This is a genomic window from Chryseobacterium sp. 22532 (assembly GCF_052044665.1).
Lineage (GTDB): Bacteria > Bacteroidota > Bacteroidia > Flavobacteriales > Weeksellaceae > Chryseobacterium > Chryseobacterium lathyri.
Window position 1 is genome coordinate 346,028 of the sequence record NZ_JBQENJ010000005.1, and the last position, 57,671, is coordinate 403,698.

Genomic DNA, 57,671 nt, shown 5'->3' on the forward strand with positions numbered 1-57,671 from the left:
GATGCCGGATTGGTTGACCAGGATACTGCCTGGTTTCAGATTGAAAACCCTTCCGTTCATTTTTAAGCCTTTATAATATTCTTTGTTAAATGCCTCTTCTATACTTTTCTTTGAGGCGAGTTCCAGTTCCTGTGTTGGAATTCCGTATTCCTCTTCGATCATCTTTACAATTTTCCCTTTGAAAAGCAGGGTAGCGGTTTTCTGCAGAATATTGGCTGTCCTTAAATTGAATTTTGTATTGGAGAGAACAATTTTCTTTTTCGTTTCGTCATATACAGGGATCCCGGAAATAATGGCTTTTCCATTTACGTAGCCTTCTGTTTCAGCTTCAATGATCACTCTTCCTTCAGCACCATAAACTCGGATATCTTTGATCTTTACCTTTGAGCCTCGGACATCATATTCCTTGTTCATGAACATATTTCTGGCAATATTGGTAGCTTCAGAAAAAGGAACATTAGCTGTGGTCTGCAAGAGGAATTTATCTGCCAGAACAGGAACGACATTAAAGTTCCCGGCTGATTTTACCGTTGGTGATGCAGCAGGTTTGCTTCCTGTAAACGTTTCCGAGTAAATATCCATTCCTATATTCGTAGTGATCTCATTCCCATAGAACTTCAGTGGGGTGATATTCACGCCTACCGGGCTTATTTTCAGCCACGTATTATATTCCTCCGAAATATTAAAAGGCTGCGAGAAAACATTCCATGCCATTACTGCATACTGTTGGAAATTCAGCTGCGTAGCCATCTGCTGATCAATAGTTTTGGCAAATTTCCCCTGCTGTTCCTTCAGACTTTTTTCTACCAGTGAAGTGATAGGAATCTGTATTCTGCCATAATCCAGGACAGGCTTTGTCACCCATCTGAAACCGTTGGGCTGCGTATTGGTAGAAATTGTCCAGTTGTTATTAAAATTAATCGTGGTATTGAAGGACATAACTGTTTCAAAAGTCGTATTCTGATACGAATAAACTCCCAGGGTACCAATCCCTTTTTCGGCCCATATTTTTAAAGGAACTTCTATCAGAAGGTTTTGGCTTGTTCCGCCCACAAGACGGATAGGCCGGGTTTTCCATACTTTGACCTTAAACTGATCGTTATTGTTATCTGTATAAGAATCATCCTGAAATACCAGCTCTTTTACCGAAGCATTAATCATATTGCTGATTTCAGAAAGCGGAATGGTTACCGGCATAGTAATGCTGGATTTTATTTTCGGGAAATTGTAAACAGTGGATTGATTATCAACAGCAGTCTGGCCAAAAACCATGGCGAAACTTAATAAAAATAATAATTTGATGGATTTCAATTCAGTATGTTTTTTGTGTAGATAAAATTAAAAATCATCAGGTTTGAAGCTTCTTTCCAGTTCAATACTTGCGCCTTTCATTTCGCCCTGCATCGGTGGTGAAGTTTTTGTAATCTTCAGTTTAATGTAGGAAATCTGGGGGAAACTTTCATGAATCTTCATAATAATTCTTCCTGCCACATGCTCCAGTAATTTGGATTTAATGGCCATTTCCTGATGAATGATCCCGTTGATGTCAGCATAGCTTATCGTATCATTCAGGTCATCTGTTTCCGCAGCTTTCCAAAGATCCGTGTGCAGTTCTGCATTTAAAATATAATAGGTCCCGATGATATTTTCTTCGGGAAGCACGCCGTGGTAGGCATATATTTTTACATCTTCAAGAAAGATCTTGCTCATTGTCCTGATTTTTATTCAGCAAAAATCGTTTTAATTCTTCAAAATCTGCATTTATTTCTACAGTTTTTTTCTCCTTTTTCATGAGATCATTCAGTGCTTCGGGGGTATCAATGGTGATATGGGCTGCTTTTTCTACTGCTTCAGGGAATTTTACAGGATGTGCAGTTCCCAATATAAGTCCCTTTTTGCCGGGATTTTCATTCAGGTACTGTTCCATAGCAGCAAATGCAACCGCACTGTGAGGATCGAGGATGTATCCATATTTTTCATATACCTCTTTAATGGTATGAAGTGTGGATTCATCATCTACTGAATATCCCGAAATTACATTCTTCAGATGATCAAACTGATGTCCGAAAAGTTCCAGAATTCTGGTGAAATTACTTGGATCTCCAACATCCATGGCGTTGGATAAGGTGGCTACAGCTTTTTTAGGATGATACTGATGACTTTTCAGATAATCAGGAACTACATCATTTTTGTTGCATGCAGCAATAAAATGCTCTGCAGGAAGCCCTCGGAAGTAGGCAAGAAGTCCAGCACAGATATTTCCGAAATTTCCACTCGGAACGCCAATGACCGGATCCTGATTTTCGTGCTGTTTCCATTGTTTTAAAGCTAATAAATAATAAATCTGCTGAGGAAGCCATCTTGCAACATTAATAGAATTAGCTGAGGTTAAAAACAATTCTGAGTTAATACTTTCATCTGAAAAAGCTTGCTTGACAAGATTCTGACAGTCATCAAAATTTCCGTTAACCTCCAGTGCCAAAATATTTCTTCCCAGTGCTGTAAGCTGTTTTTCCTGAACAGCACTCACCCTGTTTTTGGGGTAAAGAATAACCACATTGATCCCCGGGACATTATAAAATCCATGAGCAACAGCTCCGCCCGTATCACCGGAAGTCGCCACAAGAACTGTTACTTTTTTATCCTGATCTTTTAGAAAATACGACAGGCAACGGCTCATAAACCTTGCTCCCACATCTTTAAATGCTAACGTTGGTCCATGGAAAAGCTCCAGAATAGATATGCGCTCACTGATCTTTTTTAAAGGAATCTCAAAGCTGATGGTTTCTGTAGTAATTTTCTTTAATATTTCCGAGGGAATTTCGTCCCCGATAAAATCTTTCATGCATCTGAACGCAATTTCTTCATTGGAATACAGATGCAAATTTTGAATAAATTCTTCATTAAACTGAGGAATTTTTTCAGGAAAAAACAATCCTTTTTGATTACCCTGGCTTTTTATAGCAGCTGTTTTGAAATTAACGGTTTCCTGCTTATCTTTTAAATTATAATAATTCATTGTCTTTAATTTATTGGTTATCATTATGATCTTCTTCAACAATCTCAATTCCTGAAGGGTTTATTTTTGAGACATACACAAAACTCTCAATTTTAATTTCATCGTAAATAGATTTCATCAGCTGGGCAATCTTTTCTGCCGTTTCTTTTTTCTCTGCCAGCATAAAAATTGAAGGCCCTGAACCCGAAATTCCGCCTCCAAGTGCGCCGGCCTCCAAACTTCTTGTTTTAATCTCATCAAATTTCGGAATTAGGATGCTCCTGACAGGTTCTATAATCACATCATTCAGACTTCGTCCGATGAGCGGAATATCGTTTTTGAGGATTCCTGTCACGAGTCCTGCTATATTCCCCCACTGTTCTACAGCATCTTTCAGAAGAATATTTTTCTTTAAAATCTGCCGTGCATCAGAAGTTTTTACTTCAACCTGCGGATGTACTGCTGCCACAAACAGATTGGGGGTACTCAACGGAATAATATCAATAGGAGAGGAGGATTTCACCAATGTGATACCTCCATAAATGCACGGAGCAATATTGTCTGCATGGCGTACTCCGGAAGCAAGCTCTTCACCGAACATAGCGAAATGAACCATTTCTTCACGGGATAAAATATTTCCTAATAAGGCATTGGCCCCAAAAGCGGCTCCGGCGGCACTTGCCGCACTGGAGCCGAGCCCGCTGCCCGGCTTTATATGTTTACGGATTGTGACTTCAAAACCTTTTGTGAGCTTCAGATGCTCCATGATGTTTTGGAGAACAACGCCCGCTACATTCTTTGACGGATCTTCCGGAAGTCCGAAATGATCCTTATGCCTGATAATGATCTCAGGACTGTCCAGTAATTTCAGTTCCATTTCGTCATAAGGCTCATGAATAGCCATTCCCAGGATATCAAATCCGCAAACGAGATTGGCAATGGTAGCCGGAACTTTTATTTTTATCTTTTTCATATTATTTATTTTAAACTGATCGGATAATATCTGCAAAAACACCGCTGGCAGTTACTTCAGCCCCTGCGCCGGCGCCTTTTACAACAAGAGGCTGCTCGGAGTATCTTAAAGTTTTGAAAATGACAATATTGTCTTTGCCATACAGATGGTACAGATCACTGTCCGGAGCAACATGCTGAAGGCCAACCTTAGCTTTGCCATCTTTAAATTCAGCGGTATATTTCAATATTTTGCCATTTTTCTGAGCCTCATTGACTAAATTTTTAAAATGACTTTCATATTCAGTAAGCTTCTCATAGAAGTTTTCTACACTTCCATGAAGGCATTCTTCAGGCAGGAAGTTTTCATTTTCTATATCTTCAAACTGGAGGGGGTATCCGGCTTCTCTGGCAAGAATTAAGATTTTTCGGGCTACATCAGTTCCAGTCAGATCCAGCCGTGGGTCCGGTTCAGTAAAACCTTCTTTCTGTGCCTGGGCAACAACTTCTGAAAAGGTTCTGCTTCCGTCATAATTGTTAAAAACGAAATTCAGGGTTCCACTTAATACAGCCTGGATTGACGTGATTTTATCGCCGCTTTTCATAAGATCATTAATGGTTCCGATAACCGGAAGTCCGGCTCCTACATTGGTTTCAAAGTAGAATTTGCAGTTGTGATTCCGGGCAGTACTTTTTAAGTTTTTATACACTTCAAAATCTGAAGAGGCTGCAATTTTATTACAGGCCACAATATTGATGCTTCTTTTTAATAAATTGTCATAGATTTCCGGTACTGAGGAGCTGGCTGTTACATCAACAAATACTGAATTCCTAAGGTTTCGGGAAATGATCTCCTCTGCAAAGCCATGGATAGATGCTTCGGCACCTTTTTCACTCCAATTGTTATATTCGCTTTCGGAAATTCCCTGATCAGAAAAAAACATTTTCCGGCTGTTGGAAATGCCTGCAATTCTTAGATTAATCAAATTGTTTTCCCTAAGATATTCATTTTGTTCAAAGATCTGCTCTACCAGTTTTGATCCTACATTTCCGACTCCACACAGATAAAGGTGTACCTGCTTAATTTCAGATTCAAAAAATTCTTCATGAAGAACGTTAACTGCTTTTTTAATATCCTTTTCTGAAATAACGATACTGATATTCCTTTCTGAGGATCCCTGTGCAATAGCTCTGATATTAATCCCGTTGTTCCCCAGGCATCCGAACATTTTAGCGCTGATTCCACTTCTGTTTTTCATGTTTTCTCCTACCAGAGCCACAATTGAAAGTCCGGTTTCTATTTTTACAGGAGTCACTCTCTGAAGTTTTATGTCATCTTCAAAAGAGGAGTTCACAACATTTTCTGCATGAAACACATCTTTTTCATTGACAGCAATGGTAATAGAATGTTCCGAAGAACCCTGGGTAATAAGAATAACATTAATCTTTTCAAGGCTGAGACATTGGAAAAGTTTTGCTGAAGTTCCGGGAATTCCTACCATTCCACTGCCTTCCAGCGTAAGAAGGGCAATATGGCTCATATTGGAAACTCCTGCAGCGATCTGTTGCTTTTCAACAGCCGGTTTGCTTAATTTATGGGAAACTAGTGTTCCACGTGCCTCCGGATCAAAAGTATTTTTAATCTTAAGATCAATATTTTTTGCCATAACAGGTTGTATGGATGGCGGATATAGAACCTTGGCCCCAAAATGGGAAAGTTCCATGGCTTCATGATAAGAAATCTCAGGAATGGGTTTAGCATTGGAAGCCAATCTTGGGTCTGCAGTCATCATCCCGTTTACATCGCTCCAGATCTGAAGTTCTTCAGCAGAAACTGCCGCCGCAATAATGGCTGCTGTATAATCGGAGCCACCTCTGCCTAACGTGGTGGCATTTCCGCTCTGATCTCTAGCTATAAAGCCGGGTGCAACGATAATCTGATTTTTATGCTCAGCTGCAAAATTCTTTACATTTTCTTCAGTGATCTCAAAATCTACCTTCGCATTGGTAAAGCTGCCGTCTGTTCTGATCTGGTCAGCCGAATTCATCCATATACAGTCCAATCCCTCATACTGAAGCCTGGCTGCAATAAGGTTTGAGGACAGAAATTCGCCATATGAAGTAATCCTGTCCCGGATTTTATCTGTAAACTCACCTAATACAAATATTCCGCTGTAGATATCTTCCATATCATTAAAATGCTTTTTAACAAAGCTTAGCCATGAGCTCTGGGATAAAACAGGAACCAGTTCTTTAACAAGTTCCAAATGCCTTTCTTCCAGATTTTTAATGATGGGAATATATTTTTCATTTTTAAGAGAAGCGTATTCAGCTGCTTTTATCAGGGTATCAGTAACACTGTGAAGGGCTGAAACTACAACAATTACTCTGCTCTGTAAAGATTCTTTTTTAATAATATTTTCTGCCAGGAGAATATTTCCGGCATTGGCGACAGATGTACCGCCGAATTTTAAGACTTTCATCCAATTAATATTTAAGGTTAGGTAAAACGAAATGTTTACTCTTTAAAAAAAGAGTACGGGTGCAGGAAATAATATGTGAAAATTTACCCCGCTAAGGGGTAGTTGTTGTAGTTGTGAATGTAGAAACAGAAGATAGCCCCGAAACAGGTGATTCCGGTACAAAAATATCTGATATGTTTCTTAGAATGTTCATTCTTTACCAAACAAATGTACAAATTATTCGGAGATATCAAAATTATTTTGTTGGAAATGTTGATTACAGAAATCTTTCAAATTGTATCACTTATTCAATATTCAGCTACACCTGCTAATTCTGGTTTGGCTTTGATGTTTTTGAGGTTCATCTTTGTTAAGCATATCAACAGTTTGTGAATCTATAGTGTAACTGTAATTTAAAATTCAAAATATTATGAAAAAACTATCAAGAGCAAAATTGAAAACAATTAATGGGGGTGCATGTCCGGGAGGCTGTCCTTATCCTGCAGGAACTACTTTTGGGCCCCCGGGATCCGGAGCAACGCGCAGCTGTCAGCAGTATGCTGCTTTAACGGATTGCTGTAAAGGACAATATCTTGTGATGATGAGCTGTATAGGTCCGGTGGTCAATTAAAGCTTTATTCTTCATGTTGTGATGTTTTTTCACAAATGATGTTTAAAGTATTGTATTTATGAAACAAAATTAAAATTAATATGAAAAATTTAAAAAAACTTTCAAGAGAAGGAAAGAGTAAAATCAGCGGTGGATTTACTGACTTTCAAATTGAAACATGTGGCGGGGCTGCATATGTATGTTTTCGCGGTGGTGGCGCATGGGGCTGCTGGAGAACTCCGGGAGGTACGTGCTATGCTCCGATGGTGTAATTAATTTAGAGTCTCTTTTTATTAGTACATTTTCATAGATGAGGTTTAAAATGCTATATTTAGAAACCAAAACAAATCAATATGAAAAATCTTAAAAAGTTAGGCAGAGAGAATCTGAAATCGATTAACGGAGGAAATACCTGTTTTGAGTACTGCCCTCCGGGACCTTATGGAGTAGGTCCGGATTATCCAAAATCATGTGAAGATTTTAATGCTTTGCCTGAATGTTGCAAATTAAGGGTGAAAGTAGATTATTTCTGCTTCGGCCCCATTTAAAAAGTAAAGCACTGTTATAAAACAGTGCTTTTTAATTTACTAAAGTTGATTAACTCATCAACTTTTTAAGAAGTGGCTAAACATTTTGGAGGACTACCACATACTCCCGGAATACATACTTCATCGGGTTTACAATAAGTGGCACATTCTGTTGATGTTCCGCCATTGATGCTTTTTAGACATTCGTTGTCTAATTTTTTTAAATTTTTCATATGTAAAGATTTTGGTTTGAATCTTAAATATATAAAAAAATAAGCACTGTGAAACAGTGCTTTATTATTATTTTATACTTTTTGAAAGATCCAGCATGGCCTCGATTGGCTTGAGAGCCTTTAAACGAAGCTCTTCGTCAATAAGGATTTCCGGGAGCTCATATTTCATACACAGATACAATTTTTCCATAGTATTACGTTTCATATAGAAACATTCCGAACAGTTGCAGCTTTCATCAAAAACCAGCGCTGGAATCAGTTCCTTATGCGGGGCACGTTTTTTCATTTCGTGAAGAATTCCTTCCTCAGTGGCGATAATGAATTTCTGGCAATCGTCTTGCTCTACAAAATTCAGCAGAGCAGAAGTAGAACCTATAAAGTGAGCCAATTTTAAAACGGCTTCCTCGCTTTCAGGATGTGCAATTAACTTCGCATCAGGATTGTCTGCCATCTGCTGGGCAATTCTTTCCATAGAAAATGCTTCGTGTACGATGCAGCTTCCGTCCCAAAGAATCATATCACGACCGGTTTTTTTAGATAAATATCTTCCTAAATTTTTATCCGGAGCAAAAATGATCGGTCTGTCTTTTGGAAGGGCTTCAATCACAGTTTCCGCATTTGAGCTGGTTACGATGATATCACTTTCTGCTTTAGTTTCTGCGTTGCAGTTAATATACGTAGCGATCAGGGCATTAGGATGCTGTTCGCGCATTTTTCTCAATCCTTCTCCAGAACATCCGTCTGCCAGAGAACATCCGGCCATGGTGTCAGGAAGAACTACTTTTTTAGTCGGGTTCAGAATTTTAGCGGCTTCAGCCATGAAATGTACTCCACAGAATACGATCATATCTGCATTGGTGTCTTTGGCCTGTCTTGCCAGCTGCAGAGAATCTCCCAGGAAATCAGCAATATCCTGAATTTCTCCCGGCTGGTAATAATGGGCAAGGATCACCGCATTTTTTTCTTCCTTAAGTTTCAGAATAGCTTTCACCAGTTCCTCTCCTTGAGGGATTGCTATGTCTTTTATATCCAGAAATCCTCTTACAGGAATCGCAGATTTAGCTTTTTCTAATGTTTCGGTACTCATATCCACCTTAATGTTTTTTGATTCTGGAAGTTAGAAGCTAGAAATTAGAAGTTAGAATGTTGTAGTTTGAATTGTAATTACTCTTTCAAACTTCCATGATTCGACTTCCATCATCCATCTCTTAATTCCCAATAAAATTTTTTATTAAACTTTCTATTTCTTTTTTTGCTACATCAAGATCGGTATTAATAACGATCCTGTCAAACTCTTTCGCAAAGGTCATTTCTTCTTCTGCCTTTGCTACACGTGTTTTGATGGTTTCTGCATCGTCCGTATTTCTGGAGATCAATCTTCGTTCCAATTCTTCTATGGAAGGCGGTTCAATGAAAATGGACAGGGCTTGCTCTCCAAAATATTTTTTTAAGGAAATTCCCCCTTTTACATCTACATCAAAAATAACTACTTTTCCCTGATTCCAGATTTTTTCCACTTCAGATTTTAAAGTACCGTAATATTTGTCAGTATATACTTCTTCATATTCTACAAAAGCATCTTCCGCTATTTTCTGTCTGAATTCATCAGGACTCAAAAAATGATAATCCACTGCATGGATCTCACTTCCCCTCGGCTGTCTTGTGGTACATGAGATGGAGAACGCCAGTTCAGGAAACGTTTCCAGAGAATGCTTTACTAATGTAGTTTTTCCGCTCCCCGATGGTGCTGAAAATATGATTACTTTATTCATTTAGATTAGAGATTTTTAGATTAGAGATATGAGAATAAACTCTTTGATCTCTTGTCTATAGGTCTATGGTCTACAATACGTTTAACGTCTGTTCTTTTATTTTTTCCAGATCATCTTTCATCATGACCACTAGCTTCTGGATCTCTGCATGATTGGCCTTTGAACCTAAAGTATTGATCTCTCTTCCGATTTCCTGGGAAATAAAGCCCAGTTTTTTTCCGTTGAAATCTTCGTTATCCATTACTTCTTTGTAGTATTTCAAATGCTGGGTCAGCCTTACTTTCTCTTCTGCAATATCAAGTTTCTCCGTGAAGTAAGCCATTTCCTGGTAGAAACGTGTTTCGTCTACATTCTCGAATTCTTTTAAAGATTTCTGATAACGCTCTTTTACAGCAATGATTCTTTCTTCTTCATAAGGAACTACTTCAGAAAGATATTTATCAATATTCTGGATGTTTCTTTCGAGCTCTTCATGTAAAATAGATCCTTCTGTCTTTCTGAATTCCATAAAGCGGTCTACAGCTGCATGAACGATCTTTGCCAAAGCCTCCCATTCACCGTCTGTAAGTTCATCAGGCCTTGAAGTAATGGCATCAGGAAGTCTTACTGCCATTTTCAGATATTCAAAGTCTGGACCGTCAGAAGCGATGGTACGAAGCTCATTCATATAAGAGTCAATTAAACTCCTGTTGATCTTTACGTCATTCGTCTCTTCAAGGTTCTCCAAATTAATGTAGCAATCTACCTTTCCACGGATAATTCTGTCATTAAGGATTTTTCTGATCTCAAATTCTTTCTCTTTATAACGTAAAGGGACTTTAATATTCAAATCAAAGCTTTTGCTGTTCAGAGATTTAATATCTATTGAAATCTTTTTTCCTTCAAAAACACCTTCGGCTCTGCCGAATCCGGTCATTGATAAAATCATAGTTTTTTATTGTTGTACAAAGATAAACATTTAAATTAGCACTGTGAAATCGCAGTGATTTGGAAACCACAATTAATGATGAAGATTTAAGATTCCATATGACTTTTAATAAACAAATAGATAAACTACATATAAAAAACTTGATTTCAGTTGTAGGACCCACTGGAATAGGCAAAACGAGGCTGGCAATTGATCTGGCCAGGCATTTTAATACGGAAATTATTTCCTGCGATTCCCGCCAGTTTTTTAAAGAAATGAAAATAGGGACAGCATCGCCTTCGGAAGAAGAACTGGCGGAAGCACCTCATCATTTTATCGGGAATCTTTCGGTTCAGGAGTACTATTCTATCGGGCAGTATGAGGAAGACGCTTTAAAAAAAATCAATGAACTTTTTGTCAATCATGACACCGTTATTTTGGTCGGCGGAAGTATGATGTATGAAAAAGCAGTTATTGAAGGTTTGAATGACTTACCTGAAGCTGATGAAAACAATCAGAAAAAATTACAGGAAATCCTTGATACCGAAGGAATCGAAAAGCTTCAGGAAATATTAAAAAAACTTGATCCCGAGTATTTTGAAGTGGTGGATTTTCACAATCACAGAAGACTTTTACGGGCTATTGACGTAATTTGGCAGACGGATAAAAAATATTCTGAACAGATTGCTGTTTCCCAGGATTCCAGAGACTTTAATGTGATCCGTATCGGAATTGAAGCTCCAAGAGAGGATTTGTATGACAGGATCAACAGGAGAGTAGATATCATGATGGAAAAAGGACTTTTGGCGGAAGCGGAAAGTTTAGAGAAGTTTAAAGATCTTACTGCTTTGAAAACTGTTGGATATGCAGAATTATTCAAATATTTTGACGGAGAATGGGATCTGGATTTTGCTGTTTCCGAGATCAAAAAAAACAGCCGCAGATATGCAAAACGTCAGCTGACCTGGTACAGAAAAGCCGATGATATTCACTATCTGCCATTAGGATATTCGCAAAAAGACTTTGAAGAGCTGCTTCAATGGATCTCCGGGCAGTTCCAAAAATAAATTTTCGGTATATTTTTAAACCATTAAGGATTGGTTGAGTTTTTAAGAATATTAAGTTTAGCTTCGCTTTAAGTGATGAGAATTTAAAAATTTCATGTGATTTCTTCTTAGATAAATTTAATTTTTTTCAATGATCTTAATGGTTCAAATTGATGATCTACAAAGGGATTGATGTGGTTTATAACGTAAAATATCTCGCAGACTGAGCAGATCCGACAGATGTTTGTGTTATTTTAATGCGCTTAATTAGTAATTCAACCTGCAGGAGAAAACAAAAATGCGGCCCCTAAACCAGAGACCGCACTTCAAACAATATAATTAAATTTACTACTTCCAACCGCCGCCAAGAGCTCTGTAAAGATCTACAATGCTGCTCAGTCTCTGTCTTTTTACAGACGCAAGATTCAGTTCAGCCTGTAAAGAATTTCCCTGAGCTGTTATCACTTCTAAGTAATTGGCCATTCCGCCTTTGTAAAGCATTTCTGCACTTTTTATTCCGTTTTTCAACGTTGATACCTGTTCTGCCGCTTTCTGTTCCTGAACTTTTAAACTTTCGTTAGACACCAAAGCATCGGAAACTTCACCCACAGCATTTAAAACAGATTGACGGAAAGCCAAAACGTTTTTCTCTCTCTGGATTTTAGCCACATTCAGGTCGGTTTTTAACTGTCTTTTCTGAAAAATTGGCTGGGTAATTCCCCCTAATACAGATCCGAACAATGACGCCGGAATCTGGAACCAGTTATCGATTTTAAATGAATTAACACCTCCGCTTGCCGTGATTTTCAAGGCAGGGTACATATTAGCCTGAGCAATTCCCACCATTGAATTGGATTCCAACAGAACCAGTTCCTGCTGACGCACATCCGGACGACGGCTCACCATAGCTGCCGGAAGGCCTGCTGAGATATCCTGCGGAAGAGAAGTGTCAGACATTTCAATTGTTCTGCTGATTTTAGTTGGATTTTCACCTACAAGAATACTTAAAGCATTTTCCTGGATCGCAATATTTTGTTCCAGCTGAGTGATCAAGAGCTCCGTAGCCTGTTTCTGTGCCGTAGCCTGCTGAACGCCTAAAGAAGTTGTATCACCACTCTGCCACATTTTTTCAGTGATCGAAAGGGTATTGTTGCTTAATTCAAGATTTGATTTTGCAATATTTAATTGCTTGTCAAGCATCAACAGGTTATAATATCCCTGGGCAATCGCTGCTACTACCTGGGTCTGTAATGCTTTTGTAGCTTCGTAAGTTTGCAGGTACTGCATTCTTGAAACTTCCTGCTGATTTTTGATCTTACCCCAGATATCAGCCTCCCAGGAAAGATTGAATGCTGCGTTGTAATCTTCAACGTGGTTCTGGCCTAAAAATGAATTTAAGCTTTTCCCGTTCATGCTGTTTTCCGAAGGTTTTGAAATTTGTGCTGACACACCAAAGCCTACATCAGGATACTGAAGATATTTTGCCTGTTTCAGTTTTTCCTGTGAAGAAGCTACCTGTTTTAGAGCAATCTGCAGATCATAGTTATTTTTTATTCCTTTTTCAATCAGTCCCTGTAAAATGGGATCGCTGAAAAACTGTTTCCATTCCAGGTTGGCGATGCTTGCTGTATCAGCAGTAGCCGTGTACTGAAATTTTTCCGGAAGCTGAAGGTCCGGCTCCGTGTATGCCAGTTTGGACACACACGAAACCGCGCCTAAAGCCAATATAAGGGTCAGAATAAAATTCTTAATTCTTTTCATAGTTTTAAATAGACTTTTATTTGAAAACAAAACTTTGAGAGGACTTTGTTGATGCAAAGAGGTCTTTAGTAGGAGAATACTTTGCTTTTACCGAACCATTAAGAACATTTAAGGAGTTAAGTTTAGTTAAGAAAATCAAATAGATTTATAAGTATATGCTTCAAGCGGAGCTCATCTTAATATTCTTAACATCTTAATACAACTTAATGGTTCATAAAAAATGTGATTTTAATCTCTCAAAGTTTCGTAAATCATTTTTTATTAATGAGCAGTGGCTAAAAGTTCTTCCTCCAATTTTTGTTTTTGAAGTCTTCTCTTTTTTCTGCTCGGCATTTTTTCATGCAGGTACTGGAAGATTACATACATTACCGGAATGATGAAAATCCCGAATACTACTCCTGTAAACATTCCTCCTACGGTACTGATACCGATAGAGTGGTTACCTTTCGCAGCAGCTCCCTGTGTCCAAACTAGCGGAAGCATACCGATGATGAAGGCAAATGAGGTCATCAGAATGGGTCTCAAACGTAATCTTGAAGCCTGAAGGGCTGATTCAATCAGTGTTTTTCCTGCTTTTCTTCTCTGAACTGCAAACTCTACAATCAGGATCGCATTTTTCGCTAACAGTCCGACGAGCATGATCAAACCTACCTGAACGTAAATATTATTGTCAATTCCTGCTAACCCGGTGAAAGCAAATACTCCGAAAATCCCTGTAGGAACTGTTAAAATAACAGCGAACGGAAGAATATAACTTTCATACTGGGCAGCCAATAAGAAATACACAAATAGTATACTTAACATGAATACAAATGCGGTTTGGCCACCTGTTTTGATCTCCTCACGGGTAATTCCCGTCCATTCATATCCGAAACCTCTCGGAAGAGATTTCTGAGCCACTTCTTCTACAGCTTTAATGGCATCTCCGGTACTGTAACCAGGTTTTGGAGTTCCATTGATGGTTACCGCGTTGAAAAGGTTATTTCTTGTCACGGTTTCAGGACCGAAAGTTCTTTTTAAAGTAACCAAAGTCTTTACAGGAACCATTTCACCTAAATTGTTTTTAACATAAATCCCTTCCAGAGAATTCGCATCCGTACGGTAAGGAATATCTGCCTGGGCCATTACTCTGTAATATTTCCCGAACCTGTTGAAATCCGAAACAAAGCTACTTCCGTAATAGATCTGCATGGTCTGCATCAATTCTGTTATGGAGACACCCAGCTGATTCGCTTTATCCGAATCTACATCTATTGTGTACTGAGGGTTTCCGGCAGCATAAGTTGTAAAGGCGAATGCTATTTCCGGACGTTTCATCAGTTCACCGATAAAGGCCTGAGTGGTTGTTCCCAACTGCTCAAAAGAGCCGTTTGTTTTATCCTGAAGCATAAATTCAAATCCGGAAACGTTACCAAATCCCTGTACTGTCGGGAAATTGAAGAAGAACGCGTTGGCATCTTTCACCTGTGATACTTTCCCTGTCAGCGCTGCTGCAATCTGATCCGGGTCTTTCATTTCACCACGGTCTTTATAATCTTTTAGCTTAATGAAACCTGCAGAATAAGGAGAGGCGTTGGCATTACTGATAAAGTTCATCCCATCGGCTACCCAAAGGTGATTCATGGCTTTTTCAGCATTTACAATTTTATCAATCTGCTCAGTAGCTCTGTTCGTTCTGTCCAGTGAACTTCCCGGAGGGGTATTTACAGCATATAAAACGAATCCTTGATCTTCTGTTGGGATAAACCCTGTTGGAGCTTTATTGATCAAGAAAATACTTGAAGCAATGATAAGTGCAAGACCTCCAACGGCTACCCATTTGTTTTTAATTAAAAACTTAAGGCTGTAGATATATTTTCTGGTCATATTATTGAAGGCTACATTGAATGCATTGAAGAATTTCGCTCCAAAACCTTTTTTATGACCGTGCTCACCATGTTCTCCCTGAGGATCATTTAAGAATAATGCACATAAAGCAGGACTCAATGTTAATGCATTGACTGCTGAGATCATGATTGCTATTACTAAAGTAAAGGCAAACTGTCTGTAGAAAACTCCCGCAGGACCCTGCATGAAACCAACCGGAATAAATACGGCACACATCACCAATGTAATGGAAATAATGGCACCGGAAATTTCACTCATAGAGTTTGTAGTGGCTTGCTCTACCGGCATTCCTGTCTGTTCCATTTTGGAATGGACGGCTTCTACCACCACAATAGCATCATCCACCACAATACCGATGGCGAGTACCAGTGCGAACAATGTCAACATATTGATACTGAATCCAAACAGTTGCAGGAAGAAGAAGGTACCGATAATGGCTACCGGAACTGCAATCGCAGGAATCAATGTAGATCTGAAATCCTGAAGGAAAATATACACCACAATAAATACCAGGATAAATGCAATCACCAAAGTCTCAACCACCTGATGTATAGACGCATCCAGGAAGTCTTTAGAATTGTACATGATGATTGGCTTTACTCCTTTTGGAAGGGTAGTGGAAAACTGATCAACCTGCTTTTCAATTTCAGTAAGAATTTCATTCGCATTGGAACCTGCAGTCTGAAGGATCGCGAAACCTGCTACAGGTTTACCGTCCACTCTGTTGGCTGCTGTGTAAGTATAGGAACCAAATTCTACTCTGGCTACATCTTTTAATCTTAAAAATGAACCGTCATTATTGGCTTTGATAGCAATATTTTCATAGTCTTCATTTTTGCTTAACTTACCTTTATACTTTAAAATATATTCGTAAGTTTCCTTACTTCCCTGGCCGAGACGTCCCGGTGCAGCTTCAAGGTTATGATCTTTGATAGCGGCCATTACTTCCTGTGGAGAAAGGTTATTGGCTGCTAATCTGTCCGGCTTTAACCAGATTCTCATCGAGTAATCTCTTGTTCCGAAAACCTGAGCCTGGGCAACACCCGGAATACGCTGGATCTGCGGAATAATATTGATCTTCAGATAGTTTTGAAGAAACAGCTCGTCATATTGCTTAGGGTCATCACTGGACAGTCCCATGAACATAATCATACTGTTCTGTACCTTCTGTGTGGAAATTCCGGCCTGAACTACTTCCTGAGGAAGCTGGCTCATCGCTTTAGATACACGGTTCTGAACATTGACTGCAGCATTATCCGCATCTGAGCCCTGTTTGAAAAATACGCTTAGGGTCATGGTACCGTCGTTACTTGAGTTGGAGGTCATATAGGTCATATTCTCAACCCCATTTACTGCTTCTTCAATAGGAACAGCAACGGAGCGGGCTACAACTTCAGCGTTCGCTCCCGGATAAAATGCCGTTACCTGAACACTGGGAGGCGCAATATCCGGAAACAGTGTAATCGGCAGGTTGAAAACCGAAAGTGCCCCCAGCAATAGCAGTATAATGGAGATGACCGTTGATAGTACGGGTCTTTCTATAAATTGTTTTAACATAAGAAGTTTATTTTTTTAAGTCTTCTGTATTCGGAATAGATTACAAAGGTTTAGCTCTCAATAAGCTGTCAGATGAAATTACTTTCGGCTTGATAGAAGCTCCGTCCTTTAGGTTTCCGATTCCGGTGTATACGATTTTTTCACCCGGAGAAAGTCCTTCAGAAATAAAGTAATAGCTTTCGGTTTTTCCTGAGATTTTTACCGGTTTGCTGGTTACTTTGTTGTCTTTACCTAAAATATAGACATAAGTTTTGTCCTGAATTTCAAAAGTAGATTCCTGCGGGATTACCACAGCATTGGAAAGCATCTGAGGCATACGCACTCTTCCTGTATTTCCTGTTCTTAAAGCGCCTTTTTCATTAGGGAAAACTGCACGAACGGTAATGGCTCCGGTGGTTTTATCAAACTGCCCGTCTACAATACTCATTTTCCCTTTTTCAGGATACGTACTGTTGTCTGCGATCACCAAGTCTACCATTGGCATGTTCTTTAGCTTTTCGTCTAAGCTCGCTCCCGGGTATTTATTCTGAAACGCGATAAAATCCAGTTCACTTAAAGAGAAATAGGCATAAATTTCGCTGATATCCGATAATAGTGTCAACGGATTAACATCTGTTCTTGATATCAGGCTTCCTTTTTTGTAAGGAATTCTTCCGATATATCCGCTTACAGGTGCTGTAATGGTGGTGAATCCTACATTTATTCTGGCACCTCCTACAGATGCTTTTGCCTGTGATGCGGCGGCTACGGCTGCTGCATAATTGGCTTTAGCCGTTTTCATCTGTACATCAGAGACAACTTTTGCTTCTACCAGTGGCTGAAGTCTGTCAACCTCCACTTTAGCCTTTTGAATATTGGCATTGGCCACCTGTAAATTGGCCTGGGCCATATTCATTTGCTCGCCATAGGCTCTTGAATCTATTTTAAATAAAGGCTGTCCGGCTCTTACGTATGAGCCTTCTTCTACGTAGATTCTATCCAGGTACCCATCTACCTGAGATCTGATTTCCACGTTATTTTTACCCTCCAGTGCGGTAGGAAATTCCTGATATGTTGTAGCTGGAGAGGTGATCACGGTATAAACCGGAAGCTCCGGAGCAGGCGGTGCTGCATTGGAACCTTCTGCTGCTTGGGTACAGTTCTGCAAAAGGATAATACTTGATATAAGTACAATAAACCTTATTTTTCCAGGTATTTTCATTGTTGGTTTAATTTTTTTAATGAAGTGTTAGATTTAAGTAATAATGTTCTTTTAAATAAATTCTGTTATTTTTCCTAACGGTGTTAATGATTAGTTCAAAAAAAATTTCAAAATTTTTAATAAAGGTCAGATCGTCATTTTCATAATAGCTGGCTGTTTTAATGTTGAATTTTATATATAAGTGAGGTGTATTAAGTATACGTTAATTTATCTAACGGTGTTAAGTTTAAAGGAAGAACTGTCCCGAAATTTGAATGCTTGTTTTCATGGTTAAATTTTTAGTTTTTAAGCGAATATTTATTGATATTCAAATGTTATATTTCCTAACAGCGTTAATCTTTGGTTCAAAAAAAAATTACAAAGACTTAACAAAAGCAGAAACCGTTTCGTCTAAAGTCGTTTTATTCATTGTAGAAGGAATATCTGTATTCCGCATCATCATAATAGAGATCAGCCCGTGCACCGCCGAAAATAAAGCGTGCGACATATGGCAGGCATTGTCCGGATTAGATCCGTTCTTTTTAATAATATTATAGGTACATTCATAAATAAGGTCCTGGAATGACGAAAACTCTTCTTTCATCTGGCCCTTTCCGCTGCATTGCATTCCTAACCCAAACATCAGCTGGTAGTATTCCTTATTTTTGAAAGCAAAATTCCAGTAAGCATCTACTATGGCAATAAGCTGCTCTTCCGGAGTATCGAATTTTCTCTGTGCCTTTAACAGTTCTATGTGAAGACAGTGAAAGCCGTTCAAAGAAATTTCATACAAAATTGCCTCTTTGTTTTCAAAATAATCATAGACTACAGGAGCACTGTACTCAATGGCATCTGCAATCTTCCGCATCGAAAGTGAAGCCCAGCCTTCTGTTTTAGCCAAACCGAAAGCCGCCTGCAAAATATTTGCACGAATGGATTCTTTCTCTCTTTGACGACGTTCATGTAGGCCCATGATTTTTTATTTACTAACAGTGTTAGCAAAACTACAAAATTTTAGGCATAACTTCCAAATAATATTTAATAATTAACATTTAACTCAAGTTTATAAATTGCTGAATTGGCTTTATATTAAAAGAAACTTTATCTTTGCGGATAAAGAAAATAAAGGATATGAATACTCCCTCTAATATGCTGGCTTTAGGAACCAAGGCTCCGTTTTTCGAGCTTCCGAACCCTTCAAAAACTAACGAGATCCAATCTCTGGAAGATCTGAAAGGTGAAAAAGGTACACTGGTGATCTTTATGTGCAACCATTGCCCGTTTGTTCTTCACGTGATCGATAAGATCAACGAATTGTATGAAGATTATAATGATAAAGGGATTGAATTCATTGCGATCAATGCCAATGATGTTGAAAAATACCCGGCCGATGCTCCGGAAAAAATGATAGAATTCCAGATTGAAAGAAAGTTTGATTTTCCATATCTGTATGATGAAAGCCAGGCGGTTGCTAAAGCTTACGATGCAGCCTGCACACCGGATTTCTATTTCTTTGATGATAAACTGGACCTTATCTACAGAGGACAGATGGATGATTCAAGGCCTGGAAATAATAAAGATGTAACCGGAGAAGATCTGATCATTGCTTTCGAAAATCTTTTGTTGGGGGAACCTCAGGAAGAGATCCAGAGACCAAGCATGGGTTGTAATATTAAATGGAAGTAATATTATAGTGAATGATTGAAATTTTTAACCATTATATATAAGTATAAAGCTGTTCTTTTTCAAGAGCAGTTTTTTTATGTATAAACCTCTGCGGATTTGTGGGGAATATTCTATAAAATCTGCTTCGACTCCGCTCAGCATGACATCGTTAAAATAAAACAATTAGTATTAGAACTGTCATGCTGAGTGGAGTCGAAGCATTTTGAACTATTTTTTAAAAACTAGCCTTAACCTTAGCTTCATTCTCAACCTTTAAATCCACATTCACTTTATTATGTGAGAAATTCTTTATAAACTCGGAAGGTGTTTTCTCCGTATATTTTTTAAACATCCTGTTAAAATACGTAACATTATTAAACCCGCAGCTGTAGCTGCATTCTGAGATACTATTATCCTGAGCCATCAACAGGCAGGCCTTATTAATACGGTAGCGGTTTACAAATTCCGTAAACGTGATCTGGGTAGCCTTTTTGAAAAAATTACAAAAAGCAGGAAGTGTAAGGTTGGCGAGTTTTGCTACATCATCAATATTGATTTCCTTATCGTAGTTGTGTTCTACATAAGTAAAGATGTTTTCTAGCCTTGCCTTGTTTTTTGAAATAATGGTGTATGGCATGATTTCCTTGTTCAAAAGATCATAATCCTTACATTTTGAAAGTTCAAACAGAATTTCAAGCAGGAGAAGATACCTTTTGTAGCCTTCCGATTCCAGCATCAGTTTCAGCTTGGGAAGCATGAGTTTTTTGATCTTATGATGAAATTGGATCCCATATTTAGAAAGTTCCAGCAGATTTTTAATCGATCGGGCCTCTATTTCCTGTTGTGGAAACTGAAGTATTTCCTCCCTGAACTGAAGGACAATTTCTTCATGAGGATCTGTAGAATTTAATCCAAATCCTGAATGTGGAATATTGGAGCCGATCAATACCAGATCGCCGTTCGTATAATTGCTTTTATGATAGCCAACATGGCGGGTTCCGTTCCCGGAAACAATACATACAAGCTCAATTTCGGGATGGTAATGATATTCCCATTTAAATTCTGAGATCGGCGAATTGTTGTGCAGGGTACGGAAGGAACTCTTTTCGTCCGGAATTATTCTTTCGAAACTGACTTTCATTTGATTAATCGTATTTATCCAATAAAAATACTAATTATATTAATATAGTTCAAATATTGATTTATTGTGTTAAATTAATGTTAACCCAAATGCTTCTATCTTAGCCGACAAGAAATGATCTCCATGAAAAATTTCAATATTAAAGCTGTATTATTTTTGAATTATTTTGTTTTCGCCATTCTTCTGAATTCCGTGGGAACAGTTATTCTGCAGGTACAGCAGAACTTCGGAATCTCAAAATCTTCAGCGAGTATTCTTGAGGGTTTTAAAGATCTCCCGATCGCCATATGTTCATTTATCCTGGCATCATTCCTTCCAAAAATAGGGATCAAAAATTCAATGTTGATTGCCCTTTTCCTGGTAAGCTGTATGTGTTTTGTCATGCCTTTCGCCAATGATTTCTGGTTTTTCAAATTATTGTTTACCATTGTAGGCGTTTCATTTGCCTTAATAAAGATCTCAGTGTTCACATCTATTGGTCTTGTGACCGATACCGACAAAGAACATTCGAGCTTCATGGGCTTTCTGGAGGGATTCTTCATGATTGGTGTATTGGCAGGAAACGTACTTTTCAGTTTGTTTATTGATGACCACAATCCGAAATCTACCCGGTGGCTGAATGTATATTGGGTCTTGGGAGCTGTTTCAGCGTTGTCATTTCTGTTTTTATTCTTTTCAAAATTAAATGAAAAAGAGGCGAGAAGTGAGAAAACCGATTTGTTGGGAGATCTGAAGAACAGCATAAGTTTATTCAGCTATAAAAAAGTATTGTTTTTTCTTTTATGTGCTTTCCTTTTTGTATTGGTAGAACAGAGTTTCCAGACATGGACCCCTACTTTTTATAAAGAAATATTGAAGCTTCCTACTTCTATGAGTATCCAGGCAGGGGCCGTTCTGGCAGGAGCTTTTGCTTTGGGAAGATTCTTATCAGGCTTTTTCTCTAAAAAATTCAGCTGGATCTACGTAGTTTCTTTCTGCGTGATCGGTTTTGCCATCAGTATTATTTTGGTTCTGCCGCTGACTCATAACATTCATATTGATAATAAAACGGGATGGTTCAACGCGCCTCTTGTAGTGTATTTGTTTCCACTGATGGGAGGTTTGCTGGCACCAATATATCCAAGTATCAACTCTGTAATTCTGGCATCCATTCCAAAATATTTACACAGTGCCATGTCCGGACTGATTGTGGTTTTTTCTGCGATCGGCGGAACGATTGGCTCAATGATCACTGGTTTTGTTTTCCAGGAGTTCAGTGGGCAACAGGCATTTTACCTTTCACTGATTCCGCTTTCACTGCTGATCATTTCAGCTATTTTCATGAATAAATTAAAAATAAATCCTAAGAAATAATAATGAATAAGCAGCTTTACATAAAAGAAATTCAGGCTCTTTTTGATAATGTACAGAGAGCTCAGATCTTTGAGGACCAGAAGATGATGACAGATGCTGTTCCGATGTTTCCTGTTTCGGAGATCAATGCGGAATATGAAAGGAAAAAGGGGAGTGAAGGGTTTGATCTGAAAGATTTTGTGATGGCGAATTTTGATTTTCTGGGAGCAAAAATATCAATCCAGAGAGAAGATCAGTTACCCATTGAGCAGCATATCGAAAAGCTTTGGGATCAACTTACCCGTACTGCGTATGAAGAAAAAGGAACATTATTAAAACTTCCGAAGCCATATATTGTCCCGGGAGGCCGTTTCAATGAATTTTTCTATTGGGACAGTTACTTTATTATGCTTGGGCTTCAGGTTTCAGGAAGAACCGAAATGATGGAAAATATTGTAGAAAACTGTTCTTATTTAATTCAGAGTGTAGGATTTGTGCCGAATGCGAGCAGAACTCATTTCCTGAGCCGTTCACAGCCTCCATATTTTTCGCTGATGCTGGACTTGCTTTTTGAAACTACAAATGATGAAAAAATTTATATTCAATATCATGATACTTTAGAAAAGGAATATGCTTTCTGGATGAATGGAGAAGAGTGGCTGGAGAATAATTCAAGTGTGAAAAGGGTGGCAAAAACACAGAACGGAGATATTTTGAACCGTTATTATGATGCAGAAAATGCACCACGCCCTGAAAGCTATCTTATTGATATTGAAGACAGCGAAAATGCAGGAGCAGAATTTTACAGAAATATACGAAGTGCCTGCGAATCCGGCTGGGATTTTTCCAGCAGATGGTTTGCAGACGGAGAACATATACAGACGATAGAAACACTGAACATTGCCGAAGTAGACCTGAACAGTCTTTTATGGCATTTGGAGAAAACATTGGCAAAATCTTCGGTACTTCTGAACCAGGCAGATAAAGAAAATTATTTTACTGAAAGAGCAGCAAGACGCAGACAGATGATCGATACTTACTTTTGGGATGAAAACACTGAATGTTATAAAGATTATCACTTAAAAAAACACAAAAACACACCGTCTGAACATATTGCTGCTCTTTACCCTTTATTTCTCGGATTGGCAGATCAGAAACAGGCAGAATCGGTTTCTAAGCATATTGCTGAAAAATTTCTTTATCAGGGAGGTCTTGTAACTACCACAAAGAAATCCGGCCAGCAATGGGATCTTCCGAATGCATGGGCGCCCTATCAATGGCTAGGCTTTAAAGCAATGAAAAACTACGGCTTTGATGATCTGGCTGAAAAAATAAAAAATAACTGGTGCGGGAATGTAGAAAGGGTATACGGCAACACCGGAAAATTAATGGAAAAATACAACGCGTTAGACACTGAAACAATTGCGGGAGGCGGAGAATACCCGAATCAGGACGGATTCGGATGGACGAACGGGGTCTATCTTAAATTAAAACAAAACTAACTATATAAAAATCATGCTATGAAAAAAAGATCGATATTTTTAATGGCTGCCACCGCTACGCTTTACTTTAACAATGCGTATGCCCAGGAAACCCCTCAGGATTCCATCAAGACGTCATCCATAGACCAGATCGTTATTACCGGAAACTCCGGTCCGAAAAAGAAAATAGAATCCAGTACCGCTATTTCTACTTTTACAGCAAAAGAGATCCAGAAACAAAATCCTATCAGTGCTGCCGCTCTTTTACAGAGGGTTCCTGGTTTTGCTGTGGAGACTTCCGGTGGTGAAGTAGGAAATAATCTTTTCGCAAGAGGGATTCCTTCTGCAGGAGCTTATGAATTCGTACAGGTGCAGGAAGACGGACTTCCGGTTTTTGAAGACGGAGCACTTCAATTTGCGAATGCGGATAATTTTTTCCGTGTAGATAACTCTGTAAGTAGACTGGAGGCATTAAGAGGAGGTTCAGGTTCTATTTATGCAAACAATTCTCCAGGAGGTCTGATCAACTTTATTACTAAAGAAGGAAGTAATGATTTTAAGGGGACAGCAAAACTTGAAACCAGTACTTATGGACTGATGCGTACAGATGTGAATGTAGGCGGCGCATTGGTTCAGGATAAGCTTTTCTTTAACGTTGGCGGATTCTACAGAACAGATAACGGAATCAGAAAAACAGGTTTCAGAGCTAACAACGGCGGACAAATCAGAATGAACCTTAAGTATGTGTTTGATAAAGGCTATGCTAAAGTATATTACAAAAAACTGGATGACAGGAATACATTTTTCCTTCCGATTCCTTTGATTCAAGACGGAAATGATCTTAAAGAATTTGCAGGTTTTGATGCCAATTATGGAACATACAGCTACAGAACGATCAGCCAGTTAAGTATTCCACAGGCTGGAGGAGGCTTTTTCAAAAGAGATCTTGAAAACGGAATTCACCCAAAAGTAGATGTGGTAGGTGCAGAATTTAAATATGATCTTGGAAATAATTTCAGTGTTCTGAATAAGACGAGATATACCAATATCAATATGGAATATACTGGAATGTTTCCTGCCGGAGCTCCGAAACTGGCTTCTGATTATGCAACTAAACCTGTTAGTGAAGGCGGTTTAGGAATGAGTAATTACCAATACTCGTTGGTGAGCAACGGCTCTGTTGTGAATCCTCAATATATACAGAAATTAGGATTCTGGGCTATTGATAAGCAGATGAATAATTTTGTAAATGACCTTCAGGTGAATTATAAATTTGATAAAGGAAATGTAACAGCTGGTTTCTACAAATCAAACTGGAAGTCTCATCAATACTGGAACTGGAGCAATATTTTAACAACAGCCACAGACAGGCCTCAGCTTTTAAATCTGGTGAATCCATCTATGAGCCCTTCAGATTTAGGATATTCCCAGACTTATAATGGGGTAAAGGATATGTCTTTTCTGATCAGAGATTCACAGATCCAGGGAAGTCTTAATGATGTTTATCTGAATTTAGATTATAACGTAACAGATGCTTTAAGCCTTAATGGAGGAATGCGTTACAGCCGTGACTATTATAAAGGATATGGAGTCAATACAACAACCGCGAATTTGAATAATTCAGGTTTAACGACTGATGGAACACACAGCTTTGCAACGACTACGGCAGATGATAATATGGCAGTGTTAGGTAATAAGTATACCTACTGGTATTATGATATCAACAAAGTATCTTATACATTGGCCGCTAATTATAAGATCAACAAGGAAAATGCGGTGTACGCCCGTTTTTCTCACGGTTTCAGATCGCCAAATGAAGAAGCTTACTATAATAATATGTCAGATCTGAGTGCCATCAAGGCCGTTGATACCAATCAGTTGGAAGTTGGATATAAATACTATTCACGTACTTTTGATATCGGAATTATTCCTTTCTATTCTACGCTTAAAAACCTTTCATTTACTGATGTATTCTCAGACGGAACTTCAGAAAATAAATTCGCCAACACCACGAACTTTGGGGTAGAAATAGAAGGATACACAAGACTTTTCAATAATATTCTTGAAGTGACGTTCAATGGGACGATCCAAAATCCGAAATACAAAGATTTTGTAGGTAAAAATGCGGATGGAACTACTTTTGATTATGATGGAAACACCGTAAGAAGAATGCCTAAGTTCTATTTTAATATTTCTCCTGCAGTGAACATCACAAAAGAATGGAGAGCTTACGTAAGCATGAATTATTATGGAAAACGTTTTCAGAACGAAGGAAATACGGATGATAACATTCTGCCTTCATTCACCGAAGTTGGTGCAGGAATGTCTTACCAGTTAGGGAAAATACGTTTTGCAGTAGACGGAACCAATATCTTTAATACGATTGGAATTACAGAAGGAGATCCAAGATCCCAGATTACACCGGGAACGAATATCAGAATGGCAAGACCGATCATGGGAGCCGCTGCAAGAGCATCCATCACACTAGATTTCTAAACTTATATTTTCTTCATAAAAAAACCGCCGGGAAATTTTCCTGGCGGTTTTGATTTTTTGTGGGGTAAAATGTCAATGGTGAATTTTGCTTCGCAAGTGAATGGTGAATTTTAGCAACTCATAAAGTTTCGGGATGCGGGTTTCGCGGTTCGAACTAGCAACTGCCAACCAGCAACCAAACTCTCCACCATATACTCTAAAACTCTTCAACTCTAAAAACCCGTATCTCGAAACTACTTAAAAAACGGATTATACTGCTTCTCAAACCCTATTGTCGTAGGATTCCCATGGCCTGAAAAAACTTTTGTTTCATCATCCAGAATAAATAGTTTATGAGTGATGCCGTCGATAAGTTGGTCATAGTTTCCTTTGTAAAGGTCGGTTCTTCCGATACTGCCTTCAAAAAGAACATCACCAGAGATCATGAATTTTTGGTCTTCATTATGATAAACTACGCTTCCCGGAGAATGTCCCGGAACATGATAAATTTTGAATTTTTCTCCGTCCAGGTCAAGAATTTCGCCTTCATTAATATATTTGATATCTGCTTTTACGGGTTCAACAGAGAATCCGAACCTCATGCCACTGGCCTGAAGCCTGTCCAGTACTTCCTGATCTTCTTTATGCATATGAACAGGAACTTTGAAAGTATCAAAAGCCCACTGCAGGCCCAGAACATGGTCAATATGAGCATGGGTCAGAAGGATTTTTTCGATCCTAAGACTGTTTTCAGAAATAAAGCCTTCTATAGCTTTAGTTTCCTGCTCATTCATGTTTCCCGGGTCAATCAGCCAGGCATTTTTATTTTCATTGTAAAGGATATAAGTATTTTCGCTGGCAAAATTGAAAACGAAGCCTTGAATCTGAAGCATAACTGATATTTTTTTATTTCAAAAATACGATATTATTAAGAAAATCCCGATTTTTCGTTATCTTCGTCATAATGAAAACTTTGCGAATACTTTTACTTTCTTTAGGTGGACTGGTTTTTGGACAAAATATCCAAAGTATACAATTATTCAATCCTCAGACGAATGATGAGACACCTGTCATAAGATTTGGCGAACAGCTTGTTTTAAGCTTTGACGATCTTACTAATTCCAGCGAAATCTATAGGTATACGATCAAACATTATGACCGGAACTGGAATGATGACAATTTATTTTTTACAGAGATTGCCAATGGAAGTTTAAATGGACTCTTAGATAAGTTTGAGTATTCTTTTAATACCATACAGGCTTATACCCATTACAAGCTTACCTTCCCGAATGATAAGATGCAGCCGAAGATTTCTGGAAATTTTGAGCTGATTGTTTATAAAGATTCAGCTGACAGACCTCTTTTCAAAAAACGTTTTTATCTGGTGGAAGATGCTGCAACGGTTGCTTTGAATGTCTCAAGAATTGCAGATGCCAAAAAACCGAACATCAACCAAAGGATAGAGGTAAAAGCGACTTCAAAAGCGGGAGACCTTTCTTCTAATGTCAATTCCATGACTTTGAACGTGATGCAGAACAACAATCCTAATGAAGTGGTTAATAATTTGAAGCCAAGCGCAACATTAGGAAACCAGCTGCTTTTTCAGCAGATGAGTTTAACATTTCCCGGCAATAACGAATTCTATTATTTTGATAACAAGAATATGAATATGGCTGCCGATATGGTGAGCACTACGGAATTGAAGGATGGTGTAAATCATACCTATTTGCATCCGGTATGGGCCTTTCCCCTGAACTATCAGTACCAGCCTGACGTGAACGGAGCATGGTTCTATAGGAGAAATGATCTGGGGCTGGAAAGAAATGCTGAAAGAGAGGCAGACTATTCATGGGTGTATTTTTCTCTGGATTCTGATCCTGTGGATAAAGAGATTTATGTACTGGGAGGTTTTAATAATTTTAAGCCAAGCAAAGAAAATCAGATGCAGTATGATGCAGCCAATAAAAAATATGTTGCTAAAATATTCCTGAAGCAAGGATTTTACAACTATATTCTTGCCACGAAAGAAAGTGACGGATCTCTGAACTTTGGAGAAATTAATGGTAATTTCTGGCAGACCGAAAACTTGTATCAGGCATTTCTATATTATGCTCCTTTCGGACGTAATTATGACGGACTGATGGGATATGGAGAATTCAGAACACCTATCGGGAAATAATTTCGGGGTAAACTGTCCCTTTTTTATCAAATATTCTATACAATAGCAATTTACTTAAAGTAAAAACACCATTTAGGGAACTGTCTCATAAGAGATGGTTTTTTTTTGAACCTATGATGAATAAATAATTTGAAGAGGGAATTAAGAGTTTTAAATGTAATTATTTGTTATGCATAGCATATTGAAAAAAATATTTCATAAAATGTTGAATTGTATAAAAAATATTAGTCTATAATTTTTGTAGGAATAAAATTGTTTTTAATTAATTATAATGTTTTTAAAAATATTTTAAATTTAAAACAATTGTTCTATTTATTTATTGTGTTTTATTTATTGGTATCATTGTTTCTTTGCGAAAAATATATAAATTCGTTCTCACGTTCAAACAAAATAATATTTTTATGAAAACAAAATTTATCTTTGCATTTAGTATTGCAGCCTCTGCCTTTGTTTTTGGGCAGGAAAATCCATCAAAATTAATCTCTGGTAAAAACGGACTTCATGCAGAACTTATCAGGTTCGACAAAAACGGACCGGATTTTAAGGGACAGCCTGTTTTATTTGATGAAACAACTAAAAGAGTTTCACAGGGACAAGGTTTAAGACTAGGTTCAGAAAAAGATGCACTTGGTTTTGAAACCCACAGATTCCAGCAGACCATTAATGATATTCCTGTAGAATACGGAATGATGGCAGTGCAAACAAAAGGGGGCAAAGTAGTAGGGGAAACCGGAAAATGGATCCTTAAAGCACCTGCATCTGCAGAAAAAAAACCGGCTATTTCTGAAAGTATTGCATTACAGAGTGCTTTATCTTTTGTAGGGGCCGATTCTTATAAATGGCAGAACAAGGAAGAAGAGGAATTCCTTAAAAACGAATCTAAAAATCCTAATGCAACTTTTGCTCCAAAAGGAGAATTGGTGTACTATTCGGATCCTTCTGATGAAAAGCTGACTGATCTGAAGCTTGCTTACAAATTTGATATCTATGCAGAAAAACCATTAAGCAGACAATACGTTTTCGTAGATGCTAAAAATGGTGCAGTTTTAGGAACTGATGCGTTGATTCACGAAACCAATGCTCCCGGAACCGCTACAACTGTTTACAGCGGAAACAGATCTATCGTGGCAGATTCATACAATGGAAGCTACAGATTGAGAGAAACAGGAAGAAATACAGGGACAGCTGTAGAAACTTACAACCTGAAAAAAGGAACCAATTATTCGAGGGCAGTAGACTTTACAGATACTGATAACAACTGGAACAACGTAAACACCAGTAAAGATCAATATGCTACTGATGCTCACTGGGGAGCTGAAATGACTTTAGATTATCTTTATACGAAATTTGGCAGAAAGAGTATAGACAATAATAATTTTGCCATAAAATCTTATGTACATTACTCAACCAACTATTTTAATGCTTTTTGGGACGGTTCCAGAATGACTTATGGAGACGGAAGCTCAACAAACGGAAATAAACCGTTAACTGCATTAGATGTTTGTGGCCATGAAATTACCCATGGAATGACCTCAAAAACAGCCAATCTGGCTTATCAAAGAGAATCAGGAGCATTGAATGAAGGTTTTTCTGATATTTTCGGAAACAGCATAGAACGTTGGGCAAGACCTACTCAGGCAAGCTGGAAGCTGGGTGAAGACTTTAGTTATGTGATCAGAGATATGGCTAATCCTAATGCTTACAGCCAGCCTGATACTTACAAAGGAACATACTGGAAAGATGCAACTACCACAGGCTGTGCAGTACCGGGACAAACTACCAATGATTATTGTGGAGTCCATACTAACTCGGGAGTACTTAATTTCTGGTATTATCTATTAGTAACCGGAGGTTCTGGTACAAATGATAATGGTTTTGCTTATAATGTTACAGGAATCGGCTTAGATAAGGCAGCAGCGATTGCTTATAGAACACTAACGACTTATCTTACGTCTTCTTCTACTTATGCCAATGCAAGAACTTCTTCTCTTCAGGCAGCGGCAGATCTATACGGAGCTGGTGGAGTTGAAGTTACTCAGGTAACCAATGCATGGAATGCAGTAGGCGTTGGCGGAGGAACTTCTGTAGCTGGAAAAGTAGCAGCAACGGAAGCCTTGCTTTACACCATCAGCCCGAATCCGGCTACCGACAAATTTACTGTTGAATTTGAAGGAAAAGAAGGAAACGGAATTGTTGAATTAGTAAGTCTTACAGGAAAAAGAGAACTTTCTGAAAAGATCAAAATTACCGACGGTAAGAATAAAGTAGATGTTCGGTTACCTTCTAATATACTTTCAGGAGTATATGTAGTAACGGTTAACGGACAGAAAGCAGGAAACCTGATCAAAAAATAAATTTTAATATATTTCTAAGAAAGGCCGCAAAATTTATTTTGTGGCCTTTTATTATTTTATGTACCGATATGTTTTATACCAAATAAAAATCATTCAGTTTTTCCTCACAGAGTATCTTTACTACATCGATCCAGCGGTCTTCATCATTCAGGCACGGAATGTAGTGGAAGTTTTCTCCGCCTCCATGCTGGAACTGTTCCTTTCCTTCTACTGAAATTTCCTCCAAAGTTTCCAGACAGTCGGAAACAAAAGCCGGACAGACAATAGCCAGGTTTTTTACTCCTTTTTTAGGAATCGTCTCTAAAGTTTCATCCGTATAAGGCTCTATCCACTTGTCTTTTCCTAATCTAGACTGGAAAGAAACAATTGTTTTTTCTTTTGGGAGCCCTATCTTGGCAATAACAGCTTCCGTCGTTTTATAGCACTGATGGCGGTAGCAGAACTGGTGGCTTGGGTTATTATCCCGTGAGCAGCAGTCATTAAGATTGCATGTCTTTGTAGGATCTGTTTTATAAATATGTCTTTCCGGTACACCATGATAAGAGAACTGCAAAACATCAAAGTTTTCAGGAAGCTTTTCCTTAATGCTTTCTGCAAGACAGTTGATATAGATTTCCCGGTTATAAAAAGGCTGTATATAATTAATTTTTACCTTCGGAAACTTCTTTTTCCGTACCTCCTCTGCTTTTTCAATTACCGTTTCCGTTGTACTCATTGCATATTGCGGGTACAATGGGAATAGGACGATTTCAGAAACCCCCTGATCAACTAGCTTTTGAATACCTGTTTCAATGCTTGGTTCAGCATATCTCATTCCGATTTCTACCGGCACGTCAACTACTTTCTGCAGTTTCTTTTGGATTTTTTCAGTAATGACAATTAAAGGAGAACCCTCATCTGTCCATACTGTTTTATAGGCTTCTGCAGATTTTGCAGGTCTTGTTTTAAGAATAATCCCCTGAACTAAAAGAGCGCGGAATATCCAGCGGTAATCGATGACCCTTTCATCCATCAAAAATTCATCAAGATATTCCTTTACATCATTTACAGCTGTAGATTTTGGAGAACCAAGATTTACCAGTAAAATTCCTTTTTTATCCAATATTTTAATTTTTATTAAGAAACAGTGTTTTCGAAATCTGTTATCAATGTTGATACTTGGGCAAAGGTATTATTTTCAACCAAGCCTTTATCGTTAAATTTTCCTTTTATACCTTTTATTAAAAGCTGATGCTGATCTTCTGCTTGGGCTCCGAGTGTTTTCAGAATCATTACCAATTCTTCATGCCCTTTTTCTCCATTGGCAGATGCCGTAATGACAGCAACCGGTTTTTCAGAAAAAACAGTTGTGGAGACACACCATTCCAATAAGTTTTTCAACCTGCCGGGAATGCTGAAAATATATTCCGGAGTAGAAAACAAGACACCTGCCGAATTTTCAATTTCTTCCCTGATCTTTAGTACTTCGTCCGGTGTATCAGTATCCGTTAATGAAGTGTCAAAATGCGGAAGAGCAGAAAGATCATCATAGATGTGGAAATTGGCTGCCGGATGTTTTTCCAGAACCTGTTCTATTAATTTTAGGTTGTTGGAATTTTTTGTGGCACTTCCAATAATGACCAAGATTTTCTTTCCGGGTACCATTTAAGAGCAGTTATCCGTTTACAGCTTCTACTTTTTCCACTAAATCCGGAACGAATTGTTTTAAAATATTTTCAATTCCGTTTTTCAAAGTAGCAGTTGAGCTTGGGCATCCTGAGCAGGCTCCCTGTAACAGCATTTTGGCTGTTTTACTTTCCTGATCGTATTCCATCAGGGAAATTTTTCCGCCGTCATTTTCCACTGCAGGAGCTACATATTCATTTAAAATATCTGAAATTTTCTGCTCGTCATCGGTATAATCTCTGTTGATGATTTTTTCAACGGGATTTTCATGCTTCTGAGGTTCAAGATTTGAAATTTCGCCTCCACTCTGAAGATATTCAGCAATAAAACCACGTACAGCCATCATCACCTGATGCCATTCCACGGAATCGTCTCTTGTTACAGCCACAAAATTGTCAGAAATAAAAATTTCTTTTGCAAAATCAAATTCATTAAAGATACCCTGGGCCAAAGGAACACCCTCAGATTTTTCTCTCGATTTTACTTCCACAAAACCCTCCATAAGCAGTTTATTGGAAACAAACTTCATGGCATTAGGGTTAGGAGTCATTTCAGCATAGATCTGATACATTTCCTTTCTTTTCTGAAGATAAATTCTTGGATTGGCCAGTAATTCATCCTCAATGACATTTTTCAGGCTGTCTGCTACATGTTCCCATTCAACAGTATCCTGTTTTGCCACAGCCACAAAATTAGCTGTAATAAAAACTCTTTCCACAAAAGGATAGTTGAAAAGTTCCTGAGCTAAAGGAATTTCTGTAATATCTGAACTTCTGTCCAACTCTAATGAGCCCGGGATCAGGTTATAATCCGCGACAAATTTCATCACTTTCGGGTTTTCAGTTGGTTCTATAAGTATCGTACGCATTTTTTCGTTAAATTTGAGATACAAAAATACGCAATTAGAAATTAGAAGTTAGAGATTAGAAATTAGATTTTTGCTATCACGGTTATTTAAAATTAGAAGACAGAGAATAGAAGCAGCCGTTTTAGAATTATTATTTTCGAATTGACTCATTTTCAAATTATCAAATTAAAACTATGGCAATTGTAAAAGAACTTTTAGGGAAAACACCTCAGATAGGAGAGGGTACATTTTTGGCAGAAACGGCAACCATTATCGGTGACGTTACCATGGGAAAAGACTGCAGTATCTGGTATAATGCAGTGATCAGGGGAGATGTACATTACATCAGGATGGGCGATAAAGTAAATGTTCAGGACAATGCTATGTTGCACTGTACGTATCAGAAACACCCTTTAAATATTGGAAACAACGTTTCCATCGGACATAATGCAATTGTTCATGGCTGTACCATCAAAGATAACGTACTAATCGGTATGGGAGCTATTGTTATGGATGATTGCCTGGTAGAAGAAAACTCTATTGTAGGAGCAGGTTCTGTAGTGATACAGGGAACCCATATTAAATCAGGAGAAGTCTGGGGCGGAGTTCCTGCAAAGAAAATTAAAGATATTTCTGCTCAGTTATTAGAAGGAGAAGTCAACAGGATCGCAGATAATTACGTGAAATACTCTTCATGGTATAAAGAAAACCTGAAAGTGGGGAGCTAGTTTAGAGTTTTCGAGTTGGAGAGTTTATTTAGTTGATTTTCTGGTTGATAGTTGCTGGTTCGAACCGCGAATCCGTCATGCCGAAACTTTTTTACTTGCTAAACTTCACTGGGAAAAAGTCTCAGGCCTGTAATCTAAAATCTTGATTTTTGGCTCTTGCATCTTGGTTCTCAAATCTTGAAGCAAACACAAATAAACAAAAGCTCCATCATACTGATAGAGCTTTTTTCAATCCTTAGTATAAACTCCTGAACGAGTTTTTATGTTGATTTTTCAACAGGATATATAACCTTTGCTTTGATTTTTTCTTCTTATTGTTCTGCCGTTATAAGCTGTGCTTTTCCATTGATACATTTCACAGATGTTGGTGGCATCACCATCATACAGTCAGAAGTGATATTGTATTTTTCATTGAAAGCTTTTACTTTCTGTGTATATTCCTCAATTCTTGGCAGGATGATGGTCTCTATTTTTTTAGGATAAGCAATGTATTGCTGAGGTCCGCCACAGGCTTTGGCTCCCATTGGAGCAAACGTCCATTCCGAAGCGGTCGTACATTTTTCTTTGGATACTTCAGATTGAATGGATGCTTTCAACTTATCCAGCTGGGCCTGCTCATATTTTTGACTGTCCTCATCAGCAGGTCTTTCAGAAATATCTTTTGGAAGATTGGTATTCGCGTTCTTGGATGTATTGCATGAAACCAAGGTAAACATAGTGCATAATGCTAATAGTGGAGTATATATGAAATTTTTTTTCATTATAATTTCTTTTCTGTTAAAGAATTTTCAAAAGTTATGCCAAGGTAAGAAAATCAAATTCATTTCCGTAATTTTGAAGCACAATGAACAATCATTTTTTTGACTTAATAGAGCACACGAACAGAAGCGTTTTTCTTACAGGAAAGGCAGGAACAGGTAAAACGACTTTCCTTAATGATTTTGTAAAGAAAACAAGGAAGAAGTATATTGTGGTTGCCCCTACCGGAATTGCTGCGATTAATGCAGGAGGAGTGACTATCCATTCTATGTTTGGATTGCCTTTAAGGACTTTTTTACCGACCACGGACCGTATCGACGGGAGTCTGGCAAATAATATTGCCGACCTGATGCCTCATTTCAAATACAGAAAAGATAAGCTTAAACTTTTAAGAGAAGTGGAGGTTCTTATCATTGATGAGGTTTCGATGCTGAGAGCTGATGTTCTTGATATGATGGATTTCTCGCTGAGATTTATCAGAAGAAATAATCAGCGGTTCGGTGGGGTGCAGATGCTGTTCATTGGAGATCTTTACCAGCTTCCGCCGGTGGTAAGAGATGAACATATTTTAAAGATATGCTATCAGTCACCATTCTTTTTCGACAGTCTTGCCATTAAAGATATTCCGCTTCTGACCATTGAATTAACTAAAGTTTACAGGCAATCGGATGAAAAGTTCCTGGATATTCTGAATGCAATCCGTGACGGCGATGTTGCCAATATCAACTTTGAGGAGCTCAATAAAAGATATGATCCGGATTTTAAGGCAGGAACTGAATCTTACGTTTATCTGTGTTCACACAATAAGATGGCGGATGAGATCAACCAGGAAAAACTGGAAGAAATTGATCTGACCGTTAAAACCTATGAAGCCAAACTCTTTGGCGATTTCAAAGAAAACCAGTTTCCGAACGAGCAGTTTTTAGAATTGAAAGTCGGGGCACAGGTCATGTTCATCAGGAATGATATTACCGGTGAGAAAAAATATTTCAACGGAAAGCTGGGTGAAATTTCTGCTTTAGATGATAATGAGATCAAAGTTGTTCTTGATGGCAGTGAAAGAGAAATTACGGTAAAAAGAGAAGTCTGGGAACAGAAAAAATATTTCCTGGATACCGAAAAAAATATTAAAGAAGAAGTTTTAGGGAGCTTTGAGCAGTTTCCTATAAAGCTTGCCTGGGCAGTTACCATTCACAAAAGCCAGGGTTTGACCTTCGATAATGTAATCATTGATGCAGGTAAAAGTTTTACGGCCGGACAGGTTTATGTAGCGTTGTCAAGATGCCGTACGCTGGAAGGGATTGTTTTGAAATCTAAAATTACTCCTGAAGTTATTTTTAAAGACAACAGAATTCTGCAGTTCCAGGGAAGCACCCTTGCCAATGATAATGTAGAAGCCATTCTGAACCGCGAAAAATATGATTACAGCATCAAAAAAGTACTCCGTACCGTCAACTGTTTGTGGTTCCTGAATGAAGTGGAAGAGTGGAACAAACTGTCTATTACCACAAAAAGTATTGATCATGTAAAAACAAACCAGCTGTATCTTCAGCTGAAACACGAAATTGTCAATCTTGGAAAGATCTTTGAAAAATTGGAAAGGGTAATTTCCCAGAAGGTTAATAATTTTATTGAAAACAAAGAAGAATGGTCTGAGATTGAAAGCAAAACCAAAGGAGCAGTTAATTTCTTTTTCACAGAAATCAGAGACAAAGTATTCAATCCGCTGAAGGAATTCTATGCTGAAATTAAAGGGGCAAAAGGACTGAAACAGTATAATGAGGAATTCAGAAACTGGCTGGAAGATACTGAAGAATACCTGAACAGCCTGAAAGAGATCCATCTGTTGGAAACGAAGCTTTTAGATGAAAAAAATGACAAGGAAATCAATTTAAAGATCGCAAAAGTTCCTTCCCAGGTTCTGACCTTCCAATTATTTGAACAGGGAAAAACAATTGGTGAAATTGCTATGGAAAGAGGCCTGGTAAAAGAAACCGTGATCGGCCATTTAGCAAAATTTGCAGAGCAGGGCTTACTGGATATTTCAAGAGTGATCACTTCGGATAAAATCAAAGCTTTTGAAAAAGAATTCTATGAAAATCCTCATGAAACCTTAACGGAATGGAAGAATGCTTTGCCTAATGATTTTGAATTTAATGAGATCAGGATTCTGATTAATCATTATAATTTTAAGAAAGAGAAGAATGATTCAATATAACAAGAAAGACTGTCTCAAAAATGAGACTGTCTTTTTTTATTTATTCAGGAGATCCTGATTCACTCTATAACCGACGATTTTGATATCTCCGTTTTTATCTTTCTGCATGGAAAAATTTTCTTCTGTTTTGGACGCACCTCTTTTAATATTGTATATTATAAATACTCACCTTGGGGATTAGACCCTAATCATGAAAATCAAGCTGATTATAACTTAATCTAAGATTAATTTTCGTTTGTTATTGTCCCAGTAACTGGCGCTTCGGCTTTCATTTTTATATTCTACTTCAATATTTTCAATTTCATTGAATCTATTTTTATCAGTTTTTGAAAATTCAATTTTTGTGAAATTTTTCTCATCTATGATATTAAAATCAACAAGCTTTAAATAGTCTTCAATAGAATTTATATCAATCATAATTTTTCCACCTCCAAATTGATGTCTGTCCTGCCCGTTTTTCTTAACACCTGAAACCCAATATTCTTCACCTGTTTCTATGTCAAAATGATTTCCATTAATTCCATGATTTTTAAGTTTTTTCAAAGCCTTACCATTAAAATAAACAGTTTGTCCTGACTTTGAAAATTCTACAAAGCCGATCCATGCTGGTCCATGATGACCGTAGGATTTGTTTTCGATATACATTATTTTGATTTCATGGTTTTGGATTAATCCTGTTATTTAAATCAAATATACAATTTCTTATAAGTAAAAAGATTGTTATTGAAATTCAAATTCCAATAGTTTTTTCCTGAACTAGCTAATCCATCCTATCAATTACAAAAAGTAACTAATGCGATTTATTAGGTTTAAATTTGTCTGGTTTTAAACCTAAAATTTAAAATATGAAAAATTTTGAAATATCGGTACTTGATCTTGCTCCCGTAAAGCAGGGAAAAAGTATTCACGATACCTTTCAGGACAGTTTGTCTTTAGCGAACCATACTGAAAATTTAAACTATAAAAGATTCTGGCTGGCTGAGCATCACAATATGGAAAGTATTGCCAGCTCCGCCACCACAGTTCTGATCGGCTTTATCGCCAACGGGACAAAAACAATAAGAGTAGGATCCGGTGGAATCATGCTTCCGAACCACAGTTCGTTAATCATTGCAGAACAATTCGGTACCCTGGAATCTCTTTTTCCGGGAAGAATAGATCTTGGCTTGGGAAGAGCTCCGGGCACCGATGGTCTTACTGCCCAGGCTTTGGGAAGAAACCCAGCGATCATCAATCAGCAGTTTCCGAGACAGATCTTAGAGCTACAGACGTATTTCTCGAAAGAAAATTCTGATGCTCTGGTTCGTGCCATTCCCGGTGAAGGTCTGGATATTCCGCTTTACATATTAGGATCCAGTACAGACAGTGCGTGGCTGGCTGCGGAACTTGGGCTTCCATATGCTTTTGCGGGACATTTTGCTCCTGAACAGATGGAAATGGCTTTTAAAATTTACAGAGAACATTTTCAGCCTTCGGCACAACTTGATAAACCTTATGTGATGGCGTGCGTCAATGGAGTGGCGGCAGAAACTTCTGAAGAAGCACATACAATTTCCACAACTTTATTTCAGGCATTTATCAATATCATCAGAAATGACAGGAAACCTTTTGCTCCTCCCGTGGAGGATATGGATGACATCTGGTCGCCCATGGAGAAATCGATGGTGCTTCAGAAGTTAAAATATACATTGATAGGAGATCAGGCAGAAATTGAAGAAAAACTGAAAAATTTTCAGGAAAAATTCAATGTAGATGAATTAATTATCAATTCACATATCTACGATCATCAGAAGAGGCTGAGGTCTTATGAGATTTTCAGAGAGGCTACAAACTCTTTATCCAAAGCCTAACAAACCCTTCATATTAATTGGCAGATGCTTATTTTTATAAGTATCTTTGCACAAATAAAAAGTAAACATGTCTGATATTAAATTGAATACCATTCCAGAGGCTATTGAAGACCTTAAAAATGGTAAAATAATCATAGTAGTAGATGATGAAGACAGAGAGAACGAAGGCGATTTTCTTTGTGCTGCAGAACTGACAACGCCGGAAATTATCAATTTTATGGCATTTCATGGAAGAGGGCTGATCTGTATGCCGCTTCCTGAAAAAAGATGCGATGAGCTTGGCCTTGAGGTCATGGTAAGCAGAAGCAGTGATCCTAAGGAAACCGCTTTTACCGTTTCTGTTGACCTTCTTGGTAACGGAACATCTACAGGAATTTCTGCAGGTGACAGAGCCAAAACAATTTTAGCTTTGATGGATGAAAAATCCAAGCCTACAGATTTCATGAGACCTGGCCATATTTTCCCGCTTCGTGCAAGAAAAGGAGGGGTTTTAAAAAGAGCAGGACATACAGAAGCTGCTATTGATCTTACCAATTTAGCAGGATTGAAAGAAGGTGGGGTAATCTGTGAGATTATGAATGATGACGGTACCATGTCACGTTTGCCTGAACTTCATGCTTTTGCCCAAAAACATGATATGAAGATCGTTTCCATTGAAGATCTGATCCATTATCAGCTTAAAAAAGGAAACCTTATCGAAAGGCTGGAAGAAAGAAAAGTAAAAACTGCTTATGGGGAGTTTGACTTTTTTGCATTCAGAGAAACATCCAATGACCAGATTCATTTTGCCCTGACAAAAGGTTCATGGACGGTTGATGAGCCTGTTTTGGTAAGAGTTCAGTCTTCAGATTCATATTTTGATGTACTGACAAGACTGAATAACGGTGAAAAACCTTTACTGGAGAAAGTAACGAATATGGTAAATGAAGCAGGAAAAGGAGCTGTTATTTTCATCAATAACGTTTCAAATTCTGAAAATACATTGAGAAAACTTCAGCAGTTCCTGAATTACCAGGACGGACAGGAACAGCATCCTACTTTAGCATACAATTACAGAGATTATGGGATCGGAACACAGATCCTGAAAAATCTGGGAATCAATAAGTTCAAAGTGATCACACAAAACCCTAATATCAAGCCACAGGTTGGTGGATATGATGTAGAGGTGACAGAGCTGGTTCAGCTGTAAAAGTGAATTGTGAATGGTCGGTTGTGAATGAACATTACTGATCATTTATAGAAATAAAATTAATAAAAAGGTTTAGGATTTTTCTAAACCTTTTTTTATTTTTAAACTATGACAGAGTCTTTAAAGAAACACATCAGAGCGTATATTGAGATTTCAGATGAAAAGCTTGAAAAATACTGCAGTGCATTCCGTATTCAGAAAATAAAGAAAAAAGATTTTCTTTTAAAAGAAGGAGACATCTGCGAAGCGGAAGGATTTGTATTGAGCGGATGTTTTAAAGTGTTCCGTACAGATAAGAATGCAGATGAACAGATCTTATATTTTGGAGTGGAAGACTGGTGGATTTCGGATATAGACAGCTTCATTAATCAGATCCCGTCCCAGCTCAATATCCAGGCTATTGAGGACAGTGAGATCCTCTTGATTTCTAAAGAAGACAAAGAAAGACTCTACCGGGAAATTCCTGAAATTGAAAGGCTGATGAGACTGAAGTTTCAGATGTCAATCATTGCCCTGCAACGCAGGATTGTTGATAATTTAAGCAAACCTTCCGATGAACGTTATCAGGACTTCCTGAAAGAATATCCTAAAACGGCTCACCGCTTGACAAATATCCAGATTGCTGCCTATTTAGGAGTAACTCCTGAATTTATCAGCAGAATCCGCCGGAAAATTGTAAGTGGGAATTGAGAGGTTTAACCCTTACGTCAATGGTGAATTTTGCTTCGCAAGTAAATGGTGAATGGGAGAATCAAGATTTAGACATCAGATTTCAAATTATTTAAGCTTTAACTTGTTTACGCTAAAACTCTCCACGTCTCTTTCTCAAATTTACCTGCTTATTTCCTCAAAATTTCTAAATCCATTAAGGAAATCCTTCACGTTCATCCTTTTTTTGCCTTCAAGCTGAAGCTCCTGTGGAAAGTAAGCGCCGTCTTCTGTATAGATTTTAAACTCATTCTTAGAAATATCCAAAGTTCCGGAAGGTTTTCCATGATCTGAAATTTCAAATTTCCCACCGAATATTTTTAATCCTTTTTCTTCTTCGCCGATTTTTAAAGTTGTAAAAGCAGCTGGATAGGGCGACATTCCCAAGATAAATTGATGAACCTTTTTTGACGCTTTTGTCCAATCAATTCTGGTATCTTCTTTGAAAATTTTGAAAGCATTTTTAGGATGTTCAACATGTGGTTGAGGCTTTTCTACAATTGAGTTTTCAGCTAAACCGTCAAGTGTTTTTACGACCAGCTTTGAACCCATTACCATTAATCTGTCGTGAAGACTTCCCGCGTTTTCATTTGGTAAAATTTCCAGCTCTTCCTGAAGAAGAATATTTCCCTCATCTATTTTTTCGTTAATAAAAAATGTAGTTGCACCAGTTTTTTCTTCACCGTTGATCACTGCATAATTAATAGGAGCCGCACCCCGGTAATCAGGAAGCAGAGACGCATGAAGGTTAAAAGTTCCCATTTTAGGCATTTCAAAAAGAACCTTGGGCATCATTCTGAAAGCTACCACCACAAAAACATCAGCATCCAGTTTTCTGAGTTCTTCTAAAAATTCAGGATTTCTCAATTTTTCCGGCTGAAAAACAGGAATGTTATTTTCTGAAGCATAGATCTTTACAGGTGACTGATTGATTTTTTGTCCGCGGCCACTGGCTTTATCGGCAACAGTGACAACACCTACAACTTCATGATTCGACTGATGGATAGCTTCCAAAGAAGTTTTTGCAAATTCCGGGGTTCCTAAAAAAACGACTTTCAATGATTTCATACTGCAAAGATAAGGGTTTTTGGGAGTTGGAGAGTAATAGGGTTTGAGAGTAATAGGGTTTGAGAATTTTACGGTGAATAAGTAAGAGTTAAAGAGTCTGGAATCTCATGTATCATATCTGAGGGCTAAAATTCACTATTCACTTGCGAAGTAAAATTCACGATTCACCATTACCCATGTTCAACGCATATGTCCTGAAATTCAACATCTTTACCTTCCCCGAATCTAAAAGAAAAATCAGGTTTTCTAAAATGTTGTTTTTAGAATGATAATTAAGCTGTACCGAAAGGTCTTCAATGGTGGAAGGTTTTTTAGCCAGCAGATTAATGATCTGTTGGGAAATATTTTTCCCGAAAATGGATTGCTTGTTTTTTTCACAGACTGAGCATTGGCCGCAGTTCTTTGTATTCTTTTCTCCAAAATAAGCGAGAATAAGTTTCATCTTACAGTAATCATTATTTTCTATAAAAAACTTAATCTCTTCCCACTTCTGAATTTTGTTTTTTTGAATATGTTCAAAAAGTTTCCAATAAGCGGCATTAATAGCTCTTTCATCACGTGGTTTCAGGAATTTAATACTTGAGAGGGCACCGTCTACATATTCCAGATAATTTTTTTGTTGGAGTTCTTTAAGTCTTTCTTTAATAAGAGGAACACTTACCCCAATCTTATTGCTGACCTGTAGTTCACTGAACATTACTTTATGCGTGGTAATTCCTGATATAGTACGCAGCAGAAGTTCTATGAAGTAAGCATCTTTCTGAGGCAGCTGGTCTATTTCCTCAGCATTGAAGAGAAGCTCCAATGAAGACAGGCTTTTGTTGTCATTATGATAGATGATTTCCTGATTATGCAAGAAATTAAGGACATTGCTGATCTTGGCTTTCGACAGCCTGGTAAAATTCTGTATCCCCTGAATGTTCAGTTGAAAAACTTTTTCCGGAAGTTCAAATTCTGCAACCTGGAAAATAGAGTAGAGATAGGTGATGATTTTTAAAAATTCAGCTTTGCTGGGGGTCTGGTTTTTTAGGATTTCATCAAAATTAAGTAATTCCTGTTTATTCCAAAGAAGAAACGCAAAACTGTCTTTAGCGTCTCTCCCTGCCCTTCCGATCTCCTGATAATAATTTTCCAGTGACGGAGCAGGAGAGAAGTGAATCACAAAGCGGACATTGTCTTTGTCTATTCCCATCCCGAAAGCATTGGTTGAGATAAGAACTTGGTTGTCACTGTTATTCCAGTGAATTTGTTTGGCGTTTTTCTCTTTCGTCGTTAAGCCGGCATGAAAATAATCTACATTTTTTATCTGGTTTTTTTTGAGAAATTCGGCCAGCATTTCTGCATCCTTCCGGGTTCTTACATAAACAATTCCGGAATCGTTATTATGCTTTAAAATATCAAAAACACGCTGAAATTTGTCAGAAACTTCATCCAAAAATATCCTGATATTTTCTCTCCTAAAGCTTTTCTGAAAAACAAACGGATTTTTAAGTTCCAGTTTATTCTTGATTTCTTCCAAAACTTTGGGAGTTGCAGTGGCTGTTAAAGCAAGACAGGGAATTTTAGGATGATTTTTTCTGAATTCTTTGATATTCTGATAGCTGGGACGAAAATCCTGTCCCCATTCTGAAATACAGTGGGCTTCATCTACGGCTATAAATGATAACTTAATTTCGTCAATATTTTGAAGAAACTGTATATTGGTCAGTCTTTCCGGAGATACATAAAGAAGTTTGGTAAGCCCGTCTTTACAGCGGTCGTAGACAGCTTCTGCGTCATATTCATCAAGCTCGGAGGACAGGTATTCTGCTTCGATACCCCGATGTTTAAGCTGGCTTACCTGATCTTTCATCAATGCAAGGAGGGGAGAGATTACAAGGCAGGTCCCTTCTTTCAATAAGGCTGGAAGCTGGTAGCAAAGAGATTTTCCTGCTCCCGTAGGCAGAAGGACGAGACAGTCTTTTTCATTAATGACAGCATCGATAATTCCTTCCTGAGAATCTCTGAAAGCATCGTAACCCCAAAAATATTTTAGGGTATCGTATTTTAATTTTTGGAAATCCTGCTGAGAAATCATAAGGTAAAAGTAATAAAACTATTACAACAAAAAAAGCCGTGCATGGCACGGCTTTGATATATTTACTAATAATTGTATTATTTAGCTTCGAAATATACTCTTCTGTTAGCTCTGTTTTTCCATTCAGGACATTTAGTAGCTGGTTCGCACTCAGGGTATTTAAGGTCTTTTTCACCTCTACCGATTGCGTTCAGTTTAGAAGATTCTACTCCGTTTTTGATCAAATAGTTTTTAACGCTATTCGCTCTTCTTTCAGATAGCTTTTGGTTATAAGCATCAGAAGCTCTTGTATCTGTAGCTCCGATTACGTTATACGCACCGTTTGAAGAGTTGATATATGAAACAGCATTATTTAAGATCGGAGTGTTTGAAGGTAAAATTCTGTCAGAATTTAAATCAAACTCAATTCCTTCAAGCTTAGTTTCTGTTTCTACTACAGGTCCTGCAGTTGTTGTAGGACATCCGTTGTTTTCAACAGGTCCAGGAACAGTTACACACTTGTCGTAAAGGTCAATTACACCGTCAAGGTCAGTATCAAGAGCAACACCAGCACCATCCACTCTTGCACCAGCAGGAGTATCAAGCTGTCTGTCCCAATCGTCACAAACTCCGTCGTTATCAGCATCACCTTTTTTACATACTTCAATATCCTGGTTTTTGTTAGCCAAAACATCAAGTTTGTAATAGATTTCCTGCAACGGATCATGCCACATTAGGTGAGATTCGTGTTTTCCTAATTTCAAGGTAAGACCTAAAGTAGCATTAAAGAAGTTATCTGATACCTGCTCTTCACGTTTGTTGATCGCACTGTATTTGTCACCTCCTCCATCGAATTCATCATCACCAGTTACTACATACATTACTCTACCTTCAAGATCAAGTCTGTTGTTGATTTTGTATTTTAAACCGGTACCAGCCTGCATGAACATTGAACCTAGTTTGAAAGGTTTAACTTCAGTAGCAAGTCTTTGCCCGTTAATATCTTTCTGATAAGCTCTGTAAGCAATAGTACCTATACCTGCATACCCGTGAAGCGCCCATCTGAAAGGTGAATGATTATCAACTCTTCTCAATAGATTAGAGAAGTTGATGTCTCCCAATAAAGAGATCGCATCATACTGAGTTCTTGCACCTACAGCTGTTGCATCTGGAGCAGCATCTTTAGTGTTGAACCATCCTTGTCTTGTTTCACCTCTGTCATATTGTAATTTTAAACCGAACGCATGAGTGATCGCTTTATCAATACTTACATAAGCAGAGTAACCGAAAAGGTTTTTACCGTTACCATTCTTGATAGATGTTAAATCACCTGACTGTAACAGGGGTACACCTGCACCGGCTGAAATAGACCAGTCATTGAATCTTTTTGACTGATTGGTAAACGGAGAAACATTCGCAGAACCAGAAGAAAATGTGTTTGGATATTCTCCATTTGAAACTGCTGTTGAGTCTTGCGCATAGCTAGCGGCTGGAATTGCCATTGCTAATGCTACAATTGCTAAACTTAATTTCATAGTGTATTTTTTTATTTTAGTTAATTAAATGATTTTATTGTAATAAAAACAGTTGTTTCTTATTTTGTAGGACAACCGTTGTTTTCAACAGGGCCGGGAACTGTTACGCATTTATCATACAGATCAATCACTCCGTCAAGATCCATATCCAAAGCTACACCGGCACCATCTACTCTTGCTCCTGCAGGAGTATCAAGCTGTCTGTCCCAGTCATCACATACACCGTCATTATCCGTGTCTCCTTTTTCGCATACTACAAGTTCTGTAGCTGCATTTTCTAAAACGCTTGTTCTGTAGTATGCTTCCTGAAGTGGGTCATGCCATGCCAAGTGTGATAATTTGTTTCCTAACTTGAAAGAAACTCCTAAAGTCACAGTCCAGGCATTATCAGATCTTGAATCACTGATCATATTATACTTTGAACCTGGAGTTGCCGGATCGTAGTCGTTGGGATCAGCCCATCCGCCTCCGTCGAATTCATCATCACCACTTATGATATACATTGTTCTTGCTTCAATGTCGATAAGTTTAGATACTTTGTATTTTAATCCTGCTCCAAACTGATAGTATAAAGAGTTAATGTCGAACTCCTTATTAATAAATAAAGGAATTCTCTTCGGATTTTCGCTCCATCTGAATTCATTCCCGTCATGCAAAGAAGTGTTGTAACCTTGGAATCCTATTCCTGCATAACCGTGTAGTGCCCATCTGTAAGGAGAATGATTATCAACTCTTCTCAATAAATTGGAAAAATTAACATCTCCCATTAAAGCAACCTGATCAAACTTGGTAGTTGCCGTACCTACTCCGGCTGCAGCACCTGCTGAACCCGGTAACATTGCTTTCTGCTTTGTTTCACCTCTCTGATAGATAAGGCTTAATCCAAAAACATGAGTGATCTGCTTATCAATACTTACGTAAGCATTATACCCCCAGTTTACCTTTTTGTCATAAAAAGATCTAAGATCAGAATGCGCCATGAATGCAGCACCTCCACCAACGGAAATAGACCAGTCGTTGAAACGTCTGGCTTTGTTGTCAAAACGCTGTACATTAGCGGAACCTGAAGAGAAGGTATTAGGGTACTCACTAGATGAGTTTACTGTGGTACTATCCTGGGCATAAGCCGCGATAGGTAGTGTGGCCAATAATAATAAACCTAATTTCATATATGTTTTTTATGTTTTATTTTAGATAAAATCTTTCAATAATATTTTAGAAAATTCCCTTTCATATAAATGCTTTTGATGGGGTATCTCTAATTTCTCTGATCTGAATTTCAGATCGTTATATTTAATGATATCAATATCTATTATTCTATCGCTATAACCGCCAGATGCAGATGAATCTTTAGTTCTTCCCATCTCAACTTCTATATTTTTAATAAAATCAAGCAGTTGTATTGGCGAGAAAGACGTGAATATTTCTGATGCAATATTACAAAAAATATTGGAACTAACAAATTCTACAGGTTCGGTTATTAAAAATTCGCTTGTTTGTGAAATGTAATTACCGCCCTCACTGATTTTTTTTAAAGCCAGTTCTAAATTTTTTTTTTGATCTCCTAGGTTACTTCCTAGTAACAAAACTACCTTATGCTGCGACATATTGGAAAATTGATTGATTTTATGAGAAGTTTCTTTAAAAACGTATTGGCAAATATAGTGGCTATTGTCCTATTATGTGCCTTATTTTTCGTCTTTTTCATTATGATGCTTGTGTTCAGTTCTATGGGGAATGACAAATCTGTTGTGGTGAAAAATAATTCTGTTCTTACGATTAATTTAAAGACTAATATAATAGACAGCCCTACTGAAGAGGAAATGGGCCTCTTCAATATCAGTGACAAAAGCAAGAGTGTAATGCTTTATGATGTGCTGGAAGCTATTAAAAAAGCTAAGACAGATGATCATATTAAAGGGATAAGTATTGAAGCTGATAACTTTCATGCAGGCATGACCCAGATTGATGATATAAGAAATGCTATTGAAGACTTTAAAAAGAGCGGAAAATTTGTATATGCCTATGGAAATGCTGTTTCCCAGGCCTCTTATTATTTAGGTTCTGTTGCCGACAAGTATTATCTTAACCCATCAGGAATGATAGAACTGAAAGGGCTGGCTACTGAGGTGACATTCTTTAAAGACTTTGCTGATAAATATGGAATTGGTATAGAGGTGATAAGACATGGGAAATTTAAATCAGCGGTTGAACCTTTTTTAAGAAATGATATTTCTCCTGAAAATAAAGAACAGCTGGGTACTCTTTTAAATGATATCTGGAAAAATACATCCACTAAAATGGCAGTTTCAAGAAAAATTGATACTGCACAGTTTAAAATGGTTGTCGACAGCTTATACGGGATGATCCCTGAGTTAGGATTAAAGTACAAGCTTGCCGACAAACTGATCCAGAAAACAGAGTATGATCAGATGATAAAATCAAAACTTAGCCTTAAAGAAAAGGAAAAGCTGAATAAAGTATCATTAGCGGGCTATATCAATTCTTATGCAGATGAAGATAAGTCCGGAGAGAAAGTAGCTGTATTGTATGCGTCAGGAGGAATTAACAATGGTGACGGTTATAACGAGATCTATTCTGAAAAATATATAAAATACATCAAAGATCTTCAGAATGATGATAAAGTAAAAGCGGTTGTTTTCAGAATTAATTCTCCGGGAGGAAGTGCTAATGCTTCAGATGAAATTTTATTTGAATTACAGCAGCTTAAAAAGAAAAAGCCATTGGTGGTTTCTTTTGGAGACTATGCAGCTTCAGGAGGATATTATATTGCGATGGCTGCAGATAAAATTTATTCAGAGCCTAATACGCTGACAGGGTCTATCGGAGTTTTCGGAGTGATACCTTATTATAAGGATATTGCAAACAAAAACGGTATCCGTTCTGATATTGTTGCTACCAATGCCAATTCTCAATATTATTCACCTCTGAACGGCGTTACCCCTTACGGAGTAAACCTGATCACCAGAAGTGTGGAAGGAACCTATAAAAGGTTTGTGTATTTCGTAACGCAGAACAGAAAGCAGACTTTCGAGCAGATTGACAATGTTGGCGGAGGAAGAGTATGGAGTGGGGTACGTGCTAAGGAGATCGGTCTTGTCGATGAGCTTGGAACTCTGAATGATGCGGTAAAGTTTGCAGCACAGAAAGCAGGATTGAAATCTTATCATGTGTCTTCTTATCCTAAAAGAATGTCTCCATTTGAGCAATTTTTCAAAGATCTGAATGAGGAAGATATTTCTGCAAGAATCATTAAAAATAAAATAGGTAAAGCCAACTATGAAATTCTTCAGCAGATTACAGATCAAAAACTGCAGTCTGAGGTGAAAATGGAAATGCCTTACCAGATCAAGATCAACTAAACTAAATTATATTGTACAAAAAATCCCGGAACTGAATTCAGTTCCGGGATTTTATTTTTTATCTACTCGTATTAGCCTTTCCTAGTAGCCATTCCGTAAATCCAGAGAACGATAAGTGCTCCTCCTACGGCTAAAAGCATACTTCTGAAATCGAAACTGTCTGTAGTTCCCCATCCCAAAAGGCTGCCTATAAATCCTCCTACGAAAGCTCCAACAATTCCTAAAATAATCGTCATCAGCCAACCGCCACCTTGTGTTCCAGGCATAATAAGTTTTGCAATTGCACCTGCGATAAGACCAAATATGATCCAAGTTAAAATTCCCATAGTTCTAAATTTTTAATTGTTAATGTATAAAATTTGATATCTAAGTTAAAGATAAAATATGATAAATATCATCTTTTCTTGAAAAAAGAGTCTACAAATTCTGTACCATTAAACAATTGAAGATCCTGCATCTTCTCACCTACCCCTATATATTTTACCGGAATCTGGAACTGATCTGATATCCCTATAACAACACCGCCTTTAGCTGTGCCGTCAAGCTTTGTTACGGCCAATGCATTCACTTCTGTGGCTGCGGTAAACTGTTTTGCCTGTTCAAATGCATTCTGTCCTGTAGACCCGTCAAGAACCAGAAGGATCTCATGAGGAGCATCTGGAATTACTTTCTGCATGACTCTTTTGATCTTCGAAAGTTCATTCATCAGGTTGATTTTATTATGAAGTCTTCCCGCAGTATCAATAATCACTACATCTGCACCCTGTGCAACAGCACTCTGTACCGTGTCAAAAGCCACAGATGCCGGATCTGACCCCATATCCTGTTTTACGATAGGAACTCCCACTCTTTCACTCCAGATGGTCAGCTGATCTACCGCTGCCGCTCTGAAGGTATCTGCGGCACCAAGGACAACCTTTTTTCCTTCAGACTTAAACTGGTGAGCAAGTTTTCCGATTGTAGTGGTTTTCCCAACTCCGTTCACGCCAACTACCATGATGACATACGGTTTTTTTGAACTGTCTATATTTCCTGTTCCTGCATGAGGGTTTTCAAGAAGCAGCCCGGAGATTTCTTCACGGAGAATATTGTCAAGTTCGCCTACACCCACATATTTATCGCGGGCAACGCGTTCTTCAATTCTTTCTATGATTTTGATGGTTGTAGATGCGCCTACGTCAGATGCAATCAGTATTTCCTCCAGGTTATCCAGTACTTCATCATCTACTTTGCTTTTACCGACTACGGCTTTCGTCATTTTTTCAAAGAAACCCTGGCTGGATTTTTCCAGGCCTTTATCTAAAGTTTCTTTTTCTTCTTTTTTGAAAATATTTTTAAACCAACTCATAGTTCATTCTTATTTGTTTTTATAACTGCCGTAGCCTATACTTCTATAAGGACGTCATCTCTGAAAAGACGGCTCACTTCCACAAGGCTGCTTACAGGAGGATTTTGAAGGTTGATATATAAGTCACGGATTTTTCTAAAGTCTGGTGTTTTGGAAATATCAGTAATGAAGATTCCCAGTTTTACAATATCCTTTCCTGTAGCTCCATATTCTTTCAGGATGAATTCGATGTTTTTAAAAACCTGTTGGGTCTGCTTCTCAACATCGTTTCCTACAAGATTACCCGAAGCATCCAGCGGTACCTGTCCTGAAAGTAAAATCATTGTAGAAGTTCCACAGTCTATACTTACCGATTGTGAAAGCCCTTTAATGGTAAAAACCTCCGGGGAGCTTTTGTATTCTACATTGTTCATTTTTTCCTGACCGAATGAAAATAGAAAAATTTCTGTGAAAACCAGAATAAGAATCTTTTTCATATGGATATATTTAATTGATTAATCATCTGGTGAACAAAGATAACAAAAAAACTACCCAAAATATGAGTAGTTTTTTATATTGTAAATAAAGTGGAGATTATTTCTTCAAATAACCGTCTACTTCGTCTGCATTCATTACTTTTTCTTCGAAAACGTAAGCACCTGACTTAGATGACTTAACCATTTTCACAACTTTAGTCATTTTCTTTGACTGACCGCTTTGTAGGGTTGCTACTACTTTCTTTGCCATGGTAAATTATATTTATAAATTACTTGATTTCTTTGTGAACTGTAACTTTCTTAAGAACAGGATTGTACTTTTTCAATTCCAGTCTCTCAGTAGTGTTCTTTTTATTTTTAGTAGAAATGTATCTTGACATTCCCGCCATACCACTTTCTTTGTGCTCTGTACATTCAAGAATTACCTGAACTCTATTTCCTTTTTTTGCCATGATTTATTAATTCTTTTTAATCAATCCGTTTCTAGTAGCTCTTTCAATAGCTTCCTCGATTCCAATCTTGTTAATCACTCTCAATCCATGAGCTGATACTTTCAGTGTTACGTGCTTATCTTGCTCCGGAAGGTAAAACTTCTTCTCCAATAAGTTAATTTCAAAACGACGCTTCGTTTTGTTATTAGCGTGAGAAACGTTGTTACCAACCATTGCACGCTTTCCTGTTATTTGGCAAATTCTTGACATATCTCGATGTTCTTATTTGTATAATATTTGAGGTTGCAAAATAACGAAGAATTTTTTAGATAGACAAATCTTTTGAAAAATATTTACAAATAACTGACTGATTAATAATCATGAATTTTAAAATAAAATAATTCCCGAGGCACGCTGAGCCAAGTGACTGATATATTTCATGTAAACTTTCCGGGAAATGCAAGTCCGAATGTTTTATCTTTGTTTTTAATTAATCTAAATAAAAATAATATGAAGGAAATTTGTATTCTTTTATCTATGCTTCCCGTTGGACTTATGGCTCAGGATTATGCAGAGATCCAGACCGGTATGAAAAATTTTTACTACGGATCGGCTGCTACAGACGATATGGATGGTGATGGAAAGCAGGATGTGGTGATCAACGGAGCAATTGACAGTGATCAGGATGGTAATGTTGACACATCTTTTAACGAAGTATATAGGAATAACGGAACTTCGCTGGTGCCTTACGCCAGTCTGGGAGTAGATGCAACGCACCTGGGAGATATAAAATTCATGGATTTTAATAATGATGGTCTTCTGGATATTATTTCTACAGGATTAAGCTATAATGATGTTGTTAATTATAAGCATTACAGATTCCGAAACTCAGGAGCGGGCTTTATTAATGAAGCTGTGCTCGACGGAAAAATCTACGGATCTTTAGAGGCTTTTGATTTTAATAATGACGGTAAGGTAGATTATGCCATTAACGGAACGCAATATGTTGAAGGGGCGGGTTTTCTGAATAACCTCGATTTTTATAAGAATACCGGGACTGATTTCGAGATCTTTAAAGGCTGGCAGCCGGGAACACAGAATGGAAGCTTTAAGTTTGTAGATCTCAATAATGATAATCTTATCGACCTTGTTATCCTGGGAATGGAGCAGGGTGATCAACCGGTCTGTAAAGTGTATCTGAATCAGGCAGGAACGCTGACGCCATCACAGGATCTTACTGCCCTGACTGGTGGAAAAATGGATTTCGCAGACTTCAATGCAGACGGCTATCAGGATATTGTTATTACAGGTCAGGATGATAGTTATTCCGGATTTCTTGCCGTACTGATGAATGATGGAACCGGGCATCTGAACACAAAGCAGATAAGCGTTGCTGAGATCTCGGATTCATCTGTAGCTACAGGTGATCTGAATAATGACGGATACTATGACTTTATTGTTTCGGGAAATGATGAAAATAACGGTGCTATAGTAAAAACTTTTCTGTACAATCCTTCCACTCAGAATTTTACTGAAAATATACCTACAGGACTGTATACTTTAGGAGGCCCGGGTTTTGTGAATTTATTTGACTTTGACAACAACAACCGTCTGGATATTTTATTGGCCGGATTTGATTGGGCAGATCCGGGTATGCCTTCACTGACTAAAATGTTCAAAAATACTTCTACGGAAATTAACCTGAAACCTTTACCTCCTGCAGTTCTTAATGTAACAAAGACCGGGAACCGCTTTAATTTCTCATGGAGTGGTGCATCTGATGATAAAACCCCAGCGAATGCCCTCCGTTATGAGATTAAAGTTGGATCTTCACCCGGAGCCGCTGATATTGCGAAGTATATAGTAACAACACCATCCTGGTTCCTGGATCTGGATCACTCTGTTCAGAATGTGTACTGGAGCATAAGATCAATAGATGCTTCAAAGGTCTTTTCTAATGCTTCAATACAAGGTGCATTGGGAACACGTGATGTAATAATTAACAGCAAGGTTTCGGTATATCCGAATCCGGCATCAGAGAAAGTATTTATTAAAGGGGAAAAAGTTTCGGATGTTGAAATGTACTCTATGGACGGAAGAAAGCAGAATATTGTTTTGAATGATGATCAGTCGATCAACGTCTCACATCTCACGAAAGGAGCTTACCTGTTAAAACTGACAACTAAAAACGAGATAACCACTCAAAAACTTATGATTAAATAAAACTGAAGAGTTCTATTAGTAAGAAAAGCCAGTCGTCCAGCTGGCTTTTCTGTTTTTATAGTGAAGATTGCAATTATAAAAAGAACTTTATCCACCGGATAAAGTTCTTTTTTTATTTTGGTTGTATTGTTGTGAACCACCCATCAAATAAATTGTATAAGTAGTGGATAAATCTTTAGATTTTAAAAAACTTAAGTGTACTTTTTTATACACAAAATTTAAACTAAAAACTAAATGTTTATCTTTTGTAACTTTTGTGGTCGATATTACGCTTTCTTGGTCCTGTTTCTAAACTTTTCAATCAAAAAGTAAAACAGTAAAAAGCCCAGTGCAAAAATGGAAAATCTTGATAACAGGTCTCCGGCTCTTGTATAGAAGGTCATCGTTTCGTAAAGATTCACTTTGGCGAATAATGTTGTTTTATCCCCATAGAAAGTATCGGCTTCCACTTCTCCTTTTGCATTGATATGGGCGGATATGCCACTGTTGGCGGCACGTGCAATTTCTCTTCGGGTTTCTATAGCCCTTAGCTTTGCATACGAAAGAAGCTGTTTGTGCCCTTCTGTAACCCCCCACCAGGAATCATTGGTCATGATGCCTAAGAAGTTGGCTCCTTTTTTTACGTAATCCGTTGTAAATTCTCCGTAGATGCTTTCGTAGCAAATGATAGGCGCTAATCTGCCTTTATTGTAAGGATTTGAAAAAGATTTTCTTTCCTCATCTATTCCTAAAGAAGCCACAGTTCCACCCAGATTAAGCATTGCATCACCTAACAGGGGCTTCAAAACACTCATGTACGGGAAAATTTCCACGCCGGGAACAAGCTTTCCTTTGTGATACACCTGAACCTTCTCTTGTGGTGCAATCTGAATAGCGGTATTATAGCTTTCCACCCAAAGCTCCGGATTAACCTGATAAGCTTCCTTCGGGATGTTCTCCTGGCTTTTATAAAAACGGTGTGAAGAAATTCCGGTTGCAAAAACAGCTCCCGGATGTTTGGATAAAAATCCTTTCACATTGTTTAAAAGCAGACTTTTCTCAAAAGCAGTTTCGGAAATTGAACCTCTTCCGGGAAGAGCTGTTTCAGGGGCGATATAATAATCAATCTTTCCTTTTGAATTGTTTTCTGCCAAGGTTAAAAGATCATTTTCAATGGTCAGGCTGTCTTTTGAATACTTTTCAGCATAAGGATCAAGATCCGGCTGCAACATCAGAACATTGACCTGTCCTGATGGTTTTTCGTCGAAATTATTGTATTTGATCAATGAGATAATCATCGGAAGAATGATCAAAGCAGCAACCATTGAGGTATTTTTGATCAGGTCTTTTCTTTTTCTTCCCGCTTCCCAGGTTCTTAAAGTATAAAAAATCAAAACATTGATAGATAAGATCCAGAAACTTCCTCCGGTTGCTCCCAGGGTGTCATACCACTGTATTAATTTAGGATAATCTGAAAATACATTTCCTAAATTCAGCCATGGCCAGGTGAGTTCCCAGTTCAGATGGAATTTTTCAAAACTCATCCATATGGCAATCAGAAATCCTAATCCCCAATACGTTCCCTGAGCATTTTTGTACCAGTGGTAGCACTGGAAAACAAGAGAGTAAAGGAAAGAGTTAACCAAAACGGGAAATACAACCGCCATCATGGAATGGCTTCCATCAGGGTTCTTAGAGCCATATAGCCATCCGGTCGTTACAATATTCCAGATCACAAAACAAAGATAAGAAAGGCCGAAGACCATCCAGCTTTTTCTTTTGTACGATGAAAATTTTGAGATTCCGTGTTCCATCATCAAAAGAGGAACAAGAGCAAAAAATATAAAGAAAGGAACTCCGTAAGTAGGCCACGAAACAGACAGCAGCATTGCTGAAATGAGCGTAAGTAAAATGTATTTCATTAAATTAATTTAACACACAAATTTAATGTTTTTGAAATGAATAAATTTGTACTTCATGTTAAAGAAGTTTTACAAAATTATTATTGTTCCTTATACATTGTTTTTGCTGTATCTCATGTTCTGGGGAATGGGCAGGTTTCAGTATGCGGATAACCAGATCACCGTGGAACCCATTTTTTCAACCATAGAGTTTATCCACAATACAATTGAGTGGAAGGATATTGGCATCATTGTTTTAGGGAATATCATTATGTTTATTCCTTTTGGATTTCTTGGCTGGATATTTCCCAGGCTCAGAGATCTTAATGCATTGATCTATACCTTCATTTCTTCTATCATTATCATTGAGGCACTTCAGTATTTTACCAGAATGGGGATCTTTGAGGTAGATGATATCATTCTTAATACTTTCGGTGTATATCTCGGATGGCTGCTCTGCCGGTTGGTAGAAAAAAGGTTTAGCCGTTTAGTTCTTTAGCACGCTTTTCGGCATTTAAAATTCCATTTTTTAAAATTTCTTTAAAATTGTGGTCTTCAAATGTTTTTAATGCAGCTTCAGTGGTTCCGCCTTTCGAAGCTACATCTTTGATAAGTTCTTCCAGATTCTTTTCGGAATTGTTGATCAGGTGATAAGCGCCCAGCATGGTTTGCTGTACAAACAGTTTGGAAAGATTTTCATCGATTCCCATTTCTACGCCGGCTTTTATCATGGCATCTACAATGTAATAAAAATAGGCCGGCCCGCTTCCTGAAAGTGCTGTAACGCCATCCAGAAGGTCTTCATTTTCCAGATAAACCGATCTGCCGGTGCTGTTCAGTAGTCTTTCAATATTGATCAGCTGGCTGAAAGAAATGCCTCCTGCAGCAGTATAGCCTGTAATACCCATTCCCAGAAGAGTAGGAGAGTTGGGCATAGCTCTTACAACGAGAGGATGGTTTAATAATTTTTGAATCTTTTCAATCTTAATTCCGGCCATGATAGAAAGGACCATCTGGTTTTCTTTTAATGTAAACTGGAAATTTTCAGTAACATGCAGAAAGTCCTGTGGTTTTACAGCTATAATAATAAGATCGGCATCCAGTTCTTGAGTCTCTTCGAAAGTGGAGATCTGTGATTTTGGAAATTCTTCGGCTATTTTAGAGATTTTGGACTGACCCCGGGTGATCAGATGGAGGTTTTCCGGTTTGATCAATTCATATTTTAAAAATGACTTTGAAAAGGAAAGGCCCATTTTGCCGGCTCCGAGGATCGCTATTTTCATGTTCGTGCTCTTTTTCAGCTAAAATAATATTTTTATTCCTTTACAAGGTATTTAATTCAGAAAAAAGCTGTTTTCACAATTTTAAAAAAACAGTCTCTTGTATCAAATAATATTTACTTCCCGTTCCAGCTCTATTCCAAACTTCTCTTTGACAGAATGAATGATTTCTGTAGAAAAATCAAAAATTTCTTTTCCGGTGGCATTTCCGGTGGCATTCACGATAACCAGTGCCTGAAGTTGATGTGATGCAGTATTTCCAATCTGTTTCCCTTTCCATCCGCACTGTTCGATTAGCCATCCGGCAGGTACTTTTACCACGTCTCCGTTTGGGTAGCCTGGAATGTTTTCAAATTTTAGCTTTAAATCTTCAAATTGGGTGAGAGGAATAGTTGGATTTTTGAAAAAACTTCCGGCATTGCCCATTATTTTAGGATCCGGGAGTTTACTCTGCCTGATATTGATGACCGCTTTGGAAACATTCTGAATCGTAGGATGGGTGATCCCTAAGTTTTCCAGCTCCGTTTTTATTGCACCATATTCTGTTTTGATGTGGTGATTTTTCCTGGTTAATTTAAAACTAACTTCCAAAATTACATACCTTCCCTTTCCTTCCTGTTTGAAAATAGAATCCCTGTATCCGAAATGGCAGTCTTCAAGGTTAAATGTTTTAACCTCAAGATTTTCAAGGTCTAAAACGGTACAGCTGACGAAAGTGTCCTTTATTTCGGTTCCGTAAGCCCCGATATTCTGCATCGGCGAGGTTCCTACATTACCAGGAATCAATGACAGGTTTTCTAGTCCGCCGTAGTTTTTTTCAAGGCTGTACATCACAAATTCGTGCCAGTTTTCTCCGGCTTTTGCTGTTACAAGCACTTCGTTTTCATTAAGCTCTTGTTCGGAAATTCCTTTCAAGCTGAGCTTAATGGCAAGGCCGTCAAAATCTTTCGTCAGAAGGATATTGCTTCCGCCGCCTAAAAATAAAACCTGAAGATGGTGGTCTTTAGAATAATTGATTGCATCCTTGAGGTGCTCAAGGGTTTGTACTTCAATAAAATATTTTGCTTTGGCGTCAACACCAAATGTATTGTAAGGTTTTAAAGAAAAATTTTCTTGCATGTTTTTATTGGTATTCTGTGGGAAGAATGAGGTTGAGTTGTTCTTTAAACTGTTTCAGCTGCCTGTAATGCAGCGTATCAGCATAAGAATTGACATAAATATGTGACTTTTTCGGAGTTCTGATCTGAAAAGTTTCGTCGATGCCATCTACAGACTGTTGGCTTGGAGAACTGTGTATTACATCAAGATCTTTAATTTTGATCGAAGAGATAAGGTTATTCCAGGTCTGTATGCTGATAGCTGAATCCCATTCTTTATGGATTTGGCGGGCTGTGATGCCCTTTTCCGCGTGTATGGAGTCTTTTGTGACTTTGATAATCTTATAATCGCCCTGGTCGCCACCGATATTGGATACACTGATGAAAGTTATCTCATTTGGGTTTTTAGGAC

At 37.9% G+C, this 57,671-nt stretch carries 53 protein-coding genes (2 of these 53 running past the window's edge); 18 read left to right on the forward strand and 35 right to left on the reverse strand.

Annotated features, from left to right (window positions below; translation table 11 throughout):
- The 5 genes in view from ACTJIV_RS15690 to thrA are tightly spaced (at most 27 nt apart) and all read right to left on the reverse strand, a layout consistent with a single transcriptional unit that may run on beyond the window.
- A protein-coding gene (locus tag ACTJIV_RS15690; protein WP_440628552.1) for a DUF4403 family protein crosses the window boundary here: on the reverse strand, positions 1 to 1,311 show its 5' portion. Its footprint begins 54 nt before the window's first position; the window shows 1,311 of its 1,365 coding nt (coding positions 1–1,311); the start codon lies at positions 1,309 to 1,311; the stop codon falls past the left edge of the window.
- A gap of 27 nt (positions 1,312 to 1,338) precedes the next feature.
- Complete coding sequence (gene folB / locus ACTJIV_RS15695) at positions 1,339 to 1,710, reverse strand: dihydroneopterin aldolase (protein ID WP_440628554.1); 372 nt, start codon at positions 1,708 to 1,710, stop codon at positions 1,339 to 1,341.
- Positions 1,691 to 3,019: a threonine synthase gene (gene thrC / locus ACTJIV_RS15700; RefSeq protein WP_440628556.1), complete on the reverse strand. Its 1,329-nt coding sequence runs from the start codon at positions 3,017 to 3,019 to the stop codon at positions 1,691 to 1,693. The genes folB and thrC overlap by 20 nt, the downstream gene beginning before the upstream one ends.
- 10 nt (positions 3,020 to 3,029) lie before the next feature.
- A complete protein-coding gene (locus ACTJIV_RS15705) occupies positions 3,030 to 3,971 on the reverse strand; it encodes a homoserine kinase (RefSeq protein WP_336378955.1) in 942 nt (313 codons plus the stop codon).
- A gap of 10 nt (positions 3,972 to 3,981) precedes the next feature.
- Positions 3,982 to 6,432 carry a bifunctional aspartate kinase/homoserine dehydrogenase I gene (gene thrA, locus ACTJIV_RS15710; protein ID WP_440628558.1) on the reverse strand — a complete coding sequence of 817 codons (2,451 nt, stop codon included), beginning with the start codon at positions 6,430 to 6,432 and terminating at the stop codon, positions 3,982 to 3,984.
- 409 nt (positions 6,433 to 6,841) lie between these two features.
- On the opposite strand from thrA, the gene ACTJIV_RS15715 reads away from it, so the two are divergent.
- The 3 genes from ACTJIV_RS15715 to ACTJIV_RS15725 all read left to right on the forward strand — a co-directional run bounded on the left by ACTJIV_RS15715 (position 6,842) and on the right by ACTJIV_RS15725 (position 7,569).
- Entirely contained in the window at positions 6,842 to 7,042 is a 201-nt protein-coding gene (locus tag ACTJIV_RS15715) for a hypothetical protein (RefSeq protein WP_440628560.1), read from the forward strand.
- A gap of 80 nt (positions 7,043 to 7,122) precedes the next feature.
- Positions 7,123 to 7,293, forward strand: coding sequence for a hypothetical protein (locus ACTJIV_RS15720; RefSeq protein WP_223560179.1), 171 nt, complete (start codon positions 7,123 to 7,125; stop codon positions 7,291 to 7,293).
- A gap of 81 nt (positions 7,294 to 7,374) precedes the next feature.
- Positions 7,375 to 7,569: a bacteriocin-like protein gene (locus ACTJIV_RS15725; protein ID WP_111960475.1), complete on the forward strand. Its 195-nt coding sequence runs from the start codon at positions 7,375 to 7,377 to the stop codon at positions 7,567 to 7,569.
- Positions 7,570 to 7,634: 65 nt separating this feature from the next.
- On the opposite strand, the gene ACTJIV_RS15730 is transcribed toward ACTJIV_RS15725, so the two are convergent.
- The 4 genes from ACTJIV_RS15730 to ACTJIV_RS15745 all read right to left on the reverse strand — a co-directional run bounded on the left by ACTJIV_RS15730 (position 7,635) and on the right by ACTJIV_RS15745 (position 10,481).
- On the reverse strand, positions 7,635 to 7,781 hold the full coding sequence (locus ACTJIV_RS15730) for a bacteriocin-like protein (RefSeq protein ID WP_440628562.1): 147 nt from the start codon (positions 7,779 to 7,781) through the stop codon (positions 7,635 to 7,637).
- Between the two features lie 67 nt (positions 7,782 to 7,848).
- Positions 7,849 to 8,868: a quinolinate synthase NadA gene (nadA, locus tag ACTJIV_RS15735; protein ID WP_111960477.1), complete on the reverse strand. Its 1,020-nt coding sequence runs from the start codon at positions 8,866 to 8,868 to the stop codon at positions 7,849 to 7,851.
- A 121-nt stretch (positions 8,869 to 8,989) separates the two neighbouring features.
- A complete protein-coding gene (gene gmk / locus ACTJIV_RS15740) occupies positions 8,990 to 9,553 on the reverse strand; it encodes a guanylate kinase (protein WP_111960479.1) in 564 nt (187 codons plus the stop codon).
- A gap of 70 nt (positions 9,554 to 9,623) precedes the next feature.
- The gene (locus tag ACTJIV_RS15745) at positions 9,624 to 10,481 is read right to left on the reverse strand and encodes a YicC family protein (RefSeq protein WP_111960481.1); all 858 of its coding nucleotides are present in this window, start codon (positions 10,479 to 10,481) and stop codon (positions 9,624 to 9,626) included.
- A 98-nt stretch (positions 10,482 to 10,579) separates the two neighbouring features.
- Here ACTJIV_RS15745 and miaA point away from each other — a divergent pair, with 98 nt between their 5' ends.
- Complete coding sequence (gene miaA / locus ACTJIV_RS15750; protein WP_440628651.1) at positions 10,580 to 11,527, forward strand: tRNA (adenosine(37)-N6)-dimethylallyltransferase MiaA; 948 nt, start codon at positions 10,580 to 10,582, stop codon at positions 11,525 to 11,527.
- 327 nt (positions 11,528 to 11,854) lie between these two features.
- Here the strand turns inward: miaA and ACTJIV_RS15755 are convergent, their stop codons facing one another.
- From ACTJIV_RS15755 to ACTJIV_RS15770, 4 genes are all read right to left on the reverse strand, one after another.
- Positions 11,855 to 13,267: an efflux transporter outer membrane subunit gene (locus tag ACTJIV_RS15755; protein WP_440628565.1), complete on the reverse strand. Its 1,413-nt coding sequence runs from the start codon at positions 13,265 to 13,267 to the stop codon at positions 11,855 to 11,857.
- 261 nt (positions 13,268 to 13,528) lie between these two features.
- A complete protein-coding gene (locus ACTJIV_RS15760; RefSeq protein ID WP_336378950.1) occupies positions 13,529 to 16,711 on the reverse strand; it encodes an efflux RND transporter permease subunit in 3,183 nt (1,060 codons plus the stop codon).
- 40 nt (positions 16,712 to 16,751) lie between these two features.
- A complete protein-coding gene (locus tag ACTJIV_RS15765; RefSeq protein ID WP_111960489.1) occupies positions 16,752 to 17,912 on the reverse strand; it encodes an efflux RND transporter periplasmic adaptor subunit in 1,161 nt (386 codons plus the stop codon).
- A gap of 355 nt (positions 17,913 to 18,267) precedes the next feature.
- The gene (locus tag ACTJIV_RS15770) at positions 18,268 to 18,864 is read right to left on the reverse strand and encodes a TetR/AcrR family transcriptional regulator (RefSeq protein ID WP_111960491.1); all 597 of its coding nucleotides are present in this window, start codon (positions 18,862 to 18,864) and stop codon (positions 18,268 to 18,270) included.
- Between the two features lie 158 nt (positions 18,865 to 19,022).
- On the opposite strand from ACTJIV_RS15770, the gene ACTJIV_RS15775 reads away from it, so the two are divergent.
- Positions 19,023 to 19,577 carry a thioredoxin family protein gene (locus ACTJIV_RS15775; RefSeq protein ID WP_111960493.1) on the forward strand — a complete coding sequence of 185 codons (555 nt, stop codon included), beginning with the start codon at positions 19,023 to 19,025 and terminating at the stop codon, positions 19,575 to 19,577.
- 214 nt (positions 19,578 to 19,791) lie between these two features.
- Here the strand turns inward: ACTJIV_RS15775 and ACTJIV_RS15780 are convergent, their stop codons facing one another.
- On the reverse strand, positions 19,792 to 20,697 hold the full coding sequence (locus ACTJIV_RS15780) for an AraC family transcriptional regulator (protein ID WP_440628569.1): 906 nt from the start codon (positions 20,695 to 20,697) through the stop codon (positions 19,792 to 19,794).
- 123 nt (positions 20,698 to 20,820) lie between these two features.
- Here ACTJIV_RS15780 and ACTJIV_RS15785 point away from each other — a divergent pair, with 123 nt between their 5' ends.
- Genes ACTJIV_RS15785 through ACTJIV_RS15795 form a run of 3 tightly spaced genes read left to right on the forward strand, consistent with a single transcriptional unit; the run spans position 20,821 to position 26,006 of the window.
- On the forward strand, positions 20,821 to 22,050 hold the full coding sequence (locus ACTJIV_RS15785) for an MFS transporter (RefSeq protein ID WP_223560173.1): 1,230 nt from the start codon (positions 20,821 to 20,823) through the stop codon (positions 22,048 to 22,050).
- Between the two features lie 2 nt (positions 22,051 to 22,052).
- Positions 22,053 to 23,531: a trehalase family glycosidase gene (locus ACTJIV_RS15790; protein ID WP_440628571.1), complete on the forward strand. Its 1,479-nt coding sequence runs from the start codon at positions 22,053 to 22,055 to the stop codon at positions 23,529 to 23,531.
- Between the two features lie 18 nt (positions 23,532 to 23,549).
- On the forward strand, positions 23,550 to 26,006 hold the full coding sequence (locus ACTJIV_RS15795; protein ID WP_111960501.1) for a TonB-dependent receptor: 2,457 nt from the start codon (positions 23,550 to 23,552) through the stop codon (positions 26,004 to 26,006).
- A gap of 233 nt (positions 26,007 to 26,239) precedes the next feature.
- Here ACTJIV_RS15795 and ACTJIV_RS15800 read toward each other — a convergent pair whose 3' ends face one another.
- Positions 26,240 to 26,878 (reverse strand): MBL fold metallo-hydrolase, encoded by a 639-nt coding sequence (locus ACTJIV_RS15800; protein ID WP_440628574.1) that lies wholly within the window; start codon positions 26,876 to 26,878, stop codon positions 26,240 to 26,242.
- A gap of 71 nt (positions 26,879 to 26,949) precedes the next feature.
- On the opposite strand from ACTJIV_RS15800, the gene ACTJIV_RS15805 reads away from it, so the two are divergent.
- Both ACTJIV_RS15805 and ACTJIV_RS15810 read left to right on the forward strand, forming a co-directional pair.
- Positions 26,950 to 28,164 carry a type IX secretion system plug protein domain-containing protein gene (locus tag ACTJIV_RS15805; protein ID WP_111960505.1) on the forward strand — a complete coding sequence of 405 codons (1,215 nt, stop codon included), beginning with the start codon at positions 26,950 to 26,952 and terminating at the stop codon, positions 28,162 to 28,164.
- 401 nt (positions 28,165 to 28,565) lie between these two features.
- On the forward strand, positions 28,566 to 30,518 hold the full coding sequence (locus ACTJIV_RS15810; RefSeq protein WP_440628576.1) for a M4 family metallopeptidase: 1,953 nt from the start codon (positions 28,566 to 28,568) through the stop codon (positions 30,516 to 30,518).
- 73 nt (positions 30,519 to 30,591) lie between these two features.
- On the opposite strand, the gene hemH is transcribed toward ACTJIV_RS15810, so the two are convergent.
- The 3 genes from hemH to ACTJIV_RS15825 are packed head-to-tail and all read right to left on the reverse strand — an operon-like array spanning position 30,592 to position 33,051.
- Complete coding sequence (hemH, locus tag ACTJIV_RS15815) at positions 30,592 to 31,620, reverse strand: ferrochelatase (RefSeq protein ID WP_111960509.1); 1,029 nt, start codon at positions 31,618 to 31,620, stop codon at positions 30,592 to 30,594.
- A 14-nt stretch (positions 31,621 to 31,634) separates the two neighbouring features.
- The gene (locus ACTJIV_RS15820; RefSeq protein ID WP_440628578.1) at positions 31,635 to 32,162 is read right to left on the reverse strand and encodes an NADPH-dependent FMN reductase; all 528 of its coding nucleotides are present in this window, start codon (positions 32,160 to 32,162) and stop codon (positions 31,635 to 31,637) included.
- 10 nt (positions 32,163 to 32,172) lie between these two features.
- The gene (locus ACTJIV_RS15825; protein ID WP_440628580.1) at positions 32,173 to 33,051 is read right to left on the reverse strand and encodes a NifU family protein; all 879 of its coding nucleotides are present in this window, start codon (positions 33,049 to 33,051) and stop codon (positions 32,173 to 32,175) included.
- 173 nt (positions 33,052 to 33,224) lie between these two features.
- Here ACTJIV_RS15825 and ACTJIV_RS15830 point away from each other — a divergent pair, with 173 nt between their 5' ends.
- On the forward strand, positions 33,225 to 33,758 hold the full coding sequence (locus ACTJIV_RS15830; protein WP_111960515.1) for a gamma carbonic anhydrase family protein: 534 nt from the start codon (positions 33,225 to 33,227) through the stop codon (positions 33,756 to 33,758).
- A 311-nt stretch (positions 33,759 to 34,069) separates the two neighbouring features.
- Here the strand turns inward: ACTJIV_RS15830 and ACTJIV_RS15835 are convergent, their stop codons facing one another.
- On the reverse strand, positions 34,070 to 34,519 hold the full coding sequence (locus ACTJIV_RS15835; protein ID WP_440628582.1) for a hypothetical protein: 450 nt from the start codon (positions 34,517 to 34,519) through the stop codon (positions 34,070 to 34,072).
- 83 nt (positions 34,520 to 34,602) lie between these two features.
- Between ACTJIV_RS15835 and ACTJIV_RS15840 the strand changes: the two genes are divergently transcribed.
- Positions 34,603 to 36,735: a helix-turn-helix domain-containing protein gene (locus ACTJIV_RS15840; protein WP_440628584.1), complete on the forward strand. Its 2,133-nt coding sequence runs from the start codon at positions 34,603 to 34,605 to the stop codon at positions 36,733 to 36,735.
- A gap of 213 nt (positions 36,736 to 36,948) precedes the next feature.
- Here the strand turns inward: ACTJIV_RS15840 and ACTJIV_RS15845 are convergent, their stop codons facing one another.
- Positions 36,949 to 37,380 carry a hypothetical protein gene (locus ACTJIV_RS15845; RefSeq protein WP_440628586.1) on the reverse strand — a complete coding sequence of 144 codons (432 nt, stop codon included), beginning with the start codon at positions 37,378 to 37,380 and terminating at the stop codon, positions 36,949 to 36,951.
- A gap of 200 nt (positions 37,381 to 37,580) precedes the next feature.
- Here ACTJIV_RS15845 and ACTJIV_RS15850 point away from each other — a divergent pair, with 200 nt between their 5' ends.
- From ACTJIV_RS15850 to ACTJIV_RS15860, 3 genes are all read left to right on the forward strand, one after another.
- Entirely contained in the window at positions 37,581 to 38,585 is a 1,005-nt protein-coding gene (locus tag ACTJIV_RS15850; protein ID WP_440628588.1) for an LLM class flavin-dependent oxidoreductase, read from the forward strand.
- A 67-nt stretch (positions 38,586 to 38,652) separates the two neighbouring features.
- Positions 38,653 to 39,774 carry a 3,4-dihydroxy-2-butanone-4-phosphate synthase gene (gene ribB / locus ACTJIV_RS15855; RefSeq protein ID WP_111960525.1) on the forward strand — a complete coding sequence of 374 codons (1,122 nt, stop codon included), beginning with the start codon at positions 38,653 to 38,655 and terminating at the stop codon, positions 39,772 to 39,774.
- Between the two features lie 108 nt (positions 39,775 to 39,882).
- Complete coding sequence (locus tag ACTJIV_RS15860; protein WP_440628590.1) at positions 39,883 to 40,464, forward strand: Crp/Fnr family transcriptional regulator; 582 nt, start codon at positions 39,883 to 39,885, stop codon at positions 40,462 to 40,464.
- Between the two features lie 141 nt (positions 40,465 to 40,605).
- Here the strand turns inward: ACTJIV_RS15860 and fmt are convergent, their stop codons facing one another.
- From fmt to folK, 5 genes are all read right to left on the reverse strand, one after another.
- A complete protein-coding gene (fmt, locus tag ACTJIV_RS15865) occupies positions 40,606 to 41,550 on the reverse strand; it encodes a methionyl-tRNA formyltransferase (protein WP_223560161.1) in 945 nt (314 codons plus the stop codon).
- 157 nt (positions 41,551 to 41,707) lie between these two features.
- Complete coding sequence (locus ACTJIV_RS15870) at positions 41,708 to 43,627, reverse strand: RecQ family ATP-dependent DNA helicase (RefSeq protein WP_440628593.1); 1,920 nt, start codon at positions 43,625 to 43,627, stop codon at positions 41,708 to 41,710.
- Positions 43,628 to 43,704: 77 nt separating this feature from the next.
- The gene (locus ACTJIV_RS15875) at positions 43,705 to 45,141 is read right to left on the reverse strand and encodes an OmpA family protein (RefSeq protein WP_111960533.1); all 1,437 of its coding nucleotides are present in this window, start codon (positions 45,139 to 45,141) and stop codon (positions 43,705 to 43,707) included.
- A 59-nt stretch (positions 45,142 to 45,200) separates the two neighbouring features.
- On the reverse strand, positions 45,201 to 46,310 hold the full coding sequence (locus ACTJIV_RS15880) for an OmpA family protein (protein WP_440628595.1): 1,110 nt from the start codon (positions 46,308 to 46,310) through the stop codon (positions 45,201 to 45,203).
- Positions 46,311 to 46,331: 21 nt separating this feature from the next.
- The gene (gene folK / locus ACTJIV_RS15885; RefSeq protein WP_111960537.1) at positions 46,332 to 46,748 is read right to left on the reverse strand and encodes a 2-amino-4-hydroxy-6-hydroxymethyldihydropteridine diphosphokinase; all 417 of its coding nucleotides are present in this window, start codon (positions 46,746 to 46,748) and stop codon (positions 46,332 to 46,334) included.
- Between the two features lie 21 nt (positions 46,749 to 46,769).
- Between folK and sppA the strand changes: the two genes are divergently transcribed.
- Positions 46,770 to 48,524 (forward strand): signal peptide peptidase SppA, encoded by a 1,755-nt coding sequence (gene sppA / locus ACTJIV_RS15890; RefSeq protein WP_440628653.1) that lies wholly within the window; start codon positions 46,770 to 46,772, stop codon positions 48,522 to 48,524.
- 71 nt (positions 48,525 to 48,595) lie between these two features.
- Here sppA and ACTJIV_RS15895 read toward each other — a convergent pair whose 3' ends face one another.
- The 6 genes from ACTJIV_RS15895 to rpmB all read right to left on the reverse strand — a co-directional run bounded on the left by ACTJIV_RS15895 (position 48,596) and on the right by rpmB (position 51,049).
- Positions 48,596 to 48,850: a GlsB/YeaQ/YmgE family stress response membrane protein gene (locus tag ACTJIV_RS15895; RefSeq protein WP_111960539.1), complete on the reverse strand. Its 255-nt coding sequence runs from the start codon at positions 48,848 to 48,850 to the stop codon at positions 48,596 to 48,598.
- A 68-nt stretch (positions 48,851 to 48,918) separates the two neighbouring features.
- The gene (ftsY, locus tag ACTJIV_RS15900) at positions 48,919 to 49,872 is read right to left on the reverse strand and encodes a signal recognition particle-docking protein FtsY (RefSeq protein ID WP_111960541.1); all 954 of its coding nucleotides are present in this window, start codon (positions 49,870 to 49,872) and stop codon (positions 48,919 to 48,921) included.
- A gap of 35 nt (positions 49,873 to 49,907) precedes the next feature.
- Entirely contained in the window at positions 49,908 to 50,348 is a 441-nt protein-coding gene (locus ACTJIV_RS15905) for a RidA family protein (protein ID WP_440628598.1), read from the reverse strand.
- A gap of 97 nt (positions 50,349 to 50,445) precedes the next feature.
- Entirely contained in the window at positions 50,446 to 50,598 is a 153-nt protein-coding gene (locus tag ACTJIV_RS15910) for a DUF4295 domain-containing protein (RefSeq protein WP_002976755.1), read from the reverse strand.
- Between the two features lie 19 nt (positions 50,599 to 50,617).
- A complete protein-coding gene (gene rpmG, locus ACTJIV_RS15915; protein ID WP_007841812.1) occupies positions 50,618 to 50,800 on the reverse strand; it encodes a 50S ribosomal protein L33 in 183 nt (60 codons plus the stop codon).
- A gap of 6 nt (positions 50,801 to 50,806) precedes the next feature.
- Entirely contained in the window at positions 50,807 to 51,049 is a 243-nt protein-coding gene (gene rpmB, locus ACTJIV_RS15920; protein WP_002976757.1) for a 50S ribosomal protein L28, read from the reverse strand.
- A gap of 240 nt (positions 51,050 to 51,289) precedes the next feature.
- Here rpmB and ACTJIV_RS15925 point away from each other — a divergent pair, with 240 nt between their 5' ends.
- The gene (locus ACTJIV_RS15925; protein WP_440628604.1) at positions 51,290 to 53,002 is read left to right on the forward strand and encodes a T9SS type A sorting domain-containing protein; all 1,713 of its coding nucleotides are present in this window, start codon (positions 51,290 to 51,292) and stop codon (positions 53,000 to 53,002) included.
- Positions 53,003 to 53,268: 266 nt separating this feature from the next.
- Here ACTJIV_RS15925 and lnt read toward each other — a convergent pair whose 3' ends face one another.
- Positions 53,269 to 54,903, reverse strand: coding sequence for an apolipoprotein N-acyltransferase (gene lnt / locus ACTJIV_RS15930; protein WP_336378938.1), 1,635 nt, complete (start codon positions 54,901 to 54,903; stop codon positions 53,269 to 53,271).
- 55 nt (positions 54,904 to 54,958) lie between these two features.
- Between lnt and ACTJIV_RS15935 the strand changes: the two genes are divergently transcribed.
- Positions 54,959 to 55,381, forward strand: a complete 423-nt coding sequence (locus ACTJIV_RS15935; protein ID WP_111960549.1) for a VanZ family protein — start codon at positions 54,959 to 54,961, stop codon at positions 55,379 to 55,381.
- On the opposite strand, the gene proC is transcribed toward ACTJIV_RS15935, so the two are convergent.
- The 3 genes from proC to ACTJIV_RS15950 all read right to left on the reverse strand — a co-directional run.
- On the reverse strand, positions 55,362 to 56,165 hold the full coding sequence (gene proC, locus ACTJIV_RS15940) for a pyrroline-5-carboxylate reductase (RefSeq protein ID WP_111960551.1): 804 nt from the start codon (positions 56,163 to 56,165) through the stop codon (positions 55,362 to 55,364). The genes ACTJIV_RS15935 and proC overlap by 20 nt on opposite strands.
- A gap of 102 nt (positions 56,166 to 56,267) precedes the next feature.
- Positions 56,268 to 57,281, reverse strand: a complete 1,014-nt coding sequence (gene murB / locus ACTJIV_RS15945; protein ID WP_440628607.1) for a UDP-N-acetylmuramate dehydrogenase — start codon at positions 57,279 to 57,281, stop codon at positions 56,268 to 56,270.
- A 4-nt stretch (positions 57,282 to 57,285) separates the two neighbouring features.
- A protein-coding gene (locus ACTJIV_RS15950) for a hypothetical protein (protein WP_440628609.1) crosses the window boundary here: on the reverse strand, positions 57,286 to 57,671 show its 3' portion. Its footprint extends 103 nt past the window's final position; only the last 386 of its 489 coding nucleotides appear in the window; its start codon lies off the right edge, out of view; its stop codon occupies positions 57,286 to 57,288.

Excerpts from the sequence above, each read along its gene's own strand:
- folB (WP_440628554.1), bottom strand. The coding sequence starts at position 1,710 with ATGAGCAAGATCTTTCTTGAAGATGTAAAAATATATGCCTACCACGGC.
- thrC (WP_440628556.1), bottom strand. The coding sequence starts at position 3,019 with ATGAATTATTATAATTTAAAAGATAAGCAGGAAACCGTTAATTTCAAA.
- ACTJIV_RS15705 (WP_336378955.1), bottom strand. The coding sequence starts at position 3,971 with ATGAAAAAGATAAAAATAAAAGTTCCGGCTACCATTGCCAATCTCGTT.
- thrA (WP_440628558.1), bottom strand. The coding sequence starts at position 6,432 with ATGAAAGTCTTAAAATTCGGCGGTACATCTGTCGCCAATGCCGGAAAT.
- ACTJIV_RS15715 (WP_440628560.1), top strand. The coding sequence starts at position 6,842 with ATGAAAAAACTATCAAGAGCAAAATTGAAAACAATTAATGGGGGTGCA.
- ACTJIV_RS15720 (WP_223560179.1), top strand. The coding sequence starts at position 7,123 with ATGAAAAATTTAAAAAAACTTTCAAGAGAAGGAAAGAGTAAAATCAGC.
- ACTJIV_RS15725 (WP_111960475.1), top strand. The coding sequence starts at position 7,375 with ATGAAAAATCTTAAAAAGTTAGGCAGAGAGAATCTGAAATCGATTAAC.
- ACTJIV_RS15730 (WP_440628562.1), bottom strand. The coding sequence starts at position 7,781 with ATGAAAAATTTAAAAAAATTAGACAACGAATGTCTAAAAAGCATCAAT.
- nadA (WP_111960477.1), bottom strand. The coding sequence starts at position 8,868 with ATGAGTACCGAAACATTAGAAAAAGCTAAATCTGCGATTCCTGTAAGA.
- gmk (WP_111960479.1), bottom strand. The coding sequence starts at position 9,553 with ATGAATAAAGTAATCATATTTTCAGCACCATCGGGGAGCGGAAAAACT.
- ACTJIV_RS15745 (WP_111960481.1), bottom strand. The coding sequence starts at position 10,481 with ATGATTTTATCAATGACCGGATTCGGCAGAGCCGAAGGTGTTTTTGAA.
- miaA (WP_440628651.1), top strand. The coding sequence starts at position 10,580 with ATGACTTTTAATAAACAAATAGATAAACTACATATAAAAAACTTGATT.
- ACTJIV_RS15755 (WP_440628565.1), bottom strand. The coding sequence starts at position 13,267 with ATGAAAAGAATTAAGAATTTTATTCTGACCCTTATATTGGCTTTAGGC.
- ACTJIV_RS15760 (WP_336378950.1), bottom strand. The coding sequence starts at position 16,711 with ATGTTAAAACAATTTATAGAAAGACCCGTACTATCAACGGTCATCTCC.
- ACTJIV_RS15765 (WP_111960489.1), bottom strand. The coding sequence starts at position 17,912 with ATGAAAATACCTGGAAAAATAAGGTTTATTGTACTTATATCAAGTATT.
- ACTJIV_RS15770 (WP_111960491.1), bottom strand. The coding sequence starts at position 18,864 with ATGGGCCTACATGAACGTCGTCAAAGAGAGAAAGAATCCATTCGTGCA.
- ACTJIV_RS15775 (WP_111960493.1), top strand. The coding sequence starts at position 19,023 with ATGAATACTCCCTCTAATATGCTGGCTTTAGGAACCAAGGCTCCGTTT.
- ACTJIV_RS15780 (WP_440628569.1), bottom strand. The coding sequence starts at position 20,697 with ATGAAAGTCAGTTTCGAAAGAATAATTCCGGACGAAAAGAGTTCCTTC.
- ACTJIV_RS15785 (WP_223560173.1), top strand. The coding sequence starts at position 20,821 with ATGAAAAATTTCAATATTAAAGCTGTATTATTTTTGAATTATTTTGTT.
- ACTJIV_RS15790 (WP_440628571.1), top strand. The coding sequence starts at position 22,053 with ATGAATAAGCAGCTTTACATAAAAGAAATTCAGGCTCTTTTTGATAAT.
- ACTJIV_RS15795 (WP_111960501.1), top strand. The coding sequence starts at position 23,550 with ATGAAAAAAAGATCGATATTTTTAATGGCTGCCACCGCTACGCTTTAC.
- ACTJIV_RS15800 (WP_440628574.1), bottom strand. The coding sequence starts at position 26,878 with ATGCTTCAGATTCAAGGCTTCGTTTTCAATTTTGCCAGCGAAAATACT.
- ACTJIV_RS15805 (WP_111960505.1), top strand. The coding sequence starts at position 26,950 with ATGAAAACTTTGCGAATACTTTTACTTTCTTTAGGTGGACTGGTTTTT.
- ACTJIV_RS15810 (WP_440628576.1), top strand. The coding sequence starts at position 28,566 with ATGAAAACAAAATTTATCTTTGCATTTAGTATTGCAGCCTCTGCCTTT.
- ACTJIV_RS15820 (WP_440628578.1), bottom strand. The coding sequence starts at position 32,162 with ATGGTACCCGGAAAGAAAATCTTGGTCATTATTGGAAGTGCCACAAAA.
- ACTJIV_RS15825 (WP_440628580.1), bottom strand. The coding sequence starts at position 33,051 with ATGCGTACGATACTTATAGAACCAACTGAAAACCCGAAAGTGATGAAA.
- ACTJIV_RS15830 (WP_111960515.1), top strand. The coding sequence starts at position 33,225 with ATGGCAATTGTAAAAGAACTTTTAGGGAAAACACCTCAGATAGGAGAG.
- ACTJIV_RS15835 (WP_440628582.1), bottom strand. The coding sequence starts at position 34,519 with ATGAAAAAAAATTTCATATATACTCCACTATTAGCATTATGCACTATG.
- ACTJIV_RS15840 (WP_440628584.1), top strand. The coding sequence starts at position 34,603 with ATGAACAATCATTTTTTTGACTTAATAGAGCACACGAACAGAAGCGTT.
- ACTJIV_RS15845 (WP_440628586.1), bottom strand. The coding sequence starts at position 37,380 with ATGTATATCGAAAACAAATCCTACGGTCATCATGGACCAGCATGGATC.
- ACTJIV_RS15850 (WP_440628588.1), top strand. The coding sequence starts at position 37,581 with ATGAAAAATTTTGAAATATCGGTACTTGATCTTGCTCCCGTAAAGCAG.
- ribB (WP_111960525.1), top strand. The coding sequence starts at position 38,653 with ATGTCTGATATTAAATTGAATACCATTCCAGAGGCTATTGAAGACCTT.
- ACTJIV_RS15860 (WP_440628590.1), top strand. The coding sequence starts at position 39,883 with ATGACAGAGTCTTTAAAGAAACACATCAGAGCGTATATTGAGATTTCA.
- fmt (WP_223560161.1), bottom strand. The coding sequence starts at position 41,550 with ATGAAATCATTGAAAGTCGTTTTTTTAGGAACCCCGGAATTTGCAAAA.
- ACTJIV_RS15870 (WP_440628593.1), bottom strand. The coding sequence starts at position 43,627 with ATGATTTCTCAGCAGGATTTCCAAAAATTAAAATACGATACCCTAAAA.
- ACTJIV_RS15875 (WP_111960533.1), bottom strand. The coding sequence starts at position 45,141 with ATGAAATTAAGTTTAGCAATTGTAGCATTAGCAATGGCAATTCCAGCC.
- ACTJIV_RS15880 (WP_440628595.1), bottom strand. The coding sequence starts at position 46,310 with ATGAAATTAGGTTTATTATTATTGGCCACACTACCTATCGCGGCTTAT.
- folK (WP_111960537.1), bottom strand. The coding sequence starts at position 46,748 with ATGTCGCAGCATAAGGTAGTTTTGTTACTAGGAAGTAACCTAGGAGAT.
- sppA (WP_440628653.1), top strand. The coding sequence starts at position 46,770 with ATGAGAAGTTTCTTTAAAAACGTATTGGCAAATATAGTGGCTATTGTC.
- ACTJIV_RS15895 (WP_111960539.1), bottom strand. The coding sequence starts at position 48,850 with ATGGGAATTTTAACTTGGATCATATTTGGTCTTATCGCAGGTGCAATT.
- ftsY (WP_111960541.1), bottom strand. The coding sequence starts at position 49,872 with ATGAGTTGGTTTAAAAATATTTTCAAAAAAGAAGAAAAAGAAACTTTA.
- ACTJIV_RS15905 (WP_440628598.1), bottom strand. The coding sequence starts at position 50,348 with ATGAAAAAGATTCTTATTCTGGTTTTCACAGAAATTTTTCTATTTTCA.
- ACTJIV_RS15910 (WP_002976755.1), bottom strand. The coding sequence starts at position 50,598 with ATGGCAAAGAAAGTAGTAGCAACCCTACAAAGCGGTCAGTCAAAGAAA.
- rpmG (WP_007841812.1), bottom strand. The coding sequence starts at position 50,800 with ATGGCAAAAAAAGGAAATAGAGTTCAGGTAATTCTTGAATGTACAGAG.
- rpmB (WP_002976757.1), bottom strand. The coding sequence starts at position 51,049 with ATGTCAAGAATTTGCCAAATAACAGGAAAGCGTGCAATGGTTGGTAAC.
- ACTJIV_RS15925 (WP_440628604.1), top strand. The coding sequence starts at position 51,290 with ATGAAGGAAATTTGTATTCTTTTATCTATGCTTCCCGTTGGACTTATG.
- lnt (WP_336378938.1), bottom strand. The coding sequence starts at position 54,903 with ATGAAATACATTTTACTTACGCTCATTTCAGCAATGCTGCTGTCTGTT.
- ACTJIV_RS15935 (WP_111960549.1), top strand. The coding sequence starts at position 54,959 with ATGTTAAAGAAGTTTTACAAAATTATTATTGTTCCTTATACATTGTTT.
- proC (WP_111960551.1), bottom strand. The coding sequence starts at position 56,165 with ATGAAAATAGCGATCCTCGGAGCCGGCAAAATGGGCCTTTCCTTTTCA.
- murB (WP_440628607.1), bottom strand. The coding sequence starts at position 57,281 with ATGCAAGAAAATTTTTCTTTAAAACCTTACAATACATTTGGTGTTGAC.